Origin of the sequence: Nonomuraea sp. ZG12 (assembly GCF_052068115.1) — a bacterium.
Classification (GTDB): Bacteria; Actinomycetota; Actinomycetes; order Streptosporangiales; family Streptosporangiaceae; genus Nonomuraea.
Genome location: NZ_JBQHCW010000001.1, coordinates 282,184 through 337,670, shown reverse-complemented (window position 1 = coordinate 337,670; position 55,487 = coordinate 282,184). Strand labels below are relative to the sequence as shown.

The following is a 55,487-nucleotide window of genomic DNA, read 5'->3' as shown; positions in this document are numbered from 1 at the left end:
CCACTCTGAGTAAAGATTCGGTCACATAGAGCCGAGTTGTGCCTTGGGCACCCGGAGCCGCACCCTGGTGCCCGCGCCCAGGGCCGTCTCCACCACGAGCCCGTAGCCGTCGCCGTAGATCTGGCGCATGCGCAGATCCACGTTGGCCAGGCCGATGCCGCTGCCCTCGCGGGTGGGGTCGTCGTCGAGCACCCGCCTGGCCTGCTCGGGGTCCATGCCCGTGCCGTCGTCCTCGACGGTGATGTGCGCCTCCGGGCCCGCGTCGCGTGCCACCACGCGGACCTCGCCGATGCCGCCGCGGCCTCGCATGCCGTGCTTGATGGCGTTCTCGACCAGGGGTTGCAGGCACAGGAAGGGCACCGGCACCGGCAGCACCTCGGGGGCCACCTGCAGGCTGAAGCGCAGCTTGTCGCCGAACCTGGCCCGCTCCAGCAGCAGATAGCGGTCGACGCAGGTCAGCTCGTCGGCGAGGGTGGTGAAGTCGTGCGCCTTGGACAGCGCGTAACGGGCGAAGTCGGCGAAGTCGAGCAGCAGCTCGCGGGCGCGCTTCGGGTCGGTGCGGACGAACGACGCGATCGTGGTCAGCGCGTTGTAGACGAAGTGCGGGGAGATCTGGGCGCGCAGCGCCCTCATCTCCGCCTCGAGCGCGCGCCGCCGCGAGGAGTCGAGCTCGGCCAGCTCCAGCTGACCCGACACCCAGCGGCCGACCTCGGTGACGGTCCGCACCAGGCCCGCGCTCAGCTCCTCGTCGAAGACCGCCAGCGCGCCGACGATCGTGCCGTCGACGGTCAGCGGCACCACGACCGCGCCGTACGGCTCACCGGCGAACACCTGCGCGCGCCCGGAGGCGAGCGTGGTGCGCGCGTAGCCGAGGACCTCGTCGGCGCAGGGGCCGTCCCAGGCGAGCGCCGTGTCGGTGGAGGTGATCGCGACGGCGTAGGTGCCGAGCAGGGCGTGCAGATGGCGTACGGCCTTGCGGGCGGAGTCACGGGTGAGCCCGGTGCGGAGCGCGGGGGCGGCCATCGCGGCGAGATGCAGCGTGGCGAAGGTCGCCTGGTCGTTCCAGCGACAGTCGAGCCGGGTGCGGCGCCGCGCGACCCGGCCGAGCGTGTAGCCCAGGGCGAAGGTCAGGCAGGCGAGCGCCACGCACACGGTGGTCAGCATGCGGGCAACCGTAGCCAACGACGCGGTGTGTCCGGGCGGAAACCCAGCGTTGCCTGCTACGTCGCCCCACGCGTCGTCCTAGGCCGGGCCCTCCCCTGGTTCTTCCTGGTAGGAGTAGCGCTGTTCGCGCCAGGGGTCGGCGACGTTGTGGTAGCCGCGCTCCTCCCAGAACCCGCGGCGGTCGTCGACCAGATACTCGATGGCGCGCACCCACTTGACGCTCTTCCACGCGTACAGGTGGGGCACGATGAGCCGCACCGGGGCGCCGTGCTCGGCGGTGAGCGGCTCGTCGCCGAGGTCGGTGGCCAGCAGCGTGCCGGGGGCGGTGAAGTCGGACGACCTGAGGTTGGCGCTGTAGCCGTACTCGGCCCAGATCATCACGTGCCGCACGCCGGCGGCGGGCGGGACCGCCTCCAGGATGGTGGCCGGGGTGACGCCGCGCCACTCCAGGCCCATCATCGAGAACTTGGTGACGCAGTGGAAGTCCGCGGTGACGCTCGTCCGGGGCAGGCGCTCGAACTCGTCCCAGCCGAAACCGTGCTCCCGGCCCGAGGCGGTGGCCCCGAACACGCGGAAGTCCCAGGTGTCCGGCTTGAACGAGGGGACCCTGCCGTAGTGGACCACGGGTAGGCCGCGGGGGACGTACTGGCCTGGAGGCAGGCGTGACTCCGCCACGATCACTCTCCTCACGGGTCTCGCGGTCTTGACCATCCTGCCACCGGGCCGAGGCCGGTTCGCCAGCGGGTTGGGGTGCGCTAGTATGGGCGCACTATGCGCACCGCTTACGTGTTTTGGTATGGCGACGGACCTGTTGGTCGGACCGTTCGCCACCTGACGCTGCGCTAGCAGACAGGCGAACAGAAGGCCCCGGGTCCGAACGGACCCGGGGCCTTCTGCGTTGTCCAAGGGTTTTTCCAGGTTTTTCCGAGAGCTCTCCAAGGGAGAAGACATGGTCATCGTGATGGGCCCCGAAGCGACCGGCGACGACGTCGTCTCGATCGTCGGCGTCGTGCGGACGGCGGGAGTGGAGGCGTTCGTGAGCAAGGGCGTCAAGCGGACGATCATCGGCCTGGTGGGCGACGTGACGCAGCTCGACCCGGCGAGCCTGCGCGGCATGCCGGGGGTGCGCGACGTGATGCGGGTGTCGACCCCGTACAAGCTGGTCAGCCGGGAGAATCATCCCGAGCGCTCCACCGTGCATGTGGGCGGGGTGCCGATCGGCCCGCAGACGGTGACGCTGATCGCGGGGCCGTGTGCGGTGGAGACGCCCGAGCAGACGCTCCTGGCCGCGCGGATGGCGCAGGCGGCGGGTGCGACGCTGCTGCGCGGCGGCGCCTACAAGCCGCGCACGTCGCCGTACGCGTTCCAGGGGCTGGGCGAGCGCGGGCTGCGGATCCTGGCCGACGTGCGCGAGGAGACGGGCCTGCCGATCGTGACGGAGGTGGTCGACGCCAACGACGTGGAGTTGGTCGCCTCCTACGCCGACATGCTGCAGGTGGGCACCCGCAACGCGCAGAACTTCGCACTGCTGCAGGCCGTCGGGGCGGCGGGCCGGCCGGTCATGCTCAAGCGCGGCATGAACGCCACCATCGAGGAGTGGCTGATGGCGGCCGAGTACATCGCGCAGCGCGGCAACCTCGACGTGGTGCTGTGCGAGCGGGGCATCAGGACGTTCGAGACCGCCACCCGCAACACTCTCGACGTGTCCGCCGTCCCGGTGGCGCAGCGCCTGTCGCACCTGCCGGTGATCGTGGACCCATCACACTCGGGTGGCCGCCGTGACCTGGTGCTGCCGCTGACCCGGGCGGCCATCGCGGTGGGCGCGGACGGCGTCATCATCGACGTGCATCCGCACCCGGAGCAGGCGCTGTGCGACGGCCCGCAGGCCCTGGTGGACACCGACCTGGGCGAGCTGGCGCAGGTCATGCGGGACTTCCCGGCGATGCTCGGCAAGTCGGCCGCGCCGGCCTTCAGCTAGCCGGCGCCCCCGGCTAGAGGGTGTACTCCTGGATCGAGTCGGCGAGCTGGACGGCGAGTTCCTCGGCGTCCAGCCGCTTCTCGATCTGCTTGAGGTCCGCGATCTTGGCCCGGGTCTCGGCGCGCTTGGGGGCGAGCAGGCTGCAGCAGTCCTCGTCGGGCAGCTCCGAGATCGCCAGGGTGTCGATGCGCCGGGCCTCGGCCATGATCTCGGTCTTGTCCCAGCCCACCAGCGGGCGCAGGATCGGCAGCTCGACCGCGTGGTCCTGGGCGGTGATGTTGGTCAGGGTCTGCGAGGAGACCTGGCCGAGCGCGTCGCCGGTGACCAGCGCGGTGGCGCGGATGCGGTGGGCGACCTCCTCGGCCGTCTTGAGCATCAGCCGCCGCTGGGTGATGACCGCCAGCCGGTCCTGGCCGGAGTTGCGGATGGACTGCTGGGCCTTGCCGAACGGCACCACCCACAGGCGTGAGCCGCCCTGGAACCGGTCGAGCTTTCGGACCAGCGCGTAGGCCTTGTAGATGGACTCGGAGGTGCTGAACGGGATGCCGGAGAAGTGCAGGAAGTCGACGTGCAGGCCACGCCGCATCATGCGGTAGGCCGCGACCGGTGAGTCGATGCCGCCGGACATGAGCACCAGCGCCCGGCCGCTGCTGCCGACGGGCAGGCCGCCCTGGCCGGGCAGGCCGCCGGTGAAGATGAACACCTCGTCCCGGTCGACCTCGATGGACAGGGTCAGCGCCGGGTTCTTCAGGTCGACGGGCAGGCCGTACTCGTCGTTGATGGCGCCGCCGACGAGCCGGTCGAGCTCGTTGGAGCGCAGCGGGAAGCGCTTGTCGCGGCGGCGGGAGCGGACCGCGAACGACTGCTTGCGCTTGACCTCCTCGCGCTCGCCCACGAGCTCCAGGCCGGCCTTGAGCACGGCTTCGGGGTCCTTGGCGACCCGCCAGGCGGGGTGGATCCAGACCAGTCCGGGCACGTCGGCGACGCGCTCGGCCACGGTCTGCGCCTGCTCGGCGGTGGCGCCCTCGGGCAGGAAGATCGCGATGACGCCGTGCCGCTTGCGCACGTCGAGCTTGATGCCGAGCTCCCGGAGCGCGTCGCGGATGTTGCTGATGAGGCGGCGTTCGAAGACTTCGCGGTTCTTGCCCTTCAGGACGATCTCGCCCAGCTTGAGCAGAACGCATGGCTCGCCCAGGGCGGACATCGTCATGGTGGAACCTCCGGAAGATGGGGAATGCGCCGCTGGTACCAACGCTTCGGTGCATCGAGTTTAGTCCGGCTCCGGCGTCCGTTCGATGCCCCGTACAGCCATGAGCACTTCTCACATTTCCGACACGCAGATTGACAGATAGTCGAGATATCCATGCGTAAGGGACAGGTCCCCTGGAAGAATCCGGAGACCCCTAATGCAAGGAATCTACTGAATGTCGGCTGTTGACCATTTCACCCACGGTCTGCTCACCCCGGTCCTCGCCTACGTGATGTCCTGCGTGGGCTCGATGCTCGGGCTGCGGCTCACCGCGCAGGCCCATGCCTCACGAGGCGGCGCGCGGATCCGCTGGCTGCTCGGGGCGGCGGTCTCCATCGGTGGCACCGGCATCTGGGTCATGCACTTCATCGCCATGATGGGCTTCGAGGTCGAGGGCACCCAGATCAAGTACGACGTCCCGCTGACCGTCGCCTCGGTGATCGTCGCCATCGTGGTCGTCGGCACCGGCCTGTTCCTCGTCTCCTACGGCCAGGGCCGGCTGCTCCCGCTGCTCGGCGGCGGCGTGCTGACCGGGCTCGGCGTGGCCAGCATGCACTACCTCGGCATGTACGCCATGAACATGTCCGCGCACATCTCCTACGACCGCACCCTGGTGATCGCGTCCGTGGTCATCGCGGTGGTCGCCGCGACCGCCGCCCTGTGGTTCACCCTCCGGGTCAAGAGCCCTGTCTGGATCACCGCGGCGGCCATGGTCATGGGCCTGGCCGTGGCCGGCATGCACTACACCGGCATGTTCGCGCTGATCGTCACGCCGACGGCGCAGCCGGGGGACGTGGGCGGCGCCGACGCGCTCGACTTCCTGGTGCCGCTGATGACGGTGATCAGCCTCATCACGCTCACCATGCTGCTCATGGTCATCCTGTCGCCGTCCGAGCGGGAGCTGAGCGAGGACGCCGAGCTGGTCGCCCGCCTGGAGCGGCGTCGGCGGGCCACCCAGGAGCAGCAGTTCGCCTACCCCGCTCCGCCCTCGCGACCCGCTCCGCCCTCGCGACCCGCTCCGGCCCCGCGCCCGGGGCCGGTCATGCCCGCTCCCACGCCCTACGAGCCGCCCCACCAGCCGCCTCACGGTCCGCCCCCCGCGTACGGGCGTCAGCCCGGCTATCCCGCGCCCTCTGACCAGCAGGTTCCGACGCGTGGTCGTCGCCCATAGTTGGTTGCGTTCTCTACCACCTGCCCCGCATACTCCGATCATCGAGATCGAGGGGGAGGCATGTCCGCTATTGATCACTACGCTTACGGGTTGCTCACACCCGTCGTCGCGTACGTCATCTCCAGCGTGGGCTCCATGCTCGGCCTGCTTCTCACGTCACGCGCGCGCCTGGTCAGCGTCAAGGAGAGCCGCTACTGGCTGACGGGGGCCGCCGTCGCGATCGGCGGCACCGGCATCTGGACGATGCACTTCACCGCCATGATGGGATTCGCGGTGCACGGCACGGCGATCCGCTACGACGTGCCCCTCACCGTCGGCTCGGCGATCATCGCCATCGTGGTCGTCGCCGCCGGCCTGTTCCTCGTCCGGCTGGGCGGCGAGCGGCCGGGGTTCCTGTTCGGCGGTGGCGCGCTGACCGGGCTCGGCGTGGCCGGCATGCACTACCTCGGCATGGCCGCGATGAACATGTCCGCGCACGTCTCCTACGACCCGCTGCTCGTGGCCGCGTCGGTGCTCATCGCCGTGGCGGCGGCGACCACGGCGCTCTGGTTCACCTTGCGGGTCCACGGCGCGCTGCGGATCGGCGGCGCGGCGCTGGTCATGGGCGTCGCGGTGACCGGGATGCACTTCACCGGCATGCACGCGATGGCGGTGGAGGTCCACCAGGACCCGGTGCCGATCACCGGGGCCAGGCCGATCGACTTCATGCTGCCGGTGATCGTCGGGATCAGCATGATCACCATGGGGCTGCTGCTGGCCCTCGTGCTCTCCCCGTCGGAGCGGGAGCTCCGCAGGGAGCGGGAGTTCCTCGACCGCCTCCAGAGGCACCGGGACGGCTCCGTGGCCCCGGCGACCGGCGAGGGCGCACCGGAAGTGGATCTCTTCGGCACGCCCCGCGGTCCAGCTGTCTCGTGAGCGGCGGTCTGCTCACTTCCGCGGCGAGGAGGACGGATCCGCGCCGGGCCCGGCGCTCAAGGGCGGACGAGCACCTTTCCGACCGCGCCCTTCTCCACGGCCGACTGCGCGGCGGCTATGTCGCTGAGGTCGTAGTCGGAGACCGGCAGCGCGGACAGTGCGCCCGCCTCGATGGCGGCGTTCGTCCATGACGTCAACCGCTTGAACTCCGCTGCGGAGACGGTGTACATCAGCGCGAACTGAATCGACGCGTTCGCGCTGGCCAAGGGCAGGATCGGGATGCTGGGCCGTTCGGCCTCCCCGGCGTAGACGGCGATCACGGCATTGGGTCCGATGACGGCGGCGTCGGTGTCGATGTTCGCCCCCAGCGCGACCTCGACGATGCGATCGACCTGCCCGGCGGACGCCAGGATCCTTTCCGCGACGTTCTCCTCGCGATAGTTCAGCACGAGGTCGGCGCCCGCGGCACGCGCCAGCTCGCCCTTCTCCTCGGAGCTGACCGTGGTGATCACGTGGGCCCCCGCATGCTTCGCCAACTCGATCGCGAAGTGCCCGACGGCTCCCGCGCCGCCCGCGACGAGGACCGTCCGCCCTCGCACCGCGCTGGGATCACCACCGAGGCAGTACGCCGCCGTCAGCGCGGGAACACCGAGGCAGGCACCGAGCTCGTCCGACGCGTTGTCGGGGAGCGGGACCACTTTGTCCGCCGGTACCACCGCGAACTCGGCGGCCGTGCCGTACCGGTTCCCGGCCGCGGCCAGATAGAGCCACACGCGTTGGCCGACGGCGAACCCGGTCACCCCCGGGCCGACGGCGTCCACCCGGCCGGCGCCGTCGTGATGGGGCACCTGGAAACCGTCGGGATCGCGGCCGGTGAGTCCGGCGCGGGCCTTCCAGTCCGTGGGATTCACGCCGGAAGCCGAGATCGCGACGCGTACCTCTCCCGCCTTGGGGTCGGGCACATCCAACTCGACAAGCTCTAGAACGTCCGGTGCGTGCCCGGTTGCCCGATAAATTGCTGCTCTCATGTACTCCATGGTGCCCAGGCCTGGTTGGAGCGCGCCACAACCTCGTCGCGGCAGAGTTGGTCGCACCGCTATATCAAGACATGCCCCAGTGGCGAAGAGTGAGCGGCGTCACACCCGCACAGGCCCCGAGTGGGAGAAGTGCGCATCTACGGCATCTGGTGCGGCCGGTCTGACCGAGTCACCGCGCCGGATGGGCAGAGCCGCTCAGCCCACGAGGTCCACAGGAGCCACCTATGAGCACGACACAAGACCCGGTAGTCACCGGCCCCCTGACCGAGCGCGAGATCCTCGCCATCCAGCACCTCATCGCCGAGATCGCGTTCGCCTTCGACAGCGGCGGCGACTACACCGTACGGCTGGGCGAGCTGCTGGCCGACGACGTCCAGTACGAGAACCCCGGGAAGACGCACCTTCACAGCCTGGCCGAGCTCGTCGAAACGCTCGAGAACTCGGCCGACCCCGCGTTGAGCCACCACCTGTCCACCATGACCGTCCAGCCGGCGGGACCGGGCACGGCGACCTGCCGGTCCAAGGTGCTGACCTTCCGCTCGGGTGGACGGCTGAGCGTCGGCGAGTTCACCGACACGGTGCGCCGCCGGCCGGACGGCCGCTGGCAGCTCACCCACCGACTCGTACGCCCGATCATCTGACCCACTCGGAGGAGACCCATGACCATGCCCTTCGGGCCGATTCGGCAACTCGGCTACATCGTCACGGACATCCACGCGGCCATGCGCCAGTGGATCGAAGGCCCGGGCGTCGGGCCGTTCTACTACCTGGAGAACGACGGCGCCCTGGCGCAATCCGGTGGCGTGCAGATCGAGCTGATCCAGCTGCGCGACGACTCGCCGTCGTTCTTCCACACGTTCGTCGGCAAGTTCGGCGAGGGCCTGCACCATGTCGCCTTCTGGACCGAGCACTTCGACGCCTGCGTGGCGGCCGCGCTGGCCCGCGGGTACGTCGAGATCCACCACGGCAGATCAGGACGCGGCAGGCCCGACGACCGGTTCGCCTACTTCGACGGCGGGGCCGCCGACGGCACCGCCATCGAGATCTCCGAGCGAGGGGTCGACAAGCGCGCGCTGTTCGACGCGATCGCCCAGGCCGCCGAGGGCTGGGACGGCACCAGGCCCGTCCGCGACATGGCGGCCCTGCTGTCCGAGATCACCGGGACAGGGAACGGGACGGGAAACGGGACGGGAAACGAGACAGGGCCGCGATGAAAGCAGTGCTGATCCAGCGGCACGCCGGCGGCGCGACGCTCGCCCTCGGCGACGTCCCGGAGCCGAAACTCGGCCACGGCCAGGTCCGGATCTCCGTCCGCGCCGTCTCGGTCAACTACGTCGACCGGTTCGTGCCTCAGGGCGGGTACGGCAAGCCCCCGGCGGACGGCGTTCCGTGGGTGGCGGGCCTGGACGCTGCCGGGGAGGTCACCGAGGTCGGCGACGGCGTCACGGGCGTGCGGGTCGGCGACCGGGTGATGGCCATGGTGCCCAGCAGCCTGGCGGAGCAGGTGGTCGCCGACGCGCGGTTCACCGTCCCGATCCCGCCGGAATGGTCCGACGAGGAGGGCGCGGCCGCGATCGTCGCCCTGCTGACCGAATGCAGCGCGCTGACCGCCGCCGACGGCCTGCGGGCCGGCGAGAGCGTCGTCATCACCGGCGCCACCTCGGGCATGGGCCTGCAGGGAGTGCAGCTCGCACGGCATCTCGGGGCCGGCCGGATCATCGCCGTGGCGCGATCGGACCGCGCGGACGACGTCCTCCACCGCCTCGGCGCCGACCTCGTCCTGCACAGCACGGGGCGCGGCTTCGCGGACCACGTGCTCGACGCGACCGGCGGGGCAGGCGCCGACGTGGCCGTGGACCACGTCGGCGGGAGCTACTTCCCCGACCTCGTCGCCGCGGCGGCGATCAACGGGCGGATCGTCAACGTCGGGCGTGCCGCGGGCGCGGAGGCGACGGCGGATCTGGAGGCGTTCTCGCTGAAGCAACTCACTTTTCGCGGGGTCACGTTCCGCACCCGCACCCCGGCCGAGCTGGCCGATCTCTACCAGCAGGTCCGGAATCTGGACCTCACGAAGCTTCGCCCGGTCATCGAGCGGGTCGTCCCCTGGCAACAGACCGAGGAGGCACAAGGACTCCTGTCCACCGGTGCCGTCGTCGGGAAGGTCGTCATCCGGGTCGCCGTCGAGGACTAGCACTTCCGTGGCCGTCCCTCGCGACTTCCACCCCCTTTGCACCAAGGAGTTACGGTCATGACAACAGATCAGCTGGGGACGTCCCCCTCCCACTCTCTGAAGCACACGCGGCGTGCGGCCGCCGCGAGCTTGGGGGGGACGATACTCGAGTACTACGACTTCGCCATCTACGGGCTGGCCTCGGCCCTGGTCTTCGGACCGCTCTTCTTCCCCTCCGCCGATCCGACGCTGGGTGTGCTGGCGTCCTTCGTCACCTTCGGCGTCGGCTTCCTCGCCCGCCCGCTCGGCGGCATCGTCTTCGGCCACTTCGGTGACCGGCTGGGGCGAAAGAACGTCCTCGTCACGACGATGCTCATCATGGGCGTGTCCACGGTGCTGATCGGCTGCCTGCCCGGATACGACTCGATCGGTTACTGGGGAGCGGTGCTGCTCGTCCTGCTCCGGCTCGCGCAGGGGTTCGCCTTCGGCGGCGAACAACCCGGGGCGGTCCTCCTCGTCGCCGAGCACGCCGCCGAGGGGCGCCGTGGGCTGTTCGCGTCGCTGCCCGGCGCGGGCGTGTCCTTCGGCCTGGTCCTCGGCAATCTCGCGTTCCTCGCCGTCACCAACACCATGGACCCCGCAGCGGTGCTGGCGTGGGGCTGGCGCATCCCGTTCTGGGCGGGCGGTCTCCTGGTCCTCATCGGACTCCTGATCAGGTTCGGGCTGGCCGAGACCCCGGACTTCGAGCGGAACAAGGCGAACGATCAGGTGTCGGCCTCCCCGATCCGCGACGTCATCCGCACCCACCCGGCCCAGATCCTGCTCGCCGGCGGCGTACAGGCAGGCCAGGCGGTGGCGTCGTACATCACCGTCATCTACAGCCTGGCGTACGCACGCGAGCACGATGTGCCCGCCTCACTGCCGCTGCTCGGGATCATTCTCAGCGGCGCGCTGCACCTCGCCCTCGTCCCCGCCGCGGGCGCCCTGTCCGACCGTTTCGGCAGGCTGCCCACGTATCTCGCGGGCGCGGTGTTCATCGCGATCACCGCGTTGTTCTTCTTCCCCATGATCGGGAGCGGTTCCGCGGTGCTCGTGATCTCCGCCTACCTGCTGCTCTTCGGCATCGGCTGGGCCGTCATCACGGGCGTCTACCCCGTGATGATCGCCGAGGCCTTCGCCACGAAGGTCAGCTATTCGGGCCTGTCCCTGAGCATGCAGCTCGGGGTCGTCATCGGCGGTCTGACACCTTTCGTCGCCACACTGGTCGCGACGTTGCCGAACGGCTCGACCCTGCTCGGCATCGGCCTCTCGGTGGTCGTCCTGCTGTCCTGCTGGTGTGCCGCGGCGATCGTCCGGCGCACGACCCGGGCGGGCGTGGCCGCCGCCATCGATCAGCCCGCCTGATTGGAGGCTGCTACAACGGGCGTGCGGCTGGGCCGGGGGCTCTCTCCGCGACCGGGCGATTCATGTCGTCTCGTCCGGGTCCGCGGCGAGGGCCCAGGCCACTTCGAGCAACGTATCCGTGGAATCCAGATTGGCCCCCGTGATCTCCGTGAAGCGCGCGAGCCGGTAGCGAAGGGTGTTCTGGTGGACGACCAGTGCCTCGGCCGCGCGGGCCACGTTCTTGTCCGCGCTCACGTAGGCGCGGACGCTGCGCCAGATGAGCGCGCCGAACTCGCCCATCGGGTCGAGCGGCGCCCGGTAGCGGCGTAGCAGGAGCGAGGTGACGGCGTCGTCCCGGTCCACCGCGAGCCGCCAGCCGATGTCCTCGATCCTGCGCCGGCCGCGAACGCCATGCTGCCGCATCCAGTCGTAAATGCGGGTCGCGAGCTCGAACGAGCCCGCGACCTCGGGCAGCGGCGCCGCAGGGCCGAGCGCGACGACGTCCTCGCTTGCCAGGACGCCGATGGGACCGGACAGCAGCCCGAAGCAATAGCCGTCGGCGACCACGACCAGGTCGGTCGCCCGCGTTTCCAGGCGACGTCGCAGGGCCTCCACCGACGCGCCCTGCGCGGTGCCCGCCTTCACCGTCAAGTAGTCGATGCCGGTGTCCAGGCCGAGCTCCTCCCCCCGCGCGTGCACCTCGGGAACCGGGAGCCCTCCGGCGAGAACCTTCTCCAGGAACTCCGCGCGCAGCTGGGAGTGCCGCAGCGCGCCGGTGAGCTGCCGGCTCCGAAAGAGCGCGGTCATCTGATTGGTCATCAGGTCGCTCAGTTGCCAGAGCACGCGGACGGCATTGAGCACCTCGGCCACGTCGACGTCGTGTTCGGCCGCGATCTCGATGAATCGTTCCTGGATGACGCCGATGGACTTACGCCAGCCCTGGATCCCGTCCTCGACCCGGAGACCCTGCCCGAGGCGCTCGTCGACCCGGATGGTCAGGGCCTCGACATCGCGGTCGTCGATGACGGGCGCCCCGGCGAGAAGCGAGTCGCGGACGGTCTCCAGGTTCATCCGGACCGACGCCTCGATGGCGCTGCGCGGCACCACCGCGTACGGCGGCCGTTGCTCGTCGCCGAACGCGACGGTTCGTGCGACGAGTTCGTCGACGTCGTCCATCAGCCTCGCCACGCTGTCGCGAAACGATCGCCCGGCGACATCGGCGGGCAGTGCCGATGGTTCCAATTCCTGCCTCCTGTCACCGCATTCTGCCAGACGTTGTAGCGGCATCCAATCGCGGTCGCCGACGGTTGGGGCGCTCACCGTAGAAGCGGGGGCGGCCGCACTGGACCATCGAGTCGTTGAAGCACTGCGCAGGCGGCGACACGCCGGCCGGTCAGCAGTGCCACAGGTCGATGAGAGGAGCCGGCTGATGAACAGCACTGCCGACATCGCGACAAACCTCATATCGCCGTCCAAGCCGCCCCGCGTCGGCGCCGGCGGCACGTCAAAGGGACGTGGGGCGTGAGGATCACCGAATTCTTCGATCGCGGGCTCCGTCAGAACCCGGACGGTCCCGCGTACATCATGGACGGCCGCCAGTGGACCTACCGCGAGGCGTACGCCTTGTCCTGCCGGGTGGCGCAGGGGTTGAGCGCCGCCCTGGAGCCGGGCACGAAGGTCGCCGTCCTGTCGCCGAACCACCCGGAGGCCTGGATCTGCGTGATCGGCAGCTGGCGGGCCGGAATGCTCTGGGTGCCGCTGAACCCCGCCATGCCGCAGGAGGAGACGGCCGAGCTCGCCGCGTCCTTCGACTGCGAAGCGATCTTCTACCACTCGTCGATGGCAGGCGTGGTGGAGTCGCTCCGGGGCAGGTCGCCTGGTCTCCGCCTGGCCGTGTGCCTCGACCGGGAGATGGCGGACGCCCCCGAACTGCACCGCTGGTGCGCCGCCTACCCCGCCGAACCCCCGCACGTCCGGACCGCGATCGACGACATCGTCGCGATTCCGCCGACCGGTGGGACCACGGACCGGCCCAAGGGCGTGATGAGCAGCCATCGCAACTTCCACACGTCCACCGCTCACCTGCTGATGCTGCTGGGCTATGAGGCCCACCAGCCGATCGTCAACCTCGCCGCGGCGCCGATGACGCACACCAGCGGGTTCCTCAGCCTGCCGGCGACGGCGCGGGGCGGCACGGTCGTGGTCCTGGAGAAGGCCGACCACACGGTGCTCGCCGACGTGGTCGAACAGTACGGCGTCACCGAGATGTTCCTGCCCCCGACGGTGATCTACCGCTGGCTCGACCATCTGGAAAGCCAGAAACGCGACTTCTCATCGCTGCGCTACCTGATCTATGCCTCCGCGCCGATGTCGGTCGAGCGGCTCAGACAGGCCATCGACGTCTTCGGGCCCGTGATGACGGCCGCGTACGGTCAGACGGAGTCGCCGGGAACCATCGCGCTGATGCGATGCGCGGAACTCTTCGATCCGGACGGCAGCCTCAACGAGACGCGGCTCGCCTCCTGCGGCCGGCCGACCCCGCTCATCTCCTTCGAGATCCGCGACGACGAGGGCAACGCCGTGCCCCGGGGGACGGCGGGCGAGATCTGCGTGCGCGGGGACACGGTCATGGCGGGCTACTACGCCCAGCCCGAGCAGACGGCGGCGACGGTGGTCGACGGCTGGCTGCACACCGGCGACATCGGCCACCTCGACGACGACGGCTACCTCTACATCACCGACCGGAAGAAAGACCTGATCATCTCGGGTGGTTTCAACGTGTACCCGAGCGAGGTGGAACAGGTCCTGTGGAGCCATCCCGCGGTGGGTGACTGCGCCGTCGTCGGCATTCCGCATCCGGACTGGGGTGAAGCGGTGACCGGCGTGGTCGAGCTGCGTCCAGGGGCCGACGCCACCCCCGGGGAGCTCGTCGCCTGGTGTCGCGAGCGGCTGGGTGGCATCCGGGCTCCGAAGCGCATCGACATCGTCCGGGAGCTCCCGCGCAGCCCCAACGGGAAGGTTCTCAAGAATCGTGTGCGCGAGCCGTACTGGCGTGGCGTCGACCGGCAGATCTGACGCCCGCAGCAGAAGACCGAAGGAGAACCCCCCCATGGCATCCGACGAGCCGATCCGACGGCGACGCCGTCTTCCGCGATGGTCAGACCTCACCGACGTGATCGACCTGCGCGCCTTCGCCCCGCCGACGACGGAGCACCGCCTCGCCCGCGCCCGCAGCCTCGGGGATCTGCGTGCGATCGCCCGGCGGCGCGTTCCCCGCGCCGTGTTCGACTATGTCGACGGCGGCGCGGAGTCTGAGATCAGCCTGGCCCGTGCCCGTGCGGCCTACCGGGATGTCCACTTCCACCCGGCGGTACTGCGCGACGTCGCCCAGGTCGAGCTCGGCCGCGTGCTGCTCGGCAAGAAGTCGGAGCTCCCCGTCGTGCTCGCGCCGACCGGCTACACCCGGATGATGCACCACGACGGGGAGGTGGCCGTGGCGCGCGCCGCCGCGCGGGCGGGCATCCCGTACACCCTGTCGACGATGGGGACCACGTCCGTCGAGGACCTCGTCGCCGCCGAGCCCACCGGCCGGAAATGGTTCCAGCTGTACCTCTGGCGCGATCGGGCGGCGGGAGAGGACCTCGTCAAGCGGGCCCTGGCGGCCGGCTACGACACCCTGATGCTGACCGTCGACACACCGGTCTCCGGCGCTCGGCTCCGGGACCTGCGCAACGGCCTGACCATCCCACCGATGATCGGCCCCCGGACGCTCGCCGACATGGCTGTCCATCCGCGCTGGTGGGCGAACCTGCTGACCACCGATCCGCTGAGGTTCGCGTCGTTCGGCTCCTGGAAGGGCACGGCCGCCGAGCTCGCCGACAGCCTGTTCGACCCCAGCGCGGGCATCGACGACCTCCGCTGGCTCCGCGGCGCATGGCCCCACTCGCTGGTGGTGAAAGGGATCCAGACCGTCGAGGACGCCCGCATGGTGGTCGACGCCGGAGCCGACGGCGTGGTCGTCTCCAACCACGGCGGGCGGCAACTGGACCGGGCGGCGACGCCGTTGCGGGTGCTGCCGCACGTCCGCGCGGCCGTCGGCGACCGTGCCGAGGTCTTCGTCGACGGCGGTGTCAGGTCCGGAGCGGACGTCGCCGCGGCGATCGCCCTCGGGGCGACCGGCGTCCTGGTGGGCCGGGCCTACCTCTACGGCCTGATGGCCGGCGGGGAGCGAGGCGTGGACCGGGCGCTGGACATCCTGCGCACTGAGCTGACCCGCACCCTCCGCCTGCTCGGGGTCGCGGAGATCGACGCGCTCCCGAACGGCCATGTCTCGCTGGGCGACCCCGCAGCAGGAGAAGCACAGAGTTGACGACACCCGCGCAAGGAGCACCGATGTTGTTGTCCCAGCCCATCGACGACTTCCGCCTCGCCTACGACCGGCATGGCGACCCTGCCGGGTCCCCCGTCCTGCTGCTGCACGGCTGGCCGGGTGACCGGACCGACCATGCGGCCGTGGCCGGACGGCTCGCCGGCACCGGATTCGACGTCGTCGTACCGGACCTGCGCGGGTTCGGGCAGTCCGACAAGCACGACCGGGATCCCGCCGAGTGCTACGGCGCCCCGGCCCAGGCGCGCAGCGTGGCCGGGCTGCTCGACGAGCTGGGAGTCTCGGCGGCCGTGGTCGGCGGTTACGACATCGGCGGCCGCGTCGGCCTGCAGCTCGCCGTCGACCGGCCGGACCTGGTGCGCGCCCTGGTGGTCACCCCGCCGGCTCCGGGCGTCGGGCGGCGGGTCCTCGACGAGCATCCGATACGCGAGTTCTGGTACCAGCCGTTCCACCAGCTCGACCTCGCCCGCGAGCTGATCGACGGCGACGTGAGCCGCGCCCGCGCCTACCTGAAGCACTTCTGGTCACGCTGGTCCGGCCCGGACCACACCGTCGACGACGAGCGGCTCGACCACCTCGCCGCCGCCTACGGCGCTCCTGGGGCGTTCGTCGCGTCGATCGGCTGGTACCGCGCGGGGAGCGGAATGGTCGCCCGCGCGCTCGCCGAGACCGAGCCGGACCCCGCCGACCGGATCTCCGTCCCGACGACGTTCCTGTGGCCCGACCACGACCCGCTCTTCCCCCGCGCGTGGTCCGACCGGCTCGACGCGTTCTTCGCGGACGTGACGGTGGTGCCCGTGGACGGGGTCGGGCACTTCGTGCCCGTGGAGGCACCCGGCGTGTTCGCCGACACGATCGCCGCGGTCGCGGCGTAACCCCGGCGGACGGCCACCTAGGACTCCCTCAACACCGACGATGACAGGAGCAGCAGATGTACGGCGACTACGAATTCCTCAAGGTGGAGCCGGGGGCGGATCGAGTCCTCCGCATCACCATGAACCGCCCCGAGAAGCTGAACGCGTCCGGCGAGATCGGGCACGCCGAACAGGGTCGCATCTGGCGTGAGTTCGACGCCGACCCGGAGATGAACGTCGCCCTGATCACCGGCGCAGGACGTGCCTTCTGCGCGGGCGGTGACATCAAGGAGGGCAACGGGCCCCTCCCCGTCGACACGCGCGACGGCCGCGCCCTGGTGCGCAACATGATCGCATGCCGCAAGCCGATCGTCTCCGCCATCAACGGGGTCGCGGTCGGCGGAGGCCTGGCGATCGCCCTGCTCGCGGACATCTCGATCGCCAGCGAGCGAGCGGTGCTCATCGACGGCCACGTCCGACTCGGTCTCGCGGCGGGCGATCACGCCGCCCTCGTGTGGCCCCTCGCGATCGGCATGGCCCGCTCGAAGTACCACCTCCTGCTCGGCAACCGGATCACCGGCCGGGAAGCCGCCGAGATCGGGCTGGTCGGCACGTGCGTCCCCCACGAGGACCTCATGCCGACCGCGAACGAGATCGCGACGCGGCTCGCCGAGGGGCCGCAGTTCGCCATCCAGGGCACCAAGGCGGCGTTGAACGACTGGTACCTGCACAACATGGGCATCTTCGAGCACTCGCTCTACGTCGAGGCCCTCAGCGCGACGCTGCCGGACGCCGAGGCCGGCATCCGCGCCGTGCGCGAGGGCACCGAACCCGAGTTCCCCGGGGCCGTCAACTCCGACAGGTACTAGCCCACGCCCCTTCCCGACCCCCAGCCAGACAAGAGAAGAGGAACTCGCACATGCAGCAGATCGCCGTCTCGTCCGACATCCCGCTGGAGATCGCCGTCGACGCGATCCCGGACGATGACCGGGTGTGGGTCCCGCAGGCCCCTGGCGTCTTCTTCCGCCCGCTGTTCATCAACACCGTGACCGGCCAGTGGTGCAACCTTCTCAAGGTGACCAAGTCAGGCATCGTCTCCCGTCATCGGCATCCCGGCATCGTCGTGGGATACGTCATCGCGGGCGAGTGGAAGTACGACGAGCACGACTGGACGGCTCGCACCGGAGGATTCGTCTACGAGCCGCCCGGCGAGATCCACACCCTGCGGGTTCCCGACCACTGCCAAGAGATGATCACCTTCTTCAACATCAGCGGCGCGATGATCTACCTCGACGAGGACGGCCGCCAGATCGGCTACGAGGACGCCTTCACCAAGTTGGACATGTGCCGCGCCCACTACGCGGCGAACGGCCTGGGAGCCGACTATGCCGACCAGTTCCGGCGCTGACCCCGGCACTCGACGCCGATGGTGTACCGGACCGAACAGACCCAAGGAGCTCTGACCATGGTGACGAAGGCCGTGTCGCGGAACGCCACCATGCGTGCCGCCGTCTGGACCGCTCCGGGACGTGTCGACGTACGCGACGTCCCGTATCCACACGTACCGGACGGATGGCTGCTTCTGCGGGTGGAGTACGGCGGCATCTGCGGGACCGACCTCGCCATCGTCGCGGGACGGCACCCCCGGGCGACCGCTCCCCTGGTGATCGGTCACGAGATCGTCGGAACCGTCGAACGAACGGGTCCGGACGGACCGCCCGCCGGGACGCGAGCGGTCGTCGAGCCGCTCATCGCCTGCGGCCGTTGCCGGGCCTGCCGCGATCAGGCGGCACACGTATGCCGCGAGCTCGAACTGTTCGGAATCGACGAGGCGGGCGGCCTCGCCGACTACATGGCGGTGCCGGCCGACCGGGTCGTCCCGGTGCGGCCCGGGGTGCCGGTTCGTCGCGCCGCATGGGCGGAGCCCCTCGCCGTCGCGGTGCACTCGGTGGCTCAAGCGCGGATGCGGGGAGGCGAGTCGGTGCTCGTCTTCGGCGCGGGCCCGATCGGCATCCTCGTCGCACTGGTCGCCCGCGAGGCCGGTGCCGCCCGGATCGTCATCGCCGAACCGAAGGCGAGCCGCAGAAGAACAGCCGCCGCCTGCGGCTTCGAAACCGTCCCCGACGGCGTCGACCCGGCGACCTGGTTCCGCTCCACGAACGCATCCGAGGGGGCGGACATCGTCTTCGACACGGCGGGACATCCCGACGTCGCCCGCGTGCTGCCCGCCTCGGCTCGCGAGACCGGCACGATCGTGCTGGTGGCCGTCTACCCGGACCCGGTGGCGCTCGACCTGAGAGCCCTGTGTTTCGGCGAGCGGCGCCTGCTCGGTTCCCGGGTCTACACCCGCGATGACCTCACCAAGGCCGTGGCACTCCTCCCGGACGACCCACTCGGCCTCGACCGCTTGCCGGTGGCGGTCTTCCCTCTGGACGAAGCCGCCGCGGCCTTCCACGCAGCGCGCGCCGGCGACGCCCCCATGAAGGTCCTGCTCGACATCGCCGCTCGTTCCGCTGTGGACGCAGTCGCGGACCGGCGCCTCGCAGGTGGTGAAGTGGCAGGACCGGCCACCGGCGAGGGCGCGCCGGAAGTGGATCTCTTCGGCACGCCCCGCGGTCCAGCTATCTCTTAAGGTACGGCTTGCGGCGCGTGGTGGGCCGCCGACTCTCCGCGGCGCAAGCCGTACCCTGAGGAGGGTTTCAGCGGAAACCCGCTGGTCCTCAAGCTACGGCCGCCCGCTTGCAAGCCACTTACAATCAGCCGAAGAACACCTCGGCCTCGGCGTAACGCGACGCCGGCACGGTCTTCAGCTCGGCCGTCGCCTCGTCGAGGCCGACCCGGACGATGTCGGTGCCGCGCAGCGCGACCATCGTCCCGTACTCTCCCTCGTGCACCGCGTCGATCGCCTGCAGCCCGAACCTGGTGGCCAGCACCCGGTCGAACGCGGTGGGGGTGCCGCCGCGCTGGATGTGGCCGAGCACGGTGGTGCGGGCCTCCTTGCCGGTGCGCTTCTCGATCTCCTTGGCCAGCATCTCGCCGATGCCGCCGAGACGTACGTGCCCGAACGCGTCGAGCTCGCCCGCCTGCAGCTCCATCTGCCCCTCGATGGGGTGCGCGCCCTCGGCCACGACGAGGATCGGCGAGTAGCGGGTGCGGAACCGCGACTCGACGTACTCGCACACCCGGTCGATGTCGAACGGCTTCTCCGGGATGAGGATGACGTTGGCGCCACCGGCCATGCCGGCGTGCAGGGCGATCCAGCCGGCGTGCCTGCCCATGACCTCGCAGATCAGCGCCCGGTGGTGGGACTCGGCGGTGGTGTGCAGCCGGTCGATGGCCTCCGTGGCGATGTTGACGGCGGTGTCGAAGCCGAAGGTGTAGTCGGTGCCCGACAGGTCGTTGTCGATGGTCTTGGGGACGCCGACGACCTGGACGCCGCGGTCGAACAGCTGCCGGGCCACGCCGAGCGTGTCCTCGCCGCCGATGGCGATCAGCGCGTCGACCCCGCTCGAGGCGAGGTTCTCCTTGATCCGGTCGACACCGCCCTCGATCTTGATGGGGTTGGTGCGCGACGAGCCGAGGATGGTGCCGCCTCTGGGCAGGATGCCGCGTACGGCCTGGATGTCCAGCGGCATCGTCTCGCCTTCGAGCGGGCCTCGCCAGCCATCACGGAAGCCGACGAACTCGTGGCCGTAAACGCTCACGCCCTTCCGGACGACGGCTCTGATCACAGCGTTGAGACCGGGGCAATCGCCACCTCCGGTGAGCACTCCGATACGCATGACGGGTTCCTCCCGATGGGGTTCACGACCAGAATCGCATTGTGCCCGTACCGTCGGGCACTGGTCTAGACCAAACCAGAGCGTACCGACCGAAACCAGTGCTGGAGGCGATTTCGTGAGCGTGTTGGCCATCGACGCGGGAACGACGGGGGTCACCGCATTGGTGGTGACCGAGGACGGCCGGATCGAGGCCCGCGGCTATCAGGAGTTCGCCCAGCACTTTCCCGAACCCGGCTGGGTCGAGCACAATCCCGAGGATATCTGGCAGGCCACGCTGAGCGCCTGCTCGGCGGCCCTGGCGACGGCCTCGGCCATCCCGGCCTGCGTCGGGATCACCAACCAGCGGGAGACGGCGGTGCTGTGGGACCGCCGGACGCTGGCCGCGCCGCGCCGCGCGATCGTCTGGCAGGACCGCCGCACCGCCGCGATCTGCGAGGACCTGCGCTCGCGGGGCCACGAGCCACGCGTGTCCGAGCTGACCGGCCTGCGCCTGGACCCGTACTTCACCGCCTCCAAGCTCGCCTGGATCGCCGCGCACGACCCGCGCGTCTGGCAGGGCGTCACCTCGGGCCAGGTCGTGGTCGGCACCGTCGACTCCTACCTCATCGCCCGCCTCACCGCGGGCGCGCGCCACGTCACCGACCCGTCCAACGCCGCGCGCACCCTGCTGTACGGCCTGAGCTCCGGCGCGTGGGAGCCGGAGCTGTGCGAGCTGTTCGGCGTGCCGGAGGCGGCGCTGCCGTCGATCGTGCCCAACTTCGGCCCGATCGGCCGGACGGATCCGGGCGCGTTCCTCGGGCTGGACCTGCCCATCAGCGGAGTGGCCGGCGACCAGCAGGCGGCGCTGTTCGGGCAGACCTGCTACGGCGTGGGCGAGGTGAAGTGCACCTACGGGACGGGCTCGTTCATCCTGACCAACACCGGCACGGAGATCGTCCGCTCACAGGCGGGGCTGCTGACCACGGTCGCCTGGCAGGCGCCTTCGGGCGAGCGCACGTACGCGCTGGAGGGGTCGATCTTCGTGACCGGGGCCGCGGTGCAGTGGCTGCGTGACGGGCTCGGCCTGATCGGCACGGCGGCCGAGTCGGAGGCGGTGGCGCGCACCGTGCGCGACAGCGGCGGCGTGGTGTTCGTGCCCGCCCTGACCGGGCTCGGCGCGCCCCACTGGGACCCGCAGGCGCGCGGCCTGATCACCGGGATCACCCGGGGCACGACCAGGGCGCACCTGGTCAGGGCCACCCTGGAGGCGATCGCGTTCGAGGTGCGGGACGTGGTGGAGGTGATGACGGACGGCACCCCGCCGGTGCTCAAGGCCGACGGCGGGGCCAGCGCCAACGACCTGCTGATGCAGCTCCAGGCCGACCAGCTCGGCACGGCCGTGGAGCGGCCGGTGATCCAGGAGACCACGGCGCTGGGCGCGGCGTTCCTGGCCGGGCTGGGCGCCGGGGTGTGGGGGTCGCGCGACGAGCTGCGCAAGACCTGGCAGCTCGACCGCCGCTTCGAGCCGGGCGGGCGCGACGACGAGGCGTACGAGCGGTGGCGCGCGGCCGTCGAGCTGGCCTCGACCCATCCGGCGTGACCTGATCGGGGACCAGCACCGGTCCCTGGCCGGGCACCGGGCCCGCCGATAGACTCATCGCCCATGATCGACGTGGACGAGCAAGGCCGCCCGGAGCCGCCCCTCACGGCCGACGAGACCGGCACCGTTCTGGGATTCCTGGACTACCAGCGCGCGACCCTGGCGTGGAAGTGCGCGGGGCTCGACGCGGCCGGTCTGAGTGTCACCGTCGGAGCCTCGTCGATGACCTTGGGCGGGCTGCTCAAACACCTCGCCCACGTCGAGGACTCCTGGTTCTCCCGGTGGCTGCACGGACACGACCGGCAGCCGCCGTGGGACTCGGTGGACTGGGCGGCCGATCCCGACTGGGCCTGGCACTCGGCGGCGCGGGACACTTCCGAACAGCTGCTCGGGCTCTGGCAGGACACCGTGGCCCGCTCCCGCACCCTGGTGGCGCAGGCGCTGGCCGAGGGCGGCCTGGACCGGCCGGCCCAGCGCACCTGGCCGGACGGCCGGGCGCCCAGCCTGCGGTGGATCCTGCTGCACATGATCGAGGAGTACGCGCGGCACAACGGCCATGCCGACCTGCTCCGGGAGGCGGTGGACGGGGCCACCGGGGAGTAACGCCCATCGTCGTGACTCCTCGGGCACCTGCGCTGGGCTTCGGTGGGCCGCCCCGGCGATAACTGTCACCTGGGCGGGCTTGCCACCCTTCGCCTAAGGGCCCTCGGCCGGTGACGAGTGATCTCGGATTCACGTGTTCATACTGGGCAACGACATGACCGCCGGCCATTGACCACGGACCCAGGCGTCGAGTCCGACCGCCTCCGGCCGCGTATCTCCAGGTAAAGAGCCGTCCTGGTCAGCGGTGGGTCTTCCGGTTCATGCGGGGTGACGAATCTAGGCTCGGGCTAATGAACCCATCGATAACACCTCGCCGGCGCACGGAGCCGCCCCAATGATGACAGGCCCCGGTCGAAATCGGCCGAGTTCGACTCCCGCCAGAAGCAGCATCCGCACGGCCGAGATCGCAGAGCCGCGCGTCAGCCGGCGGTGACGCCGCCGAAGCGGACCGTCGGGGTGGCGCGCGCGGCGGAACCGGGTGGGTGATTCGGAAGCGCGGCTCCACCTCTCCGCTCGTGATCGTTCTCTCGCCGAATTCACGGGCGCACATCCACCGCTGTCCATCAGATTGGAGCGATCCAGAACATGAGCGGCGAGCAGCGGAAATTCGAGCTGACCGGGCCGCAGATCGTGGGAAGCGCTCTCGCCGCGGTGACCGTCGCGGTGGCCGCCTCCTACCTCGGAGTGGCGGGCACCGTGATCGGCGCCGCTCTCATGAGCGCCGGCACCACGGTGGGGACCGCCGTATACACGCATTACCTCAAGCGCACCGGTGCCAAGGTCAAGAAGCACACGGTGACCGCCTGGCACGGACATCTCGCGGAAAAGGAGCCGTCCGCGGGGCAGTCCACACCGGGAGCGACGCCAGAACCGGCACAGCGCGGAAAACCGTCATGGATCAAGGTGGCCGTCGCCGCCGCACTGGTCTTCGCCGTCAGCATGGGCGGCATCCTGGCCTACCAGGCCGTAGCCGGTCAGACCGTCGCCGACCAGATCACCGGCAAGCCCAGGCAAGAGGCCAAACGCGACAAGCCACCGCTCAGGCAGCACAAGCACGTGGAGCCTGCCCTTCAGCCGCCGGCGACGCAGCCGGCCATGACTCCATCCGGGCACGTGTCCCCACGTCCGACAGCCACCACCCCGACGCCGACCGCTCAACCTGCCTCCACACCGACGAGCACGCCAGAGCCTTCCGGCTCGCCCTCACCCGCGCCGAGCCAGAGCCCGCCCGAGGGTACCGCCGAAACTCCGCCACCCGGCGAACGGCCACCATCGCAGCAGCCCGAACCGGCGGATCCACAACCGACGCGCTCGTGCCTCCCCGCGCTCGTCCCGATCATGTGTTGATCCCCGGCCCTGCCTCGGAAGTAATCCGGGAGGCGGCATATCGTCAACCTAGGGTTGACGATGTGGGTGCGTCAACTTACGGTTGACGCATGGAACACACCGTCCGTCTCGACGATCTGATCAATGCGATCAGAAGCCGCCACCCCGACAGCGACCCCCTGGGCGAGCTGTCGGACGCCGTCACGCTCGGCGAGCACCTGGGCGAGGTGGCCGACCATCTGATCGGCCACTTCGTCGACCGCGCCCGGCACGCCGGCGCCTCCTGGACCGACATCGGCCGCAGCATGGGCGTCACCAAGCAGGCCGCGCAGAAGAGGTTCGTCCCCAAGGAGGGCGGCACCGGCTCGCTGGCCGACGACCTGCGCACCTTCACCCGCTACACCGACCGGGCCCGGACGGTGATCGTACGCGCCCAGGACGAGGCGCGCCGCCTCGGACACGATCACATCGGCGTCGGCCATCTGACGCTCGGCCTGCTGCACGAGCCCCACGCACTGGCGGCCAAGGCCATGGGAGCGGCCGGGGCATCGCTCGACGCGGTGCGCGCGGCCGTGGAGCCCACGCTCGGGCCGGGGGGCGCCACGACGCCCGAGTCCGTCCCGTTCTCCGCCCAGGGCAAGAAGGCGCTGGAGCTCACGCTCCGTGAGGCGTTGCGGCTCGGCCACAACTACGTGGGCACCGAGCACCTGCTGCTCGCCATCCTGTCGGTGGAGGACGAGCCCGCCGTGCGGGCGCTGAACGACCTCGGGGTGACCAAGGCGGCCGCCGAGGAATACGTCAAGCTCGTGCTGGACGCGATCACCGGCGGGAAGGCGTAGGGGCCGCCTACCGGAGCAGCACGCAGGAGGGGCTCTCCACCTCGTGCGCCTCACCCGTCGGCTCCGGGACGCCGTCCTTGAGCGCGAACACCGCGACCCCGCCCGAGTTCTGGTTGGCGACGTACAGGCGCTCGCCGTCCACGGCGAAGTGGCGGGGCCACGTGCCTCCCGACGGCACCTCCGCCACCGGCGTCAGGTCGTCGGCCCGCAGCACGGAGATCGTGTCGGGCCCGCGGTTGGCCACGTAGACCAGGTCGCCCGCGAGCTCCAGGTGCGAAGGGGCGTTGGCGGCGCCGGTCGCGGAGGCCGGCACGCGGACGGTCCGCTCGCCGTCGACCAGCGTGACGCTGCCGTCGAGCTCGCCGGCCACGTAGAGGCGGGAGCCGGCGAAGGCGAAGTGGCGCGGGCCGGTGCCGGGCGGCAGCACGATCGGCTCCAGCGCGACGCCGTCGAGCGTGTAGCGGCGGATCTCGTCGGTGCCGAGGTCGGAGACGTACAGCAGGTCGTCGTGGAAGACGCACTGGTGGGCGTGCGGACCCTCCTGGCGGTCCGCGACCGGCCCGGAGCCCTGGTGGCCGAGCACGGTCGGCTCGCCGGTGAACAGCCCGCGCTCGTCGAGCCGGTGCAGCCCGGCGGCGCCGTCGCCGTAGTGGGCGACCGCGAGCAGGTCGCCGGATGGGTGCACCGCGACATGGCAGGGGCTGTCGCCCTCGCTGGCGCGCTCGCCCCACGGCGCGAGCGTGCCGCCCTCCGCGCCGTAGGCGGTGATCCAGCCCTGGGAGAGCTCTCCCACCGCGTAGATGACGGGCAGTGCGGGGTGTGCGGCCAGGAACGACGGCGAGGCGACCCGCGTCAGCCCCTCGCCGATCGTCAGGATGCCGGGGCCGTAGCCGCCTATGTGGAGGTGCCTCTTCACAAGGGGCATTCTCTCATGCTTGACTGAGGCAATGAGTTCGTTGACGGAGGCAAGGATCGCGGAGGTCCGGGCGTTCAACCGCTTCTACACGAAGGTGATCGGCCTCCTGCAGGCCGGCATGCACAGCTCCCCCTACTCCCTCACCGAGTGCAGGGTGCTGTTCGAGGTGGCGCACGCCGGCCAGATGGAGACCGGCGAGCTGCGCGGGCTGCTCGACCTGGACGCCGGCTACCTGAGCAGGATCCTGGCACGGTTCGACGGTGACGGGCTGATCGTCAGGGAGCGCTCGGCCACCGACGCCCGTAAGCACGTCGTACGCCTCACCCCGGCGGGCGCCGAGGCCTTCGCCACCCTCGACAGCGGCTCTGACAGGGACGCCGAGCGGCTGCTCGCCGGGCTGCCGGAGGACGGCCAGGAGCGGCTGGTCGCCGGCATGCGGACGATCAGGAGCCTGCTCGACGCTCCCGCCGAGCGGCCGCAGACTCTCATCAGGCCGCCGCGCGCCGGCGACCTGAGCTGGGTCGTCCAGCGGCACGGCGCGCTCTACGCCCAGGAGTACGGCTGGGGCATGGACTTCGAGCGCACCGTCGCGCGGATCGTCGCCGACTTCGACCAGGCGCACGACACGTGCTGGATCGCCGAGGCCGGCGGGGCGCGCGCGGGCTGCGTGTTCTGCGTGCGCCGGGACGACACCACCGCGCAGCTGCGGCTGCTGCTGGTCGAGCCGTCCGCCCGGGGGCTCGGGCTGGGCGGGCGGCTGGTCGAGGAGTGCCTGCGGCACGCCAAGGCGGAGGGCTACAAACGGATCGTGCTGTGGACCCGCGACAGCCTGGTGAGCGCGAGGCGCATCTACCAGGCGGCCGGGTTCGAGCTGGACTCCCAGGAGAAGGGGATGGAGAACGGCGTCGAGGTCAACGAGCAGATGTGGTCGCGCGACCTCTAGGCCACCAGTTGAGCGGCCCGGCCAGGCGCATCAGGCTCGGCACCAGCACCGTCCTGATCACGGTCGCGTCCACCAGCACCGCGACCGCCATGCCGAGGCCGAGCATCTGCACGAACGACACCGAAGCGGTGAGGTAGGCGGCGAACGTGAGCGCCAGGATCCCGCCCGCGGCGGTGATCAGCGGGGCGCCGTTCTGCAGCCCGGCCGCCACCGCCTCCTCCGTGTCGCCGGTCCGGTCGTACTCCTCCTTGATCCGTGACAGCAGGAACACCTCGTAGTCCATCGACAGCCCGTAGGCGACGCAGAGCATGAGGATCGGGATGCTGGTGTCGAGCGTGCCGGTGGCGGTGAAGCCGAGCAGCCCGGACAGGTTGCCCTCCTGGAAGATCCAGACCATCGCGCCGAACATGACGCCGAGGCTGAGCACGTTCAGGACGGTCGCCTTGATCGGCAGGATCACGCTGCGCGTCATGAGCAGCAGCACCAGGAACGTCACGCCGAGCATCAGCCCGAGCAGCAGCGGCAGCCGGTCGACCACCGAGGCGCGGTAGTCGGCCAGCTCGGCCGGGTAGCCGCCGACCAGCGCCGGGAAGGGCGGCTGGACGGCGCGCACCGCGTCGACGAATTGGACGGGGTCGCCGGCCATCGCCTCGGCCGAGGGCACCACCGACAGCCAGGTCCCCGCACCGCCGGCGAACCTCGACACCTCGCCGTCGCCGACCCGCTGCCCGCCCGCGAAGATCCCGGCGGCGGAGTCCACCTGGGCGACCCCTGGCACCCGGGACAACGCGCCGGCGTAGCCCGTCACGTCCTGGCCGGCGGCGCCCGTGGAGACGATCTGCACGGCGTCGGACTCCTCCGCGGAGAAGGTCTGCCTGATGAGGTCCTGCGTCTGCCGGGGCGCGGCGTCCGGCGGCAGGATCCGGTCGTCGGCGGTGCCCAGGCGCAGGCCCAGGAACGGCGAGGCCAGAATGAGCAGCAGCGCCGTGGCCAGCCCGCCGTACAGCAGCGGCCGCCGCATCACCCGGATCGCCAGCCCGTGCCAGAATCCGGCGCCCCGCGCGCTCGGCTCACGCCGTGGCAGCAGCGCGCCGCCGATCGTGGCGAGCACCGCGGGCAGCACCACGACGGCCGCGATCAGGCCGCCGACGACGACGGCGATGCCCCCGTACGCGAAGGACCGCAGGAAATCGAACGGCAGCGCGAACAGCACGGCGAGCGAGGCGGTGACGGTGAGCCCGCTGTAGATCACCGTCCGCCCGGCGTGCTGCACGGTCCCGGCGACGGCCGCGGCCCGGTCCCGCCCGGCGCGCACCTCCTCCCGGAACCGCGAGATCATGATCAGGCAGTAGTCGATGCCGAGCCCCAGGCCCATGGCGAGGATCAGGTTCAGGGCGAAGGTGGAGACGTCCACGAACAGCAGAGGGATACGCAGCAGCGCCAGCGCGACGGCCATGGCGAGCACGCCGGCCAGGATCGGCACCAGCGCGGCGACCGCGCGCCGCAGGTAGAGCCAGAGCAGCACGAAGGCCAGCGGGAAGATCACCAGCTCGGCGCGCACGAAGTCGTCCCTGGCCAGCGGCACGGTCGCCCTGAAAACCTCCTCGCCGCCTCCGGCACGCACCTGGAGCAGGTCCCCGCCCCGGGTGATGTCGGGCACGAGCCGGGGCAGCACCGTCGCCCGCACATGGTCGGCGTCGCCGGGGACGCGCACCAGGATCAGCGCGTGCGCACCGTCGCCGCTGCGCATCGTCGCGGGCCGGCCCCGGCTCCAGTAGGACTCGACCTCCGCCACGCCTTCGTGCCGCGCGACCCGCTCGGCCAGCTCCCGCCCGGCGGCGGCGACCTCGGGGTCGTCGACCGTCCCCCGCCTCGCGGTCACCAGGAAGATCATGTCGGGGCTGCCGGTGCCGAACCGCTCGACCAGCTCGGCCTGCGCCCGGTCCGACTCCGATCCGGGCGCCTCGAACCTGGACAGCGACATCCGCGGCACCGCCCCCGCGGCGAGCACGCCGGCCACTACGGCGAGCGCCAGGGCCAGCCCCAGCACCGCCCGCCGCCGCCTCGCCAGGAAGAACCCCAGCCTGCGCAGCGGCGGCCCGGCCTCATCACGCACCGGCCGCCTCTCCGTGATCAGCACCACGTCTGCCCTCGATCCCCGGGAAAAACTCGGTAAACTACTCGTGTTTCACTCATTGGACCAAGGAATACAAGCAAATGCTCGCATTTGTCAACGTGGTGCCCCATGGCTGAGCGCACCGTGCGCCGGCAGGCGCGCGGCCTGAAGCGCATGGCGGAGATCCTCGACGCGGCGCAGCTCGTCATCGCCGAGGTCGGCTATCCGGAGATGACCACGAACCAGGTCGCCGCCAGGGCGGGCCTGTCACCCGGCTCCCTCTACCAGTTCTTCCGCAACAAGGAGGAGATCCTCGACGCCCTGGTGTCCCGCTACACCGTCGAGCGGCAGGAGTTCTGGGACGCGACCCTCGCCGCCGTCTCCACCGAGACGCCGCTGGAGACGCTGGTCGGCGGGCTGGTGGACGAGAGCGTCGCCTTCAAGGGCCGCTCACCCGCCTACTGGTCGCTCCTGTACGGCAACGCCACCGGCGACCGGCTGGCCGCGGCTTCGCAGGCGCTGCACGACGCCGTCGCCCGCCAGGTCGCCGCGCTGCTCCGGCGCCGCTCCCCCGGCTTGCCCGAGGAGCGCGCCCAGCTGATAGGGACCATGGCCGTGGCGATGGTCAAGGCCGTCATGCCTCTGGTCTCCGCGGCGTCCCCCGAGCGCGCCGAGGAGCTCGTGGCCGAGCTCAAACGCGCCCTCACCCGCTACCTGGCCTAGGCACCTCGCCCTCACCCGCTCGACGCGGCCTCGCCGGGCCAGGCCGTGCGGAAGGCCCCCGCCACCTCGAAGGTGTCGCCGCCGGTGCGGCCGCGCCTGGCGGAGAAGTAGAGCCGCCCGCCGCCGGGCGCGAACGCCAGCCCGGTCAGCTCAAGGCCCGCCGGTCCGTCGAGCCTGAGGAACGGCGCGACGGTCCGGTCCGGGGTGACCACGTCGATCCGGCCGCCCCGCCGGGCCACGTAGAGGTCGCCGGACGGCGCGGACGTGAGGGCCACGACCCCGGCCGTCACCCCGGCCACGCCGCCGAAGGCGATCCGGTCGAGCGTGGAGGTCCGCGCGTCGTACGCCCACAGGGCGCCGTCGCCGCGGGTGGTGAAGAAGCAGACGCCGCCCGCGTAGTGGCAGGCGTCGCCGCCGTCGAAGCGGCGCGCGCCGCGCACCTGGTGGCGGGTCCCCTTGAGCAGGGCGGCCGGCGACGGCACCGGCTCCCAGGCGCCGGAGGCGCACAGCACCTCCAGCCTGCCCTCGGTCAGGTCACCCCAGTCCCCCGGCCGGAACCGGTAGAAGCAGCCGTCACGCTCGCCCTCGGTCAGGTAGACCACCTGCCGGTCCGGATCGCCGGCGGCCGCCTGGTGCTTGAAGCGCCCCATGTCCAGCCGGGGCCGGGCCGCGCGGGTGCCGTAGGGGTCGCACTCGAAGACGCGCCCGCGATGGCCGAGCTCACAGGAGAGCCAGGTGTGCCAGGGCGTCGCCCCGCCCGAGCGGTTGAGCTCGGTGCCGGACAGGATGCGGTAGGCGTCGCCGATCGAGCCGTCGGCCCGGAAGCACAGCGCCGAGGCGCCACCGACCAGCGGCAGCCCCGAGTTGGACACGTAGATCCAGCCCGTGCCGTCAGGGAAGCAGGCGCCGCCGTCGGGCGCGGCGTGCCAGGTCAGCCCGGCCACCTTGTGCCCGGACCGGGCCACCACCCTGCCGCGGAAACCGGCGGGAAGCGCCAGGCCGGCGACGGCGCCGGGCTCCCCGATCGGGCCGTACGGGCTCTCGCCGCCCTGCCAGAGCGGGCCCGCGCGCAGAAGAGTCTTGCGGGACATCGTCAGGCCTCCCTCTAGACGCCACGCTAGTCGACCGCACGGACATGAATGGCAGGGGATACCGAGATCGAACACCGTGGAAACTCACCCGCCGTACATCCCCTGTCGCAGCACGGCGAACCAGCGTCCGGCCTCCTGCCACCGATGCGTCAGGGTGAGACCGGTGCGCGCGGCCAGGGCGGGCAGTTCGGACACCGACACCGTCGCCCACGGGAACCAGGCGCCGACGACGCCGCCGTGGCGCAGCCGGACCCGGTCCACCGCGCCCGCCGTGTCCGGCGCCGCCACCTCGGCGATCACCTCCCCGCCCGGTCTGACCAGCTCCCGAACCCGGCCCAGCAGCGCGACCGGATCGCCGCCGATGCCGATGTTCCCGTCGGCCAGCAGCACCGTGGCCCAGCGGCCGCTCCCCGGCACCTGGCCGAACACGTCCCGGCACAAGGCCAGCCCGCCCGCCCGGCGGGTCAGCCGTACCGCGTGCGGGGTGATGTCGATGCCGAGCGCGGCGACGCCGCGCCTGGTGAGCGCGACGGTCAGCCTGCCGGGGCCGGAGCCGACGTCGAGGGTGGAACCGCCGCACCGCGACAGCATCGCCTCGTCCCCGTCGATCGGCTCCAGCCAGCGGGTGGCGTCCAGCGGTCCCCGGCGGCCGTCGGCGTACTCGAGCTCGACCTCCGCCCCCTCCAGCGAGTCGGCGTACAACGGCCCGATCATCGCGCCTCCCGCCCCGAGCTGACGGCCGGCCACGACGAGCCGGTTCCCGATAGGACCGACGACGACGAGGCGGTCCCCGGTGGGACCGCCGGCAACGACGCGCCGGCGTACGGGAGGCCGCTCGTGGCCGATGAGCCGAGGCTGGCCAGGGTGGCGGCGAAGTGGGTGTCCGGGGCCGTGGCGGCGACCTCGCGGGCGGTGGCGGCGTCGTCCACGTCGGTGAGGCGCGGCAGCGACGCCACCCGCAGCCCGGCGTCGCGCAGCCGCCGCAGCTGGGCCTCGCCCGTGCACGGCTGGGACATGGGCACGCCCAGCAGCAGCGCCGGATCGGGCACGCGCAGCCCCAGGAGCCAGTAGCCGCCGTCGCTCGCGGGCCCGAACACCGCGTCGGCCTCGTCCAGCGCCTCCCCCGCCCGGCTGAGCAGCGCGGGCGTGATCTGCGGGGTGTCCATGCCGATCAGCACGACGGGCGCGGGGTCGGCCGCGTAGGCGTCCTGGAAGGCCCAGGCCAGCCGCTCGTCCAGCCCGTCCCCTCGCTGCTCGATCATCGAGAAGCCGGGAGCCGTCAGTCGCGGGTCGTCGACCGCGAGCACCCGGCCGGCGGCGGGTGTGGCCGCCACGGCGGCGAGCGTGTCCTGCAGGCAGGCCGCCGCCAGGGCGGCCGCCTCGCCGGGGGTGTGGGGCGGGGTCAGCCGGGTCTTCACCCGGCCGGGCACGGGCCGCTTGGCGAGCACGACGATCTGCGCGCGGTTGGTCATGACCAGCCACGCTAGATCCACAGAAACGGTCCAGCTCTTACGACCTGATTACGCACCCGGCCGAGCCGACTCGCTTGATCACACGCCGGGCCGGGGCGGCACGCTTGATCACGCGCCCGGCCGGGGCGGCACGCGGAAGCCCGGGGCCGGTCGGCTCCCGGGCTTGACGGGCGTCGATCAGCGCTGCGCCTGGAACATCCAGTGCTGCTGCTCGATGTCGCGCGCGACGGCGATCAGGATGTCCTGGGTGACCAGGTCGGGTTCTTCCGTGGCGTCGATGCGCTCGCGCATCCGCCTGCTGATCCCGTCGAGAAGGTCGGTGAGGGTCGCCACCACCTTGCCGTCCTCGATCCAGCCCAGTTCGGGCTGCGGGAGCTTGGTGGACTTGGCGACGGTGGCCGCGCGGCCGTCCGCGTTGGCGCCCAGCGCCGAAAGCCGCTCCGCGACGGTGTCGGCGTGCTTGCGCGCGAGGTCCGTGACCTTGTCGAGTTGCCGGTGGATCGGCCGGAAGTGGGAGCCGATGACGTTCCAGTGGGACTGCTTGGCGACCAGCGAGAGGTCGATGAGATCGATCAGGGCACCCTGGAGTGCCTGGACGGTAGTGGTCTTGTCGTCGCCCGAGAGCGGGCCGGAAATCGTAGCCATGACCTACCCCTCCCCGCCGATCCGGCCTTCATTCCCGCTGGTCACCGCTATCCTTGACAGTGCAATAGTGACAGTGTCACTGTGGAGATATGAGCGACACCTGGACCATCGGCGAGCTGGCGGAGCACGCGGCCGACGCGCTGCGCGCGCACGGCCAGCCGCTCAACGGCCGGGTCCGCGACGTGCCGGGCGAGCGCCTGATCAGGTGGTACACCACGATCGGGCTCGTCGACCCACCGCTGTCGCGGCGCGGCAGGATCGCCCGGTACGGCAGGCGTCACCTGCTCCAGCTCGTGGCCGTCAAACGGATGCAGGCCGGCGGGATGTCCATCGCCGACATCCAGGCGGCCCTGGCCGGTGCGACGGACGCGATGCTGGAGGAGGCCGCCGGATCCGGCGCCCAGCGCCCGGCGCCGGCTGCACCGCCTCCGGACGGCCGGGGAACCAGGTTCTGGACCAGAAGCCCCGCGGACACCGTGTCCGCCCGGCCGGACACCACGCACGGCACCACGCCCCAGGGCGACGGCACTGGCGAGGGCGCGGCGGGGGCGCCGGTGCGCGGGGTCCGGCTGGGGGGCGGGGTGTCGCTGCTGCTCGACGGCGCGGGTCGCACCCTGACGAAGGACGACGTACAAGCCGTGCTCGCAGCGGCCGGACCGCTGCTCGCGGTGCTCGAAGAGAGGAAACTGACATGAGGATCACGTCGCTCGAGCCCGCCCGATGCGCACCGCTGCCCGACGCCGGGTTCGGCGCGCTGCGGACCGAGCGCGGCAACCTGCCGCTGGACAGCGTCGACGTGGCCGCCCGCATCGCCGGGCTCGACGCCGGAGTCGAGGTGACGCAGGGGTTCCGCAACCCGTTCGACGTCACCCTGGAGGCCACCTATGTCTTCCCGCTGCCCGACAGGGCGGCGGTGACGGCGTTCACCATGGAGGCGGACGACCGGGTGATCGAGGGCGTCCTGAAGGAGCGCGGCCAGGCCAGAGCCGACTACGACCGGGCACTGCGTGAAGGCAGGCGGGCGGCGATCGCCGAGGAGGACCGCCCCGACGTGTTCACCATCAGGGTGGGCAACATCCTGCCCGGCGAGCGGGTCACGATCAGGCTGACGATGAGCCAGCCGCTGCCGTACGAGGACGGGGCGGCCACCTTCCGCTTCCCGCTGGTCGTCGCGCCGCGCTACATCCCCGGCAGCCCGATCGACGGTCCGCCCGCCGGTGACGGCACCGCGCCCGACACCGACGCGGTGCCCGACGCCTCCCGGATCACTCCCCCGGTCCTGCTGCCTGGCTTCCCGGACCCGGTCCGGCTCAGCCTCACCGCCACGGTCGACGCGGGCGGGCTGGAGCTGCGGGAGCTCGCCTCCAGCCTGCACGTGGTGGAGGAGGAGGCCGGCACCGTACGACTGCGCCCCGGCGAGCGGCTGGACCGCGACTTCATCCTGCGGCTGGCGTTCGACGCGTCCACGTCGTTGCGGCTCGACGGCGCGGGGACGTTCGCGCTGACCGTCGTGCCGCCGGAGCTGGAGTCGGCCCGCCGGCCGCGCGACCTGGTGCTGCTGCTGGACCGGTCGGGCAGCATGGGCGGCTGGAAGATGGTCGCCGCGCGCAGGGCGGCGGCCCGCATCGTGGACACGCTCACCCCGCAGGACCGCTTCGCGGTGCTGGCCTTCGACTCGGTGGTGGAGTCCGCCTTCGAGGGCCTCGCCGAAGGATCCGACCGCCGGCGCTACCGCGCGGTCGAGCACCTGGCGCGGGTGGACGCGCGGGGCGGCACCGAGCTGCTCGAACCGCTGCGCCAGGCCATCGCCCTGCTGGACGGCCCGCACGACCGGGAGCGGGTCGTGGTGCTGGTCACCGACGGCCAGGTGGGCAACGAGGACCAGATCCTGGAGCAGGCCGGCGGGGCGCTGTCGGCCATGCGGGTGCACGCGGTCGGCATCGACCGGGCGGTGAACGCCGCCTTCCTCGGCCGGCTGGCCGGGCTCGGCGCGGGCCGCTGCGAGCTGGTGGAGTCGGAGGACCGGCTGGACGCCGCCATGGAGCAGATCCACCGGCGGATCGGCGCGCCGCTGGTGACCGACCTGTCGCTGAAGGACCTCGACGTCGAGCCGGGTACGGTCACCCACCTGGGCAGCATCTTCCCCGGCGTGCCGCTGCGGGTGCACGGCCGCTACCGGGGCGGCTCGTCGGTGACCGTGCGCGGGCTGGCGGCGGGCACGCCCTGGGAGCAGCGCGTGCCTGGCGGCGTCGTGGACAATCCGGCCATCCGCGCCGTCTGGGCGCGCGCTCACCTGCGTGAGCTGGAGGACCGGTACGCCATGGGCGAGCACGAGCTGGAGGCGGAGATCGTACGCGTCTCGCTGGAGTACGGCGTGCTGTGCCGGTTCACCGCGTACGTGGCGGTGGACAGCCGGCAGGTCGCCGACGGCGGCCCCGAGCACCGCGTCATCCAGCCGGTGGAGCCGCCGAGCGGCTGGGAGCAGCCGCCGAGCGCGCCGATGTCCTTCGGCTTCGCCGCGATGGCGGCGCAGTCTCCCCGGGGGATGAGCACCATGGCCGCGCCCGACCCCGGCTTCTCCGCCACCCTGGGCGCGGAGGCCGGGCCCGCCGGGATGCCACCGGCCGGGATGCCGGCGGGCGGAAGGCCGGGAGGCCACCCGCGCGCGCCGATGTTCGCCCGGCCCGCGCCGCCCAGTCCCGCGCCGCACGGCCTGGACACGGTCAGGGCGCAGCTCGTCGCGGAGCTCGACCGGCTCACGGCCCTGCGCACCCCGGACGTGCTCTACCTGGCCGACCTCGGCTCCCGGCTGGCGGCGCTGGCGGCCCACCTCGGCGGCCACGCCGAGCTCGCCGCCCTGGCCCGCGAGCTGGAGGCGGCCGAACAGCCGGGCGCCGACCCGGAGGCGCTGCGGCTGCGCGCCGTCGAGGTCCTCACGGCCCTGACGGGAGGCTCACCGACGACCGGCCCCGACGCCCCTCACCGCCCCTTCTGGAAGCGCGCCTGACCCGGCCGGGCGGCGTCGCTCGCCGCGGGCGTACCGGTGGCCGCGAGCCGGCAGATCAGGATGAGATCGGCCGGCTCGCGGGGGACGGGCAGCGGCGCCGGGACCATACTCTGGACGGGTGACCACACTCGTCCTCGACGGTGGCCTGTCCACCCAACTCGAAGCGCTCGGCGCCGATCTCGGCGACGAGCTCTGGTCCGCGCGGCTGCTCCTGGAGGATCCGGCGCTCATCAGGAGCGCGCACGCGGCCTACTTCTCCGCCGGGGCGGACGTGGCCACGACCGCGAGCTACCAGGCGTCCCTGCCCGGCTTCGCCCGCAAGGGCCTGGACGCGGCGCAGGCGGAGCGGCTGATGAGGCTGTCGGTGGAGCTGGCGGCACAGGCCCGCGACGAGGCGGGCGGCGGCCTGGTGGCGGCCTCGATCGGCCCTTACGGCGCCTTCCTGGCCAACGGCGCCGAGTACACCGGCGACTACGACCTCGACGAGGACGGCCTGCTCGCCTGGCACCGGCCGCGCTGGGAGATCCTCGCCTCGTCCGAGGCCGACCTGCTGGCCTGCGAGACCATCCCCTCCTACGCCGAGGCGAAGGCGCTGGCCAGGCTGCTGGCCGAGACGCCCGCGGTCAAGGTGTGGGTGAGCTTCTCCTGCCGTGACGCCGCCCACCTCAACGACGGCACCCCGATCACCGAGGCGGCCGCGCTGTTCACCGGCGACTCGCAGGTGGTGGCCGTCGGCGCCAACTGCACGGCGCCGCGCCACATCCCCGGCCTGATCGCCTCGCTCACCGGGAGGCTACCGGTGGTGGTCTACCCCAACTCGGGAGAGACCTGGGACGCCGGGCGACGGCGGTGGACGGGCACGGCCGACCCGGTGGAGTACGGCCAGGCGGCCAAGGAATGGCAGGCCGCGGGCGCCTCGCTGATCGGCGGCTGCTGTCGCACCACTCCCGAGCACATCAGGCAGATCCGGGCCCACCTGTCCTGACACCCGGACCGCCCCCGGACTGACCCGACCGCCGGACTGTTGAGACAGCTGGACCGACCGCTGGACCGACCGCTGGACGGGGGCCGCGTACAGGGCGTCAGGCGGAGACGGACGCCGGGGTGCGGCGACGGCCGAGCACGGTGTCGAGCGCCAGCGCGCCGCCGCCGGTGAAGCCGATGGCCAGGCTGGCCGCGGCGAGCGCCAGGACGAACTCGTAGCCGCCCTCGGCCGCCGAGAAGCCGGCCGACAGGTGCACGAACAGGATCGCGCCCACCATGTCGAGCGCCAGCAACGTCCCGGCGATGGGCAGCCCGACGCCGAGGATCAGCGCGATGCCGCCGGCCACCTCGAGCGCCGCGACCAGCGGGGCGGCCACACCGGCCAGCGGGATCCCGACCGACTCGAAGAACTTGGTGGTGCCCGCGATGCCCATCGTCGCGAACTTCTGGTAGCCGTGCACCAGGAAGATCACCCCGATGGCCACCCGAGCGAGCAGCAGTGAGACATTACGCGCCTGGTCGATCATCCTGACTCCTCATTGTTTGTTCAGATTTGAACCAGCAGGTTAGCGCGAAGTACAAAAGTGAACAACCAGTACACTTGGGCGGTGACAGAGACCCGGTGGCTCGACGCGACAGAAATGGCGGCCTGGCGCGCCTTTGTGTCCACCACACATCTGCTCGAACGGCGCATTGAGGAGCAGCTCAAATCGGCCGCCGGGCTGACCCATCCACAATACGAGGTCCTGGTCCGGTTGGCAGACGCACCGGGCCGACAGATGCGCATGTCAGAGCTCGCCAGGGTCGTCGTGGCATCGAAAAGCGCGCTTACCTACCAGATCACCCAGTTGGAGAAGACGGGGCTGGTCGAGCGGACCACCTGCCCGTCCGACGAGCGGGGCGTCCTGGCCGTGATCACCGAGGCGGGGCTGGAGTGCCTGCGCCGGGTGGCCCCCGGTCACGTGGACGTGGTGCGCGCCTTCCTGATCGACCAGCTCACCCGGGAAGAGCTCGAGTCGATGACCACCGCCATGCGCAAGACGGAGCAGGCGCTGCGCCGGTGACCCGGTGTGGTCGGCTCAGCCGCCGGTCGCGCGGGCCGCGCGCTCCATCTCCACCTTGGCGCTGGCGGCGTACTTGTCGACGTACTCCTGCTCCGACAGCTCCATCAGGGCGTACATGATCTCGTCCGTCACCGCGCGCAACACCAGCCGGTCCTCCTCCATCCCGTAGTAGCGGGAGAAGTCCAGCGGCTTGCCGAACCGGATGCCGGGCCGGATGCCCAGCTTGGGCAGGTGGCTCCCCGGAGGCATCATCTCGAAGGTGTTGATCATCGCCCACGGGACGACCGGCGCGCGCGACTCCAGCGCCAGCCTGGCGACGCCCGTCTTGCCCTTGTAGAGGCGCCCGTCGGGCGAGCGGGTGCCCTCCGGATAGATGCCGAGCAGGTGGCCCTCGCGCAGCACGCGCAGGCCGGTGCGCAACGCGGCCTCACTGGCCTTGCCGCCCGAGCGGTCGATCGGCACCGTGCCGACCCCGCTGAAGAACAGCCTGCTGAGGTAGCCTTTGATGCCACGGCCGGTGAAGTAGTCGGACTTACCGAGTGAGATGACCTTGCGGCGCAGATTCAGCGGGCCGAAGAAATGGTCGGCGAAGGACAGATGATTTCCGGCCAGGATGGCCGGCCCCTGCTTGGGCACGTTCTCGACGCCTTCGGCCCATGGGCGGAAGACGATGCGGAGGATCGGCCCCAAGATGGCCTTGACCACCCAGTACAACACCCGGCCACCTCTTCCTCATGCTTTGGTCTCAAGCGTAGTCATCATTCCACCTAGACCCCGATGCTCCTACACCAGCGCTCGCACAATTGCCCCAGATCGTGCGACGATCGGGCAGTTCGGGGATGAAATTGCATGGAGGAGCTGTTATGCCGCTCATGCCAGGCGCTGAGCCGTACCACCACCAAGCAGGCGAGGTCGGTGTGCTGCTGTGCCACGGCTTCACCGGCACCCCGCAGTCGCTCCGGCCGTGGGGCGAGCATCTGGCCGGGCACGGGGTGAGCGTGTCGCTGCCCCGGCAGCCCGGACACGGCACCACCTGGCAGGAGATGAACCACACCCGGTGGGAGGACTGGTACGCCGAGGTCGACAAGGCGTTCAAGGACCTCCAGGGCCGCTGCACAGAGGTGTTCGTGGCGGGGCTGTCGCTGGGCGGCTGCCTGGCGTTGCGGCTGGCCGAGGTGCACGGCGAGGCGATCAGAGGGGTTATGGTGGTCAATCCCTCGATCACCAACGACGTGCCGCTGCTGCGGCTGGCGCCGGTGCTCAAGTGGTTCATCGCGTCAGTGCCGGGGGTGGCCAACGATGTGAAGAAGCCGGGAGTGTCCGAGCTGGCCTATGCCCGCACTCCGGTGAAGGCGGCCGCGTCGCTGCCCGAGCTGTGGTCGCTGGTCCAGGCCGATCTCCACCGGGTGGTGCAGCCGCTGCTGGTCTTCCACAGCGCCGACGACCACGTGGTGAAACCGAAAAGCGTGGCGATCATTCGCCAGAAGGTGCCTCAGGCCACGATCGAGGAGCTTACCGATAGCTACCATGTTGCGACGCTGGACAACGATGCCGACAGGATCTTTGCCGGCAGCCTCGACTTCATCCGGACACATGCCTCGGTACCCTTGCAGAGGGACTGATCGCACCCAGGGGGAAGTCGCGATCGCTGCGGAGAGGCCGATCTAGGTGACGCCCCAGAGTGACGAGGACGAGGTCTGGCGGCAGATCGTCGCGTCCTTCAACGACACGGCCGAGCGCGACTCGGCTGACCAGCCATGGCCGGACAGCGAGAACGTCCCCGCCGAGCCCCTGCGCCGGGTGGTGAAGCCGCCGGAGGAGTTCGACGACGAGCAGCCGCCCGGCGAGCGGGACGAGGCCGGCCAGGCGACCGACGAGTCCGAGGAGGACGACGAGGAGCAGGACGAGGGGCACTTCGAGCCTCCCGTGCCGCCCCCGCTGCCCAAGCTGGACCTGACGACCAAGCTCGCGTGGGTGGCGCTGTTCGGCGGCCCCGCCTATCTGCTGGTCGCGGCGGTGGCCGACTGGCACATGGACGGCTGGGCGCTGTTCACCGCCGTGGCCGCGTTCATCGGCGGGTTCGTGGCGCTGGTGGTGCGGATGGGCGACGGCCCGCCCGGCAACGACGGCTGGGACGACGGAGCGGTCCTCTAGGACGCTAGGCCCAGGACGCTAGGCCCAGGACGCTAGGACTTGGCGGGCTCGGGGACACCGGGCCCGAAGGACTCCACCACGTCGGTGTAGCGCTCCCGGGCGTCCACGGCGTGCCCGACCGCCCACACCGCCTGCTTGCCCGCCAGGTAGGTGACGGCCTGCAGCCTGACGCTGCTCCTGCCTTCCACCTCGCCGCCGCGGATGACCTCGCACGAGCGCTTGTCGCAGCGCAGCATGAACGGCTCCGCCGCGCGCTCCGGGTCGTACCCGGAGATCCAGTAGTGGCCCTTGCCGTCACCCGTGACGCCGTACAGGCGCACGGACCGGATCGGCAGCGCCAGCTGCCGCCAGCGCTTGCCGTTCCAGGCGAGCGCGAGCGGCTCCACCTCGCCGGGACCGCGGTAGACGCCGCCGACGGCCAGCGCCCGCTTGCCGCTGTCGACCTGGATGTCGCGCAGGTAGCCGCCCGGGATGTGCGGCACCGGCATGGACTTCCAGGTGTCGCCGGTGTGGTGCATGATGAGCGGCGCCGTGCCGGTGTCGCCGACGGCGAACGCGCCGGCCACCGCGTAGAGGGCGCCCTCCTCCTTGGTGACCTGGAAGGTCCACTCACCCTCGTGCCAGCCGACGATCAGGCCGTTGTCGTCGCGGCTGCCGACCGCCACCACGCGCTCGTCGCCGGCGTAGACGCCGCCGAGCCAGTCGCCGCTGCGCAGCCCCTCCGGCCTGACCCGGTCGAAGCCGTTCACGTCGCCGCGGGCGAGGTAGGGCAGGCCGTCGTGGCCGTCTCCGGCCGCCCACACCTGGCCGGCCGAGGCGGAGACGGCACGCAGGTTGCCGGCGCCGGTGGAGTCGCGGATGGCGACCTCGCTCCAGCGCTCGCCGTTCCAGTGGCGGATCGTGCCGCGGTTCTTCCACACGTCCCAGATCTGCTGCTGGCCGACCGCCCACACGTCGCCGGAGGACAGGGCCAGCACGTCGGACAGCGATCCGTCGGCCGTCAGGCGTACGGTGCTCGACTCCTGCCACGCGTCGATGGCGGCGGGGCGGGGGTCGGTGTGGCGGGGGTCGGCGTGCGCGGCGGGTGAAGCCGCAGGCAGGGCCACGGACGTCGCCAGGATCAAGGTGAGCGCACGCCGCAGAGTGCGACGGGTCATGAGCAAATGCTATTGGGTGAGCGGTGTCGATTGCCCGTTACGGGACAACTCGCAACTCGGCGAGGACCGGCAGATGGTCGCTCGCCTCGGTCAGATCGGCGTTCGCGGCGGCCACGCCGCCGCAGGAGACGACGCGCGTGTCGCGCGTGGCGAACAGCGCGTCGATGCGATGCTGGGGCCGCCTGGCGGGGAAGGTGAGCCCGTCGCCACCGGGCGCGGCGGCGTAGCAGTCGGTGAGCTGGGCGGCGAGGTAGCGCCAGGTGGGCCGCTGCGGGTGCTCGTTGAGGTCGCCGCCGAGCAGCATCCCGGCGTCGAACCTGGAGGCCGCGCGGCGCATCAGCGCCATGGCCTCGGCGGCGTGCCGGAGCCTGGCCGGCTCGCTGAGATCGAGGTGGAGGGAGCCGACGGCGAGCCGGACCCCCTCGACCGCCACGACGGCGACGGCCAGCGCGCGGGTCTCCAGGCCGGCGATGACGCTGAGCAGGTGGCTCTCGGCGTGCAGCACCTCGACGCGGGGGCCGGTGAGCACGGCCACGCCACCGCGCCTGCGGCCCGCGGCGACCCGCAGGCCGCACCGGGCGGCCAGGTCCCGGCGCCTGGCCCGCCAGTTGAGCAGCCGGGGCGCCTCCTGGACGCACACGACGTCGGCGCGCATGGCGCTGATCACCCGCCGCAGGGCCGGGACGCTGTCCCTCAGGCCTCGCACGTTGTAGGTGGCGGCGGTGACGGTCACGTACGGCCCACCATGGGTCAGCGCGCCGGTCAGCGCCTGCGGGCCAGGTCGGCGGCGCCCACCAGGCCGGCCGAGGCGCCGAGCTCGGCCAGGCGCACGTCGGCGACCGGCCGGTGCCCCTTGCCGGTCAGCCGCTCCTCGAACGCCTCGCGGGCCCGGTCGAAGAACAGGTCGGCGGCGCGGGACACGCCGCCGCCCAGGATGAAGCAGCCGGGGTCGAGCACCGCGGCGAGGTCGGCCATGCCCTGACCGAGCCAGTCGGCGACGGTGGCGAACGCGTCGAGCGAGGCCTTGTCACCCTGCCGGGCCGCCTCGGTGACCTCCTCGCCCTCGATCTTGCCGCCGGCCAGCCCGATGAGGATCTCGGCCCGTTCCGGGTGCGCGCTGGCGGTCTCCCTGGCGTCGGCGACCAGCGCGTTGCCGCTGGCGTACTGCTCCCAGCAGCCGTGGCGGCCGCATCCGCACAGGCGCCCGTCCGGCACCACCTGCATGTGGCCCAGCTCGGCGCCCATCCCCCACCGGCCACGGTAGAGGCGGCCGTCGAAGACGATGCCGCCGCCGATGCCGGTGCCGACGGTCAGGCAGATGACGTGGGACTGCCCGCGGCCGGCGCCGAACCTGACCTCGGCCCAGGCCATGGCGTTGGCGTCGTTCTCCACCACGACGGGCAGCCCGACCAGCCCGCTGATCTTCTTCTGCAGCGGCTCCTCGCGCCAGGCGAGGTTGGGGGCGAAGCGCACGATCGAGCGGGTCTCGTCGACGAACCCGGCCGCGCCGATGCCGACGGCCTCGATCTGCCGGCCCTGCGACAGCTCGCGCACGACGTCGGCGACCGTGTCGGCGACCACGTCCGGCCGGTCGGCGGCGGTCGGCCTGAGTGTGTGGGCGACGATCGTTCCGTCATCGTCGACCACACCCGCGGCCACCTTGGTGCCGCCGATGTCCACACCGATCGTGAGCATTACCGATGTCCCCTTTATCCCAGATCTATGTGTTCCACATTGTCGCGGCCGTCGTCGTCTCGCGGTGTACGGGGGGTGGCCGGCTTGTTCAGCGAGTCGAGGGCCTGGCGGAACGCGGCGAACAGCTCGCCGCCCGCGGCCATGATGTGCCCGGCGACGTCGCCGGCCGCGCCGCCGACACCGGACCCGGCCCCCGCGGCGGCCGCCTCACGCTGGGCGGCGATGGCCCGGCAGAAGGGGCACGCGCGGCAGATGTACTCGTCCTCGGGCTCGGAGACCGCCTCGCCCCACACGTCCTTCTCCGTGCGGGAGCCGCCCCCGCCCGTGAAGGAGTTGAACACGCTCTTGCCGACCTGGCGGGTGGCGCGTCCCTGGATCGCGTCGAAGAGCTTGCGCGCCTCCTCCGCGACGGTCCCGATGGGATCCCTGTCGTTGTTAGCGGTGTTGTCTGTCATGTGCCCTCCCGGCTCGTGCGCTCACCCTCGTGGCTCACGTCGCGGCCGGTCCCGCATCCGGGTGGCCCGTTACGTTAGCTTCGTCGGGTTTCGCCTCCGAGGTGAACCGTACCCGGAGGACGCCGTCGCGGAGCACCGCGCCGCTGATCTTCCGGCGGGCCAGCGACGAGGGCAGCGCCAGGATCCTCCGGTACGGGCCCGTCGTGATGATCAGCTCGTCGCCCTTGCGGGCCAGGTCGACGTCACCCCGCTCGGCGCCGGGCAGGGCGAGGGTCAGCTCGTCGGCGGCCAGCCGCAGCGGCGGCGGCGCCGTGGGGGCGGCGAACGGGTCGGCCTCGCCGTAGAGCACCGCGCCGACCTCGGCCAGCGCGTCCTTGCCCACGGGCTCGGCCGGCAGGTAGGGGACGACGTGGATGGGCAGCGGCGCGAACGACTCCTCCGCCTCGGCCAGCAGCCGGGACTGAGCCGCCACCCACTGAGCACGCCACTCGTCGGCGCCACCGGCGGGGAAGACCCGGTTGGCGATGACGGCGTCGACGCGGTAGCCGTACAGGTTGAGGGAGGTGAGGGTGCGGCGGGCCTCGGCGAGCACCACGGACTCGGGGGTGAGCACCAGGCGCACCGAGGCCCGGTCGCCGGTGAGGAGCTCGCGCACCTCCAGCAGGCCGCGGTGGAGGCGCTCACCCGCGCCCATCACCTCCTCCCCCGGCGTGCTGACGCGGGCCACGCCGCGCACGAACGGGGAGACCAGCCGCATCAGCTTGCGGCCGACGGGCATCAGCCTGGTCATGTGCCACTCGAGTGCCTCGGGCAGGGCGAGCAGCCGCAGCGTCTCGGCGGTGGGGGCGCAGTCGACGACGATGACGTCCCAGCGGCCCTCGCGGGCGTGCTCGCGCAGCTCCAGCAGGGCGATGATCTCCTCGGCGCCGGGCAGGACGGTGATCTCCTCGGAGGTGATCTCGTCCAGGCCCAGCTCGATCAGGAGGTTGCGGGCGTAGTCCTGCAGCTCGCCCCAGTGGCGCTCCATCGTCGCCTGGGTGTCGACCTGGTGCAGGTGCAGGCCCGGCGCGACCTCCAGGTCATCACGATCCGGCCGCACGTCGAGCGCGTCGGCCAGCGAGTGGGCGGTGTCGGTGGAGACGACCAGCGTCTTGAGCCCGCGCTTGGCGGCGAGGGTGGCGGTGGCCGCCGCGGCGGTCGTCTTGCCGACGCCGCCTTTGCCGGTGAAGAGCAGGACCCGGGGGCTCACCTTCAGCGGCCTTCGACGCGCTTCTTGAGCCCCTTGAGGGCGGTGTCCACGATCACCTTCTCCGCCTTGCGCTTGATCATCCCGATCATGGGGACGGCGAGGTCGACCGCGAGCTCGTACGTCACCTCGATCCCCCTGCCCGTGTCGCCGAGCAGATAACTCCCGTCGAGCCGCGAGACCATCTTGCCGGGCTCGGTCACCCGCCAGCTGACGCTCTGGTCGTCCTGCCAGGTGTAGGCGAGGGTGTAGGTGTCGCTGATCACGCCGGCGTCGAGGACGAACCGGACCGTCTCCGGTCTGCCGTCGGCGCCCGTGGTGAGCACCTCGGTGCTCTTCACCTGCCCGGCCCACTCGGGGTAGGCCGCCAGGTCGGCGATGACCGCCATCACGGCGGCGCGGCCGGCGTCGATGGTGATGCTCGAAGTGGTGCGATCAGCCATGCGACCACCGTAGTGCAGAATCGGTCGATCGCGGTGGACTCCGGTTCTCACCATTCGAGGACGTACGGAACGCCTTTTCCCCGGAAATGACCCACGTTCACACATTCGGTGCGGCCGATGCGGGTGCGCCGGTGGAGCGGCTGGTGCACATGCCCGAACAGGGCGTAGCGCGGCTGCGTGCGCCTGATCGCCTCCAGGGTCGCCTCGCTGCCCCGCTCGAAGCGCCTGGCGACCACGTCGTAGAGCAGTTCCGGCACCGCGGGCGGGATGTGGCAGCACAACACGTCCACCTCTCCGACGGCCGCCACCTTGGCGGCGTACTCCTCGTCGCTGATCTCGTACGGCGTGCGGTAGTCGGTCCGCAGGCCGCCGCCGACGAAGCCGAAGCGCAGGCCGCCGATCTCCACGCTCTCGCCGTCGAGCACCCGCTGGCCTGGCCGCAGGTAGTCGCCCCACAGGCGCGGGATGTCCACGTTGCCGTAGGTGAGGTAGGAGGGCACCGGCATGGCGGCGAACAGGTCGCGGTACTGGGCGCGCACGTTGCGCTCGATGTGCTCGCGCGGGTCGCCGCCGAGGCTCGCCCACAGCGTGGCGGCCATGGCCCTGGCCTCGTCGAACCGCTTGGCGGTGCGCAGGGCGATGAACCTGCCGGCCTGCTCCGCGCCGAACAGGTCGGCGAAGATGCCCTGCGCGTGGTCGGCGTAGTCGATGAACAGGATCAGGTCGCCGAGACAGATCAGGGCGTCGGCGCCGTCGCCCGCCCGGGCCAGCGCGTCGGTCCGGCCGTGCACGTCGCTGACCACGTGGACCCTCATGCGGGGCATCTTACGAGCCGGGACTGCTAGCGTGATGAACGGCCTTCATAACGCCTGGATGACGAGGGCTACCGGCGCGTAACTTAACCCGGTAACGTCCAGGCCGTCATCCGTGGCGTGCACCCGGAGGAGTGTGGATCCGTGCGCGAGTACAGCGTCCCCGTGCTGGTGGATGTTCCCGCCTCAGCCTGTCTGACCGACACCGTCTTCGAGCGGGGTGAGCGGGAGCCCGGCAGGGTCATCATGCGCCGCAAGATCGGTGACGGCTGGCCCGCCGTGACCGCCGGCGAGTTCCGCGACCAGGTGGTGGCGCTCGCCCGTGGGCTGGTCGCGGCCGGGATCGAGCACGGCGACCGGGTGGCGCTGGTGTCGCGCACCCGCTACGAGTGGACCCTCATCGACTACGCGATCTGGACGATCGGCGCGGTGACCGTGCCGATCTACGAGACGTCCTCGGTCGAGCAGGTCCGGTGGATCCTGTCCGACAGTGAGGTCAAGGCCGCCTTCGTCGAGCTCGACGCGCACGAGGAGACCGTGCGGGAGGCCGCGCCCACGCTGAAGAACGTCTGGCGGGTCGACGCCGCCCTCGACGGCTCCGGCGTCGAGGACGCCGAGGTGGCCGGGCGCAGGGCGCGGGTGACCGCGTCGGACCTGGCGACGGTCGTCTACACCTCCGGCACCACCGGCAGGCCCAAGGGCTGCCTGATCAGCCACGACAACCTGCTGTTCACGGCGCGCAACGTGGCGTCGGGGCCGCTGGAGCCGCTGTTCTCCGCCAAGGATCCGGCCGGGCTGCTGTTCCTGCCGCTGGCGCACATCTTCGCGCGCATGATCCAGGTGGTGCTCATCGAGGCGGGCGCGGTCATCGCGCACACCCCGAACATGAAGAACGTCGCCCCCGACCTCCAGGACTTCAAGCCGACGTTCCTGCTGGGCGTGCCCCGGGTCTTCGAGAAGGTCTACAACAGCGCCGAGCAGAAGGCCATCGCGGGCGGCAAGGGCAAGATCTTCGCCCGCGCCGTGGACGTGGCCGTCGCCTGGAGCAAGGCCGAGAGCGCCGGCGGGGCGGGCGTCGGGCTCCGGCTGCGGCACGCCCTGTTCGACAGGCTCGTGTACGGCAAGCTCCGCGCGGCTACGGGCGGCAGGCTGTCGGCGGCGGTGTCCGGCGGATCGGCGCTGGGCGAGCGGCTGGGCCACTTCTTCAAGGGCGTCGGCATCGAGGTCTTCGAGGGCTACGGCCTGACCGAGACCTCCGCCCCCTGCTCGGTCAACATGCCGGGCGCCAACAAGATCGGCACGGTGGGCAAGCCGCTGCCGGGCGTCACCCTGCGCATCGCCGACGACGGCGAGGTGCTGGCCAGGGGACGCAACGTGTTCGGCGGCTACTGGCACAACGACGAGGCCACGGGCGAGGTGCTCGACGCCGACGGGTGGTTCCACACGGGCGACGTGGGCGAGCTCGACGCCGACGGCTACCTGAGCATCACCGGCCGCAAGAAGGAGATCCTGGTGACGGCCGCGGGCAAGAACGTCGCGCCGGGCCCGCTGGAGGACGCCCTGCGGGCGCATCCGCTGATCTCCCAGGCCATGGTCGTGGGTGACGGGCGGCCGTTCGTGGCGGCCCTGATCACCCTGGACCCGGAGGCGCTGGAGCAGTGGGCGCCCGCCAACGGGCTGTCCTCCGCCGCGCCCGCCGAGCTGCGCGCCGACGCGCGGATCCTGGCGGAGGTGCAGGGGGCGGTCGACCGGGCCAACAGCATGGTGTCCAGGCCGGAGCAGATCAAGAAGTTCACCGTGCTGGCCGCGGACATCACCGAGGAGAGCGGCCACCTGACGCCGACGCTCAAGGTCAAGCGCAACCTCATCGTGAAGGACTTCGCCGCCGACATCGAGGCTCTCTACACCGGGGACCAGCGCTAGAGCAGCGCTACAGCAGGGCCCGTCACAGCAGGGGCCGTCACAACAGGGGGCCGTCACAGCAGGGCGCGGAAGCGGGCGGCCGCCTGGTCCCAGGACCACTCCCCGGCGATCCAGTCGCGGCCGGCCGCGCCGAGCTTGCGCGCCTGGTCGGGGTTGGCCAGCAGCTCGATCAGCGCGGCGGCGATGTCCTCGACGCTGTCGCCGTCGACGACGAGGCCGGTCTCGCGGTGCCGCACCGCCTCGGGTGCGCCGCCGGAGTCGCCCGCCACGACCGGCAGCCCGGTCGCGGACGCCTCCAGGAAGACGATGCCGAGCCCTTCCACGTCCACGCCGCCCCATCGGGTGCGGCACGGCATGGCGAAGACGTCGGCGGCGGCGTAGTAGCCGGGCAGGTCGGCGGCGGGGACGGTGCCGGTGAACACGATCGACGGCCGGCCCGCCGCGAGCTTGTCCAGCTCGCGGCGGTACGGGCCGCCGCCCACCAGCAGCAGCACCGCGTCCGGCACCGCCCGCAGCACCTCGGGCCAGGCCCGGATGAGCTGGTCCTGCCCTTTGCGCGGCACCAGCCTGGACACGCAGGCGACCACCGGCCGGCCGCTCAGCCCCGCGAGCTCGCGCGGCTCCGCCCTGACCGCCGGGGGGCGGAACAGCTCGGTGTCCACGCCCGGCGCGAGCCGTACCAGCTTGTCCTCCCCGATCACGGCCGCCAGCCGGGCGCGGGTGTAGTCGCCCAGGTAGGTGACCACGTCGGCGTGCTCGCCGATCCTGCGCAGCACCGAGCGGAAGACCGGTGCGCCGGCCCACGACGCCTCGTGGCCGTGGGTGAGCATCACCACCCGCCGCGCGCCCGCCGCGCGCAGGCGCGGGGCGAGCAGGCCGAGCGGCGCCGCCGCGCCCAGCACGACCGTGCCCGCGCCGTGCTCGGCGACCAGCCGGGCGGCCCGGCGGGCGACGGCGGGCGTGGGCAGCATGAGCCGGCCCGGGTGACGCACGATCCGGTACGGCTGCCGCCGGTCGAATTCGGCGCACCCGGGCCAGGCCGGGGCGTAGACGGCCGCGTCCGGCGTGCGCAGGGCGAGGCCGTGCACGAACGACTGGATGCCGCCCGGCCGGGGCGGGAAGTCGTTCGTGACGAAGACCACCTTGGTCACGGGCCGGGGACGCCGTTCAGTTCTGCCCAGGAGCGCGCGAGGGCGATCCGCTGAGGAGTCGTGGGATGAGATGCATAGAGCACATATTCCACCGCATCCGGCGACAAGTCAGAAATGTTGGTGCTTGCCAGGCGTTTCTGCATCGCGGCGAACGTGACCGGGTCCCTCGTCAGGTCCAGGGCATGGACATCGGCCCTGGCCTCGACGGTGCGGCTGAGCATGTTCTGGACGGGGCCGGACAGGAACGTGGCCAGGGTCATCAACCCCATGATCACGCCGACCGCGCGGGGATCGGTGATCGAGGCGATGCCCGTACGCCTGCGCAGCAGCCGGAACCCGAGGAACAGCATGATCGCGCCGAGCGCGGTCCCCATCGCGCCGACGAGCGTGCCGTAGAGCACGTCGTCACGCTTGGCGTGACCCAGCTCGTGCGCCACGATCAGCTCCACCTCGGGCTGCGGCGCCTTGAGCAGGGTGTCGTAGACCACGATCCGGCGGGTGGCGCCGAAACCGGAGACGTAGGCGTTGAGCGCGGTCGTCCTGCGTGAGGCGTCGGCCACCAGCACGTCCTCCACCGGGACGCCGTCGCGCTCGGCCATCGCCATCAGGTTGGTGCGCAGCGGCCCGGCGGGCATGGCGTGGAAGTCGTTGAACACCGGCTCGAACACCACGGGGTAGACGAAGGAGGCGCTCACGGTCAGCGCGAACGCCCCCACCGCGGCGGGAATCCACCAGCGCCTGATCCGGCGGGCCAGGGCCACGATCGCGAGCACCATGACGGTCAGCAGGGCCGCGTTGATGCCAATGCCCTTGAGCCGGTCCGCCGTCCAGCCCACCCAGTCCTGGGTGGACAGCCCGTAGTCGCGCAGCACCGTCTCGAACCAGATGCCGAGCGGCCAGCGCAGGGCCTCCTCGATCGCGGTGATGGCGAACACGCCCAGCAGGACCCGCACCCACCACGGGCCGCGCACCCATCCCAGCAGCTTCGCGCCGAGCGGGGTGGCGACGAGCAGGCCCGCGAACACCAGGCCGAGCCCGAGGGACAGGTAGCTGGGCAGGCTGGTGGCCGCGTCGAACGCCTGCGACCTGGCCAGCTGGGCGGCGGTGAAATCCCGGGCCGGGTCGGGCGTGACGGCGGGCGCGGACGAAGGCAGCGCCTGCCAGGGCGTGGTGAACGCCACCACGCCCACCAGCACGGCGCCCAGCACGGCGAACGCCGCCCCGGCCTGCCGCCGCAGCATCGTGGCCCGCCGCTCGTCCCCCGCTTCCGCCACACCCCTCCCCTGCCCCTCTGGAGGCCGTCCAGCACCGCTGCCGGGCGCGGCTCCCCCCTCCGGGGCCGGTCCAGCGGGTCGCCCCGCTGCGGGCCGTCCAGCGCCGTCGCCGGGCGCGGCTCGACCGGCGGGCTCGGCGCTCTCGCCGGCCTCCACGGCCACCTCGCCGGCCTCTACGGCCACCTCACCCGCCTCTGTGACGCCGACGTCGTCGTCCGCCGCGTCGTTTCTGTTCTGGTCCATTCGCGTCCCCTCACGCCAGCTGGTCGCGCATGTACGCGCGCCACCGCTCCGTCAGCATGCCGGTCGAGAGCCCCAGCGAGGCGAGCGCCCCGTCGACGCCGCCCGCCTGAGCTTCACGGTAGAGCCTCACCAGGGTCCTCTCACCCCGGTGCCCGGCGAGGAAGCGACACGCCAGCCAGGCCTCCTGGTACGCCCGCGCGAGCCTGGCGCCGTCGCCCTGGAGGGCGAAGTCCGCCGGTCCCGGCAGATGGCGGGGGATTCGTCCCGCTCTGACCTCGGCGGCGAGCTCGGCGGCGGCCACCCGCACGGGCAGCCCGGCGTCCCGGTAGGCGACGTAGTCGGCGAAACCCTCGTAGAGCCAGATCGGCAGCCCGCCGGTGCCCGCGGCGACATGGGTCAGCTCGTGCGTCAGCACCACGTCCCTGCCGGTCGGCGTGAGCCGGGCGAAGAACTCGGGCACCACGATCACCCGGCCGTCGTCCGCCACGGCGGCCAGCCCGTCGACCGACGCCACCCCGGCGAGCCCGGCAGCCTCGGCGGCGGAGCCGGGCACCAGGACCACGGGACGCACCGGCCGGCCCAGCACGGCCGCCACCCGCCGCCCGGCCGTGTCGGCCCGGCGTGCCAGGTCGCGGAGGAGCTCGGCGGGCGCGTGGCGCCCGGCGACCGAAGAGCTTCTCCCTCGTACGACCACCGCTTCGTCACCCCACGGGGCCGGGACCTCGGCGAGGTCCGGAGCGCTGGCCGTGGCGGCCCCGGCCAGCAGCAGGGCCGCCAGCACCGCTCGACGGCTCACCCGCACGGACACGATGCCCGATGGTAGCCGCCCGAACGGCAGATCCGCCCCGAAGACGGCCCGATGGCGGTCTGATGGGCCCGGGACGGCCGAAGGCCCCGTCCCGGGCGGGACGGGGCCTTCGGACCGGGGATCACAACCCGGGACGTACCGCGCCCACGAACGACGACTTGCGCCATCCCGCGAGCTTCTCGATGCGCACCCGTTCGCCTGTCCTCGGCGAATGGATCATCTTGCCGCCGCCGACGTACATGCCGACGTGACCGAGCCCGCGGAAGAACAGCAGGTCTCCTTCCCGCAGGTTCTTGTAGGAGACTTTCGTCCTGATGCGCGCGAACTGGCTGTACGTGACGCGCGGGATCTTCACTCCGGCCTTCTTCCAGGCGAACTGGACGAGACCCGAGCAGTCGAACGAACCAGGTCCGGTGCCGCCGTAACGGTACGGGTCACCGATCTGCTTCTTGGCCACCGCGACCGCCTTACCGGCCATCAGCTGTTGCCGAGCGACCTTGGCCCGCTTCGCGGACTTGGCGGACTTGGCCGCCTTCGTCCCGGAGGAGCCGGAGGATTCGCTCATCGTCGCCGCCTGCGCCGACGTGGCAGGGAGGACCATCCCTCCGGCTGTCACGGTCATGGTCAGCGCCACGCCACTCAGGGCGATGCGGGACAGACGGGGGTTCTGCGAAGAGGTAGACAGGATTTCTCCTTGGATCTTCCACGAACGCCTACCGGGTTAGCTGACGGATTCGGGCCTGGAAGTCGCCCTACGGCGCGTGTCGCGCCGATTCACCCCTGATCCGGAAACGCGGATCGCTGGGTCCCCGGCTCCGTGCCTCCTGGCTGCACGGACTCGGCAGGTCACCGCCTCCATTCGTCTACAAGGGCGGGGGCGGCGACCGGCTGGAATGTTCATCGGTCCACCTCGGAAGATCCGATGGCGGTCCGCGGCGACATGGCGTGGCGCCGCGAGGCCAGAAGCTACGCCCGGTCGTCGCGATCTGGCAAAGCCTGAGTGCCTCAGTCAAGATCAGACAAAGGGAGAGTCAAGTCCTCCACCACTGCTGGGATATGGGGGTTCGTTATTGAAAAGTGACCCTTCTCACAGTTGACGATTGAATGAATTGTCAGGTCCCATCCGTACCTCTTGTCACATGCGTCACATCCATTCACGCCTGGAAAGCACGAAACCGGGCCCCGGAAATGTTCCGGGACCCGGCTCGAAGGGTGTGGATCACGGGCGGCGGGCGCCCGCGAAACTCCTGCCGTAGGCGGAAAGGGAGACCACCTTGACCACATCACCGGTCTGCGGTGCGTGCACCATCTGACCGTTGCCCGCGTAGATGCTCACGTGCCCCAGTCCCTGACTGAAGATGAGGTCGCCGGGCTGCAGGTCGTTCATGTCCACCGCACGGCCGGCCGTCCACTGCTGCCAGGTGGTGCGCGGCAGCTCGACGCCCGCCGCGCGCCAGGCGGCCTGCGTGAGGCCGGAGCAGTCGAACCCACCCGGTCCCGTGCCGCCGAAGACGTACGGCTTGCCGATCTGGCCGTAGGCGAAGGACAGCGCCGCCGCGGCGTTGCCCGAGGCCGGACCGGTGTACTTCAGACCGGTGCTGTTGGGATTGCCGGCGCGGTAGGCGCCGAGCCTGTTGAGGAGCTTCTTCTGCTGCGCGATGAGCGCCAGGATCTCCTTGCGGTCCTTGCTGACCGCGTCGCGCTCCTTGTCGGCGTCGCCGAGCGCGTCCTGGGCGCTGTCGCGCTCGATCTTGAGGCCGCGGTTCTCCCGGTCGAAGGCGGCGAGCTTGTCGGCTCGCTCCTGGGAGAGCTGCTGGGTCAGCGACATGCTGTACAGCATGTCGCCGGGCTCGTCATTGGTCATCATCGTGGGCAACGAGGTGTAGTCGCCCATCTTGTAGGTGTCGACGGCCATCGCGACCACCTGCTCGCGCAGATCGGCCACGGTGGCCAGCTTGCGTTTGTAGCTCTCGTTGAGCTTGGCGTAGCGGCCGCTGGCCTCTTTGTACTTCTCGGTCGCCGTGTTGTAGCGGTCGACGACCTTGTCGGCCTTGTCATTGAGCTTTTTCAGCTTCGCCTTGGCCTGGCTGACCGTGGGCTTGGGATCGGCCAGCGCGCCTCCCATCGGGGTCAGCAGCAGCCCGATCGCAAGACCCGTGGCCAGGGGTATCCGGCCCAACCTCACAGCGTCGCCTCCCAGGGGATATACCTGGGGCGAAATAGTACAGAAGTGACGGGGTAAGTCTCACCTAAACGTCATATTTGTAATCTAGGCGCGGCCCAGCCGTCGAAGCAGCAGTCCAGACGGAACGGGTCTGGCTCCCATCCGCCGCACCGATTCGGCCACCTCGCGGTCGGAGGAGACCACGGCGATGGCCCGGCCCGGCGGCTCCGCGCGTACGAGCTGGCGGATCAGGTCGTCGGCGATCTCGCCCGGCGCGCTGAACAGCACCCGCACCCCGCGCGGCGCGACCACCTGCACTGGCGAGTTGAGCTCGGCGCCGTCGAACACGGCGGTCACCTCGACCCGGGTCTGGGCGACGAGCCCGCCGAGGCCGGTCATCAACCGGGTGCGCTGGTCGGCGAGGGTGAGGGTGCCGTAGCCGGACTTGGTCACGTTGTAGCCGTCGATGATCAGATGCACCTGGGGCAGCGCGAGGAGCTGGTCGAGCAGCTGGGGGTCGTCGTCGGCCAGCGCGCGGGCGGGCACCCCGCGCACCCCAGGACGCTCGCCGGTGGCCGCGGCGACCGAGTCGGCGGGCTTGCTGATCGTGGTGGGCAGGGCCAGCTCTCTGCGCAGCCCCGCCGAGGCGTCCTGCAGGGCGTCGAGCAGCACCCTGATGCGGGCGTCCTCGATGCTCCTGCCCTCGCGGGCGGCCCGGCGCGAGGCTTCGAGCTGCTTCTCGACGTCAGCCAGGCGCTCGCGCAGCCGCCGCAGCTCGGACTCGCCGGCGCTGCCCGCGGCCGAGGCGGCGATCTTGGCGTCCTCGGCGGCGTGCGCCATCTCATCGGCGCGGCGCACGGCGGCCTTGGTGCGCTCGCGCGTCTCGTGCAGCTTGCGGCGCAGGTCGGAGTTCTCGGCGCGGGCGGACTTGAGCTGCTCGCGCAACCGCTCGGCCTCCTCCTTGGCGGTGTTCTTCAGGGCGGCGAGCTGCTCGCGCAGCCGGGAGACGACCTCCTCGCGCTCGGATCCCTCGGCCGCGACCGCAGACCGCTCCAGATCCGCCCTCGCCGACTCCACCATCTCCGCCCAGCCGGGGGGCCGGATGAGGTAGGCCGCCGCGGCGACGAGCACCGGATCGGCGGCGGGCGGCACGTTGCCCTCGGCCAGTGAGGCGATGAGCTCCGGCCAGCCGGCGGCCACCGACTCGGCGACCGCCTCGCGGAACTCCTTGTCGTTCTCCAGCTGGGCGGCGATGGGGGCGCTGCCCAGCCTGGCGCGCTTGCGCGGGTCGAACTTGGCGATGCCGCGCAGCGGCGGTGGGACGGCGACAGCGGGCATCGAGCCGAGGACCTGAGCCGCCAGGTCGACGACATTCAGCCGCACCTGCTCGGGAAGCGGGCGAGACAGGCCTTCACCCGCTGAACTCATCCCACTGTCCCTTCATGACATGCTCTTTCAGACAAGGGTACGGCTGTCGGCTACCTGTCCGTAACGGACACCCGAAAGGGGACAAGCGCTTGGTGGGCGTTATCGGACCGCGCGAGGACCGGCGCTCGCCCAGCAGGCGCGCCACGTCCGGCCCTGTCCGGGAACGCGGTACGACCTGACGCGGCCGGCCAGGCGAAAAGCTGGAATTCCAGCCCTCAGCCTCCGGGGACCGGCTCCGGCGATCGACCGGTCGCTCACGGGCCGGCGTCGTAGACCAGCAGCGCGATCTGCACCCGGTTGTTCAGCCCCAGCTTGGTGAGGATGCGTGAGACGTGCGCCTTGACGGTGGGCACGCTCATGAACAGCTCACGCCCGATCTCGGCGTTGGACCTGCCCTGGCCGACCGCGGCCGCCACCTCGCGCTCGCGCTCGCTGAGCCGGTCGAGCAGGGCGCGGGCGCGCTCGGTGCGCTGTCCCGCGCCGTCGCCGGACACGTGCGAGATGAGCTGACGGGTCACCGCCGGCGACAGGATCGGCTCACCCGCCGCCACCTTCCTGATGGCCGCCACCAGCTCGGCCGGTGGGATGTCCTTGAGCAGGAACCCGGCCGCGCCCGCGCGCAGCGCGCGCAGCACCTGCGCGTCGGCGTGGAAGGTGGTCAGCACCAGCACCTCGGGCGGCGACTTGGTGCCGCGCAGCGCCTCGGTCGCGGCGAGCCCGTCGACCTCCGGCATGCGGATGTCCATCAGGACCACGTCCGGCCGGTGCTCGGCGACCATCGGCGGCACCTGTGACCCGTCGCCCGCCTCCCCGACGATCGCGATGTCGTCCTGGCCGCCCAGGATCATGGACAGCCCGGCCCTGACGAGCGCGTCGTCGTCGACGATCAGAACCCGGATCGGCGCGGTCATGCATCCTCCCTGGGGTCGTCGGCCGGCCATGGTAACCAGGCTCGCACGAGGAAGTCTCCTTCGGGGGTCGCGCCGTGCTCCAGCCGCCCGCCCGCCAGCTCCGCCCGCTCGGTCAGCCCGATGAGCCCGGCCCCCGCTCCGGGGATGCGCGAGCCGGACCACGGCCACAGGGCGTTGCGCACCTCGGCCGACAGCCCCTCCCCTGGAGCCCCGGTCACCGCCACG

The 55,487-nt window shown here is 71.5% G+C and carries 55 protein-coding genes and 1 riboswitch (1 of these 56 running past the window's edge); of the genes, 26 read left to right on the top strand and 29 right to left on the bottom strand.

The annotated features are described in order from the left end of the window. Positions 1–21: 21 nt before the first annotated feature. Positions 22–1,164 (bottom strand): sensor histidine kinase, encoded by a 1,143-nt coding sequence (locus ACTMTF_RS01515; RefSeq protein WP_441108868.1) that lies wholly within the window; start codon positions 1,162–1,164, stop codon positions 22–24. Positions 1,165–1,242: 78 nt separating this feature from the next. Further along, a complete protein-coding gene (locus tag ACTMTF_RS01510) occupies positions 1,243–1,839 on the bottom strand; it encodes a molybdopterin-dependent oxidoreductase (RefSeq protein ID WP_441108867.1) in 597 nt (198 codons plus the stop codon). A gap of 274 nt (positions 1,840–2,113) precedes the next feature. Here ACTMTF_RS01510 and aroF point away from each other — a divergent pair, with 274 nt between their 5' ends. Beyond that, positions 2,114–3,142 carry a 3-deoxy-7-phosphoheptulonate synthase gene (gene aroF, locus ACTMTF_RS01505; RefSeq protein WP_397001072.1) on the top strand — a complete coding sequence of 343 codons (1,029 nt, stop codon included), beginning with the start codon at positions 2,114–2,116 and terminating at the stop codon, positions 3,140–3,142. Between the two features lie 13 nt (positions 3,143–3,155). Here the strand turns inward: aroF and thiI are convergent, their stop codons facing one another. Then, on the bottom strand, positions 3,156–4,352 hold the full coding sequence (gene thiI / locus ACTMTF_RS01500) for a tRNA uracil 4-sulfurtransferase ThiI (RefSeq protein ID WP_441108866.1): 1,197 nt from the start codon (positions 4,350–4,352) through the stop codon (positions 3,156–3,158). Positions 4,353–4,566: 214 nt separating this feature from the next. Here thiI and ACTMTF_RS01495 point away from each other — a divergent pair, with 214 nt between their 5' ends. After that, positions 4,567–5,562: an MHYT domain-containing protein gene (locus ACTMTF_RS01495; protein WP_441108865.1), complete on the top strand. Its 996-nt coding sequence runs from the start codon at positions 4,567–4,569 to the stop codon at positions 5,560–5,562. A gap of 60 nt (positions 5,563–5,622) precedes the next feature. Further along, a complete protein-coding gene (locus ACTMTF_RS01490) occupies positions 5,623–6,477 on the top strand; it encodes an MHYT domain-containing protein (protein ID WP_441108864.1) in 855 nt (284 codons plus the stop codon). A 56-nt stretch (positions 6,478–6,533) separates the two neighbouring features. Here the strand turns inward: ACTMTF_RS01490 and ACTMTF_RS01485 are convergent, their stop codons facing one another. Beyond that, positions 6,534–7,505 (bottom strand): NADPH:quinone reductase, encoded by a 972-nt coding sequence (locus ACTMTF_RS01485; RefSeq protein ID WP_441108863.1) that lies wholly within the window; start codon positions 7,503–7,505, stop codon positions 6,534–6,536. Between the two features lie 233 nt (positions 7,506–7,738). Between ACTMTF_RS01485 and ACTMTF_RS01480 the strand changes: the two genes are divergently transcribed. Genes ACTMTF_RS01480 through ACTMTF_RS01465 form a run of 4 tightly spaced genes read left to right on the top strand, consistent with a single transcriptional unit; the run spans position 7,739 to position 11,088 of the window. Beyond that, positions 7,739–8,155: a YybH family protein gene (locus tag ACTMTF_RS01480; protein ID WP_441108862.1), complete on the top strand. Its 417-nt coding sequence runs from the start codon at positions 7,739–7,741 to the stop codon at positions 8,153–8,155. Between the two features lie 18 nt (positions 8,156–8,173). Next, the gene (locus tag ACTMTF_RS01475; RefSeq protein WP_441108861.1) at positions 8,174–8,728 is read left to right on the top strand and encodes a VOC family protein; all 555 of its coding nucleotides are present in this window, start codon (positions 8,174–8,176) and stop codon (positions 8,726–8,728) included. Further along, on the top strand, positions 8,725–9,705 hold the full coding sequence (locus ACTMTF_RS01470; protein ID WP_441108860.1) for a quinone oxidoreductase family protein: 981 nt from the start codon (positions 8,725–8,727) through the stop codon (positions 9,703–9,705). Before ACTMTF_RS01475 ends, ACTMTF_RS01470 begins: the two co-directional genes overlap by 4 nt. 57 nt (positions 9,706–9,762) lie before the next feature. Beyond that, complete coding sequence (locus ACTMTF_RS01465) at positions 9,763–11,088, top strand: MFS transporter (RefSeq protein WP_441108859.1); 1,326 nt, start codon at positions 9,763–9,765, stop codon at positions 11,086–11,088. A 60-nt stretch (positions 11,089–11,148) separates the two neighbouring features. Here ACTMTF_RS01465 and ACTMTF_RS01460 read toward each other — a convergent pair whose 3' ends face one another. Next, positions 11,149–12,243 (bottom strand): PucR family transcriptional regulator, encoded by a 1,095-nt coding sequence (locus tag ACTMTF_RS01460; protein ID WP_441108858.1) that lies wholly within the window; start codon positions 12,241–12,243, stop codon positions 11,149–11,151. A gap of 345 nt (positions 12,244–12,588) precedes the next feature. On the opposite strand from ACTMTF_RS01460, the gene ACTMTF_RS01455 reads away from it, so the two are divergent. From ACTMTF_RS01455 to ACTMTF_RS01430, 6 genes are read left to right on the top strand one after another with little or no spacing between them, the layout of a single operon-like run. Next, a complete protein-coding gene (locus ACTMTF_RS01455; protein ID WP_441108857.1) occupies positions 12,589–14,142 on the top strand; it encodes a class I adenylate-forming enzyme family protein in 1,554 nt (517 codons plus the stop codon). A 34-nt stretch (positions 14,143–14,176) separates the two neighbouring features. Continuing rightward, complete coding sequence (locus ACTMTF_RS01450; protein ID WP_441108856.1) at positions 14,177–15,436, top strand: alpha-hydroxy acid oxidase; 1,260 nt, start codon at positions 14,177–14,179, stop codon at positions 15,434–15,436. A 23-nt stretch (positions 15,437–15,459) separates the two neighbouring features. Further along, on the top strand, positions 15,460–16,329 hold the full coding sequence (locus ACTMTF_RS01445; protein WP_441108855.1) for an alpha/beta fold hydrolase: 870 nt from the start codon (positions 15,460–15,462) through the stop codon (positions 16,327–16,329). Positions 16,330–16,385: 56 nt separating this feature from the next. Continuing rightward, the gene (locus tag ACTMTF_RS01440) at positions 16,386–17,177 is read left to right on the top strand and encodes an enoyl-CoA hydratase/isomerase family protein (protein ID WP_441108854.1); all 792 of its coding nucleotides are present in this window, start codon (positions 16,386–16,388) and stop codon (positions 17,175–17,177) included. 50 nt (positions 17,178–17,227) lie between these two features. Continuing rightward, positions 17,228–17,716: a 2,4'-dihydroxyacetophenone dioxygenase family protein gene (locus ACTMTF_RS01435; RefSeq protein ID WP_441108853.1), complete on the top strand. Its 489-nt coding sequence runs from the start codon at positions 17,228–17,230 to the stop codon at positions 17,714–17,716. 57 nt (positions 17,717–17,773) lie between these two features. Beyond that, entirely contained in the window at positions 17,774–18,940 is a 1,167-nt protein-coding gene (locus ACTMTF_RS01430) for a zinc-dependent alcohol dehydrogenase (protein ID WP_441108852.1), read from the top strand. A gap of 124 nt (positions 18,941–19,064) precedes the next feature. Here ACTMTF_RS01430 and ACTMTF_RS01425 read toward each other — a convergent pair whose 3' ends face one another. Continuing rightward, entirely contained in the window at positions 19,065–20,090 is a 1,026-nt protein-coding gene (locus ACTMTF_RS01425; protein ID WP_441108851.1) for a 6-phosphofructokinase, read from the bottom strand. A gap of 115 nt (positions 20,091–20,205) precedes the next feature. On the opposite strand from ACTMTF_RS01425, the gene glpK reads away from it, so the two are divergent. From glpK to ACTMTF_RS01405, 4 genes are all read left to right on the top strand, one after another. Beyond that, positions 20,206–21,669 (top strand): glycerol kinase GlpK, encoded by a 1,464-nt coding sequence (gene glpK / locus ACTMTF_RS01420; protein WP_441108850.1) that lies wholly within the window; start codon positions 20,206–20,208, stop codon positions 21,667–21,669. Between the two features lie 63 nt (positions 21,670–21,732). Continuing rightward, positions 21,733–22,272 carry a DinB family protein gene (locus ACTMTF_RS01415; protein ID WP_441108849.1) on the top strand — a complete coding sequence of 180 codons (540 nt, stop codon included), beginning with the start codon at positions 21,733–21,735 and terminating at the stop codon, positions 22,270–22,272. A 585-nt stretch (positions 22,273–22,857) separates the two neighbouring features. Then, positions 22,858–23,619 carry a hypothetical protein gene (locus ACTMTF_RS01410; protein WP_441108848.1) on the top strand — a complete coding sequence of 254 codons (762 nt, stop codon included), beginning with the start codon at positions 22,858–22,860 and terminating at the stop codon, positions 23,617–23,619. A gap of 89 nt (positions 23,620–23,708) precedes the next feature. After that, positions 23,709–24,437, top strand: coding sequence for a Clp protease N-terminal domain-containing protein (locus ACTMTF_RS01405; RefSeq protein WP_441108847.1), 729 nt, complete (start codon positions 23,709–23,711; stop codon positions 24,435–24,437). Positions 24,438–24,444: 7 nt separating this feature from the next. Here ACTMTF_RS01405 and ACTMTF_RS01400 read toward each other — a convergent pair whose 3' ends face one another. Continuing rightward, positions 24,445–25,353, bottom strand: coding sequence for a lactonase family protein (locus ACTMTF_RS01400; RefSeq protein ID WP_441108846.1), 909 nt, complete (start codon positions 25,351–25,353; stop codon positions 24,445–24,447). Positions 25,354–25,384: 31 nt separating this feature from the next. On the opposite strand from ACTMTF_RS01400, the gene ACTMTF_RS01395 reads away from it, so the two are divergent. Then, complete coding sequence (locus ACTMTF_RS01395; RefSeq protein ID WP_441108845.1) at positions 25,385–26,296, top strand: bifunctional helix-turn-helix transcriptional regulator/GNAT family N-acetyltransferase; 912 nt, start codon at positions 25,385–25,387, stop codon at positions 26,294–26,296. On the opposite strand, the gene ACTMTF_RS01390 is transcribed toward ACTMTF_RS01395, so the two are convergent. Further along, a complete protein-coding gene (locus ACTMTF_RS01390) occupies positions 26,265–28,412 on the bottom strand; it encodes an MMPL family transporter (RefSeq protein ID WP_441108844.1) in 2,148 nt (715 codons plus the stop codon). The two genes, ACTMTF_RS01395 and ACTMTF_RS01390, sit on opposite strands and share 32 nt — an antisense overlap. Positions 28,413–28,541: 129 nt before the next feature. On the opposite strand from ACTMTF_RS01390, the gene ACTMTF_RS01385 reads away from it, so the two are divergent. Further along, positions 28,542–29,135, top strand: a complete 594-nt coding sequence (locus ACTMTF_RS01385) for a TetR/AcrR family transcriptional regulator (protein ID WP_441108843.1) — start codon at positions 28,542–28,544, stop codon at positions 29,133–29,135. An 11-nt stretch (positions 29,136–29,146) separates the two neighbouring features. Here ACTMTF_RS01385 and ACTMTF_RS01380 read toward each other — a convergent pair whose 3' ends face one another. The 4 genes from ACTMTF_RS01380 to ACTMTF_RS01365 all read right to left on the bottom strand — a co-directional run bounded on the left by ACTMTF_RS01380 (position 29,147) and on the right by ACTMTF_RS01365 (position 32,343). Continuing rightward, complete coding sequence (locus tag ACTMTF_RS01380) at positions 29,147–30,226, bottom strand: alkaline phosphatase PhoX (RefSeq protein WP_441108842.1); 1,080 nt, start codon at positions 30,224–30,226, stop codon at positions 29,147–29,149. Positions 30,227–30,310: 84 nt separating this feature from the next. Then, entirely contained in the window at positions 30,311–30,940 is a 630-nt protein-coding gene (locus ACTMTF_RS01375; protein ID WP_441108841.1) for a class I SAM-dependent methyltransferase, read from the bottom strand. Beyond that, on the bottom strand, positions 30,937–31,698 hold the full coding sequence (locus tag ACTMTF_RS01370; protein WP_441108840.1) for a TIGR04282 family arsenosugar biosynthesis glycosyltransferase: 762 nt from the start codon (positions 31,696–31,698) through the stop codon (positions 30,937–30,939). Before ACTMTF_RS01370 ends, ACTMTF_RS01375 begins: the two co-directional genes overlap by 4 nt. A gap of 177 nt (positions 31,699–31,875) precedes the next feature. Continuing rightward, complete coding sequence (locus ACTMTF_RS01365; protein WP_397001104.1) at positions 31,876–32,343, bottom strand: Dps family protein; 468 nt, start codon at positions 32,341–32,343, stop codon at positions 31,876–31,878. A gap of 89 nt (positions 32,344–32,432) precedes the next feature. Here ACTMTF_RS01365 and ACTMTF_RS01360 point away from each other — a divergent pair, with 89 nt between their 5' ends. The 3 genes from ACTMTF_RS01360 to mmuM all read left to right on the top strand — a co-directional run bounded on the left by ACTMTF_RS01360 (position 32,433) and on the right by mmuM (position 36,335). After that, positions 32,433–33,038: a helix-turn-helix domain-containing protein gene (locus tag ACTMTF_RS01360; RefSeq protein ID WP_441108839.1), complete on the top strand. Its 606-nt coding sequence runs from the start codon at positions 32,433–32,435 to the stop codon at positions 33,036–33,038. After that, positions 33,035–35,350 (top strand): VIT domain-containing protein, encoded by a 2,316-nt coding sequence (locus ACTMTF_RS01355; protein WP_441108838.1) that lies wholly within the window; start codon positions 33,035–33,037, stop codon positions 35,348–35,350. The genes ACTMTF_RS01360 and ACTMTF_RS01355 overlap by 4 nt, the downstream gene beginning before the upstream one ends. A 118-nt stretch (positions 35,351–35,468) precedes the next feature. Next, complete coding sequence (gene mmuM / locus ACTMTF_RS01350) at positions 35,469–36,335, top strand: homocysteine S-methyltransferase (protein ID WP_441108837.1); 867 nt, start codon at positions 35,469–35,471, stop codon at positions 36,333–36,335. Between the two features lie 97 nt (positions 36,336–36,432). On the opposite strand, the gene ACTMTF_RS01345 is transcribed toward mmuM, so the two are convergent. Next, positions 36,433–36,861, bottom strand: a complete 429-nt coding sequence (locus ACTMTF_RS01345) for a DoxX family protein (RefSeq protein WP_397001112.1) — start codon at positions 36,859–36,861, stop codon at positions 36,433–36,435. Positions 36,862–36,942: 81 nt separating this feature from the next. Here ACTMTF_RS01345 and ACTMTF_RS01340 point away from each other — a divergent pair, with 81 nt between their 5' ends. Beyond that, positions 36,943–37,398 (top strand): MarR family winged helix-turn-helix transcriptional regulator, encoded by a 456-nt coding sequence (locus ACTMTF_RS01340; RefSeq protein ID WP_397001114.1) that lies wholly within the window; start codon positions 36,943–36,945, stop codon positions 37,396–37,398. A gap of 15 nt (positions 37,399–37,413) precedes the next feature. Here the strand turns inward: ACTMTF_RS01340 and ACTMTF_RS01335 are convergent, their stop codons facing one another. Beyond that, entirely contained in the window at positions 37,414–38,115 is a 702-nt protein-coding gene (locus ACTMTF_RS01335) for a lysophospholipid acyltransferase family protein (RefSeq protein ID WP_441108836.1), read from the bottom strand. 146 nt (positions 38,116–38,261) lie between these two features. On the opposite strand from ACTMTF_RS01335, the gene ACTMTF_RS01330 reads away from it, so the two are divergent. Together ACTMTF_RS01330 and ACTMTF_RS01325 are read left to right on the top strand one after the other, a co-directional pair. Continuing rightward, entirely contained in the window at positions 38,262–39,020 is a 759-nt protein-coding gene (locus ACTMTF_RS01330; RefSeq protein WP_441108835.1) for an alpha/beta hydrolase, read from the top strand. A gap of 46 nt (positions 39,021–39,066) precedes the next feature. After that, positions 39,067–39,552 carry a hypothetical protein gene (locus ACTMTF_RS01325; protein ID WP_397001120.1) on the top strand — a complete coding sequence of 162 codons (486 nt, stop codon included), beginning with the start codon at positions 39,067–39,069 and terminating at the stop codon, positions 39,550–39,552. A 32-nt stretch (positions 39,553–39,584) separates the two neighbouring features. Here ACTMTF_RS01325 and ACTMTF_RS01320 read toward each other — a convergent pair whose 3' ends face one another. The 7 genes from ACTMTF_RS01320 to ACTMTF_RS01290 are packed head-to-tail and all read right to left on the bottom strand — an operon-like array spanning position 39,585 to position 45,363. Continuing rightward, on the bottom strand, positions 39,585–40,709 hold the full coding sequence (locus tag ACTMTF_RS01320) for a hypothetical protein (protein WP_441108834.1): 1,125 nt from the start codon (positions 40,707–40,709) through the stop codon (positions 39,585–39,587). Between the two features lie 37 nt (positions 40,710–40,746). After that, on the bottom strand, positions 40,747–41,442 hold the full coding sequence (locus ACTMTF_RS01315) for an endonuclease/exonuclease/phosphatase family protein (protein ID WP_441108833.1): 696 nt from the start codon (positions 41,440–41,442) through the stop codon (positions 40,747–40,749). Between the two features lie 29 nt (positions 41,443–41,471). After that, positions 41,472–42,404 (bottom strand): ROK family glucokinase, encoded by a 933-nt coding sequence (locus tag ACTMTF_RS01310; RefSeq protein WP_397001126.1) that lies wholly within the window; start codon positions 42,402–42,404, stop codon positions 41,472–41,474. Between the two features lie 14 nt (positions 42,405–42,418). Then, positions 42,419–42,859, bottom strand: coding sequence for a hypothetical protein (locus ACTMTF_RS01305; RefSeq protein ID WP_441108832.1), 441 nt, complete (start codon positions 42,857–42,859; stop codon positions 42,419–42,421). 34 nt (positions 42,860–42,893) lie between these two features. Beyond that, a complete protein-coding gene (locus ACTMTF_RS01300) occupies positions 42,894–44,108 on the bottom strand; it encodes an ArsA family ATPase (RefSeq protein WP_397001130.1) in 1,215 nt (404 codons plus the stop codon). Between the two features lie 2 nt (positions 44,109–44,110). After that, positions 44,111–44,548 carry an SRPBCC family protein gene (locus tag ACTMTF_RS01295; protein ID WP_441108831.1) on the bottom strand — a complete coding sequence of 146 codons (438 nt, stop codon included), beginning with the start codon at positions 44,546–44,548 and terminating at the stop codon, positions 44,111–44,113. A gap of 47 nt (positions 44,549–44,595) precedes the next feature. Further along, a complete protein-coding gene (locus ACTMTF_RS01290; protein ID WP_397001134.1) occupies positions 44,596–45,363 on the bottom strand; it encodes a metallophosphoesterase family protein in 768 nt (255 codons plus the stop codon). 141 nt (positions 45,364–45,504) lie between these two features. On the opposite strand from ACTMTF_RS01290, the gene ACTMTF_RS01285 reads away from it, so the two are divergent. Next, a complete protein-coding gene (locus ACTMTF_RS01285; RefSeq protein ID WP_441108830.1) occupies positions 45,505–47,283 on the top strand; it encodes an AMP-dependent synthetase/ligase in 1,779 nt (592 codons plus the stop codon). A 53-nt stretch (positions 47,284–47,336) separates the two neighbouring features. Here the strand turns inward: ACTMTF_RS01285 and ACTMTF_RS01280 are convergent, their stop codons facing one another. The 8 genes from ACTMTF_RS01280 to ACTMTF_RS01245 form a co-directional block, all read right to left on the bottom strand. After that, positions 47,337–48,434 (bottom strand): glycosyltransferase family 4 protein, encoded by a 1,098-nt coding sequence (locus tag ACTMTF_RS01280; protein WP_441108829.1) that lies wholly within the window; start codon positions 48,432–48,434, stop codon positions 47,337–47,339. Continuing rightward, complete coding sequence (locus ACTMTF_RS01275) at positions 48,431–49,951, bottom strand: M48 family metallopeptidase (RefSeq protein ID WP_441108828.1); 1,521 nt, start codon at positions 49,949–49,951, stop codon at positions 48,431–48,433. The genes ACTMTF_RS01280 and ACTMTF_RS01275 overlap by 4 nt, the downstream gene beginning before the upstream one ends. Positions 49,952–49,961: 10 nt before the next feature. Beyond that, positions 49,962–50,759 carry a hypothetical protein gene (locus ACTMTF_RS01270; RefSeq protein ID WP_441108827.1) on the bottom strand — a complete coding sequence of 266 codons (798 nt, stop codon included), beginning with the start codon at positions 50,757–50,759 and terminating at the stop codon, positions 49,962–49,964. Positions 50,760–50,880: 121 nt separating this feature from the next. Next, entirely contained in the window at positions 50,881–51,324 is a 444-nt protein-coding gene (locus tag ACTMTF_RS01265; protein WP_441108826.1) for a C40 family peptidase, read from the bottom strand. A 130-nt stretch (positions 51,325–51,454) separates the two neighbouring features. After that, positions 51,455–51,613, bottom strand: a riboswitch (cyclic di-AMP (ydaO/yuaA leader). A gap of 365 nt (positions 51,614–51,978) precedes the next feature. After that, entirely contained in the window at positions 51,979–52,944 is a 966-nt protein-coding gene (locus ACTMTF_RS01260; protein ID WP_441108825.1) for an NlpC/P60 family protein, read from the bottom strand. A gap of 84 nt (positions 52,945–53,028) precedes the next feature. After that, entirely contained in the window at positions 53,029–54,351 is a 1,323-nt protein-coding gene (locus tag ACTMTF_RS01255; RefSeq protein WP_441108824.1) for an NYN domain-containing protein, read from the bottom strand. 254 nt (positions 54,352–54,605) lie between these two features. Further along, a complete protein-coding gene (locus ACTMTF_RS01250; RefSeq protein ID WP_441108823.1) occupies positions 54,606–55,262 on the bottom strand; it encodes a response regulator in 657 nt (218 codons plus the stop codon). Further along, positions 55,259–55,487, bottom strand: the 3' portion of a protein-coding gene (locus tag ACTMTF_RS01245) for a sensor histidine kinase (RefSeq protein WP_441108822.1). The gene runs 977 nt beyond the window's last position; the window shows 229 of its 1,206 coding nt (coding positions 978–1,206); its start codon lies beyond the right edge, outside the window — the gene reads right to left on this strand; the stop codon is at positions 55,259–55,261. The genes ACTMTF_RS01250 and ACTMTF_RS01245 overlap by 4 nt, the downstream gene beginning before the upstream one ends.

What these genes read in the sequence shown, in the direction of transcription:
- ACTMTF_RS01320 (WP_441108834.1), bottom strand. Translation starts at nt 40,709, where the DNA reads ATGACCCGTCGCACTCTGCGGCGTGCGCTCACCTTGATCCTGGCGACG.
- ACTMTF_RS01495 (WP_441108865.1), top strand. Translation starts at nt 4,567, where the DNA reads ATGTCGGCTGTTGACCATTTCACCCACGGTCTGCTCACCCCGGTCCTC.
- ACTMTF_RS01250 (WP_441108823.1), bottom strand. Translation starts at nt 55,262, where the DNA reads ATGACCGCGCCGATCCGGGTTCTGATCGTCGACGACGACGCGCTCGTC.
- ACTMTF_RS01485 (WP_441108863.1), bottom strand. Translation starts at nt 7,505, where the DNA reads ATGAGAGCAGCAATTTATCGGGCAACCGGGCACGCACCGGACGTTCTA.
- ACTMTF_RS01380 (WP_441108842.1), bottom strand. Translation starts at nt 30,226, where the DNA reads ATGTCCCGCAAGACTCTTCTGCGCGCGGGCCCGCTCTGGCAGGGCGGC.
- ACTMTF_RS01355 (WP_441108838.1), top strand. Translation starts at nt 33,035, where the DNA reads ATGAGGATCACGTCGCTCGAGCCCGCCCGATGCGCACCGCTGCCCGAC.
- ACTMTF_RS01435 (WP_441108853.1), top strand. Translation starts at nt 17,228, where the DNA reads ATGCAGCAGATCGCCGTCTCGTCCGACATCCCGCTGGAGATCGCCGTC.
- ACTMTF_RS01385 (WP_441108843.1), top strand. Translation starts at nt 28,542, where the DNA reads ATGGCTGAGCGCACCGTGCGCCGGCAGGCGCGCGGCCTGAAGCGCATG.
- ACTMTF_RS01255 (WP_441108824.1), bottom strand. Translation starts at nt 54,351, where the DNA reads ATGAGTTCAGCGGGTGAAGGCCTGTCTCGCCCGCTTCCCGAGCAGGTG.
- ACTMTF_RS01290 (WP_397001134.1), bottom strand. Translation starts at nt 45,363, where the DNA reads ATGAGGGTCCACGTGGTCAGCGACGTGCACGGCCGGACCGACGCGCTG.
- ACTMTF_RS01310 (WP_397001126.1), bottom strand. Translation starts at nt 42,404, where the DNA reads ATGCTCACGATCGGTGTGGACATCGGCGGCACCAAGGTGGCCGCGGGT.
- ACTMTF_RS01445 (WP_441108855.1), top strand. Translation starts at nt 15,460, where the DNA reads ATGTTGTTGTCCCAGCCCATCGACGACTTCCGCCTCGCCTACGACCGG.
- ACTMTF_RS01395 (WP_441108845.1), top strand. Translation starts at nt 25,385, where the DNA reads ATGAGTTCGTTGACGGAGGCAAGGATCGCGGAGGTCCGGGCGTTCAAC.
- ACTMTF_RS01360 (WP_441108839.1), top strand. Translation starts at nt 32,433, where the DNA reads ATGAGCGACACCTGGACCATCGGCGAGCTGGCGGAGCACGCGGCCGAC.
- ACTMTF_RS01410 (WP_441108848.1), top strand. Translation starts at nt 22,858, where the DNA reads ATGAGCGGCGAGCAGCGGAAATTCGAGCTGACCGGGCCGCAGATCGTG.
- ACTMTF_RS01370 (WP_441108840.1), bottom strand. Translation starts at nt 31,698, where the DNA reads ATGACCAACCGCGCGCAGATCGTCGTGCTCGCCAAGCGGCCCGTGCCC.
- ACTMTF_RS01305 (WP_441108832.1), bottom strand. Translation starts at nt 42,859, where the DNA reads ATGACAGACAACACCGCTAACAACGACAGGGATCCCATCGGGACCGTC.
- ACTMTF_RS01345 (WP_397001112.1), bottom strand. Translation starts at nt 36,861, where the DNA reads ATGATCGACCAGGCGCGTAATGTCTCACTGCTGCTCGCTCGGGTGGCC.
- ACTMTF_RS01480 (WP_441108862.1), top strand. Translation starts at nt 7,739, where the DNA reads ATGAGCACGACACAAGACCCGGTAGTCACCGGCCCCCTGACCGAGCGC.
- ACTMTF_RS01440 (WP_441108854.1), top strand. Translation starts at nt 16,386, where the DNA reads ATGTACGGCGACTACGAATTCCTCAAGGTGGAGCCGGGGGCGGATCGA.
- ACTMTF_RS01490 (WP_441108864.1), top strand. Translation starts at nt 5,623, where the DNA reads ATGTCCGCTATTGATCACTACGCTTACGGGTTGCTCACACCCGTCGTC.
- ACTMTF_RS01295 (WP_441108831.1), bottom strand. Translation starts at nt 44,548, where the DNA reads ATGGCTGATCGCACCACTTCGAGCATCACCATCGACGCCGGCCGCGCC.
- ACTMTF_RS01475 (WP_441108861.1), top strand. Translation starts at nt 8,174, where the DNA reads ATGACCATGCCCTTCGGGCCGATTCGGCAACTCGGCTACATCGTCACG.
- ACTMTF_RS01465 (WP_441108859.1), top strand. Translation starts at nt 9,763, where the DNA reads ATGACAACAGATCAGCTGGGGACGTCCCCCTCCCACTCTCTGAAGCAC.
- ACTMTF_RS01415 (WP_441108849.1), top strand. Translation starts at nt 21,733, where the DNA reads ATGATCGACGTGGACGAGCAAGGCCGCCCGGAGCCGCCCCTCACGGCC.
- ACTMTF_RS01450 (WP_441108856.1), top strand. Translation starts at nt 14,177, where the DNA reads ATGGCATCCGACGAGCCGATCCGACGGCGACGCCGTCTTCCGCGATGG.
- ACTMTF_RS01275 (WP_441108828.1), bottom strand. Translation starts at nt 49,951, where the DNA reads ATGGACCAGAACAGAAACGACGCGGCGGACGACGACGTCGGCGTCACA.
- thiI (WP_441108866.1), bottom strand. Translation starts at nt 4,352, where the DNA reads ATGACGATGTCCGCCCTGGGCGAGCCATGCGTTCTGCTCAAGCTGGGC.
- ACTMTF_RS01375 (WP_441108841.1), bottom strand. Translation starts at nt 30,940, where the DNA reads ATGATCGGGCCGTTGTACGCCGACTCGCTGGAGGGGGCGGAGGTCGAG.
- ACTMTF_RS01405 (WP_441108847.1), top strand. Translation starts at nt 23,709, where the DNA reads ATGGAACACACCGTCCGTCTCGACGATCTGATCAATGCGATCAGAAGC.
- ACTMTF_RS01265 (WP_441108826.1), bottom strand. Translation starts at nt 51,324, where the DNA reads ATGAGCGAATCCTCCGGCTCCTCCGGGACGAAGGCGGCCAAGTCCGCC.
- ACTMTF_RS01425 (WP_441108851.1), bottom strand. Translation starts at nt 20,090, where the DNA reads ATGCGTATCGGAGTGCTCACCGGAGGTGGCGATTGCCCCGGTCTCAAC.
- ACTMTF_RS01460 (WP_441108858.1), bottom strand. Translation starts at nt 12,243, where the DNA reads ATGGACGACGTCGACGAACTCGTCGCACGAACCGTCGCGTTCGGCGAC.
- ACTMTF_RS01515 (WP_441108868.1), bottom strand. Translation starts at nt 1,164, where the DNA reads ATGCTGACCACCGTGTGCGTGGCGCTCGCCTGCCTGACCTTCGCCCTG.
- ACTMTF_RS01430 (WP_441108852.1), top strand. Translation starts at nt 17,774, where the DNA reads ATGGTGACGAAGGCCGTGTCGCGGAACGCCACCATGCGTGCCGCCGTC.
- ACTMTF_RS01330 (WP_441108835.1), top strand. Translation starts at nt 38,262, where the DNA reads ATGCCGCTCATGCCAGGCGCTGAGCCGTACCACCACCAAGCAGGCGAG.
- ACTMTF_RS01470 (WP_441108860.1), top strand. Translation starts at nt 8,725, where the DNA reads ATGAAAGCAGTGCTGATCCAGCGGCACGCCGGCGGCGCGACGCTCGCC.
- ACTMTF_RS01365 (WP_397001104.1), bottom strand. Translation starts at nt 32,343, where the DNA reads ATGGCTACGATTTCCGGCCCGCTCTCGGGCGACGACAAGACCACTACC.
- aroF (WP_397001072.1), top strand. Translation starts at nt 2,114, where the DNA reads ATGGTCATCGTGATGGGCCCCGAAGCGACCGGCGACGACGTCGTCTCG.